Source organism: Nocardia sp. GP40 (assembly GCF_050434125.1).
Classification (GTDB): domain Bacteria; phylum Actinomycetota; class Actinomycetes; order Mycobacteriales; family Mycobacteriaceae; genus Nocardia; species Nocardia albiluteola.
In genome coordinates this window covers 914,593-972,263 of record NZ_JBNPVW010000002.1, presented here as the reverse complement: position 1 = coordinate 972,263, position 57,671 = coordinate 914,593, and the positions used below count along the sequence as shown (strand labels likewise).

The window sequence follows — 57,671 nt, the reverse complement described above, 5'->3', positions numbered from 1 at the left end:
CGCTGCCGACGTCCAGCACGTGCACCCAGACGGTGTGAGTCTCGCGGTCGAGTTCGAGCACCATGGTGCCCGGGATCAGGTTGAGCAGGTCGGCGCACAGCACCATCACCAGGGGCGAGCGGATCGCCAGGCGCACCCGCAGCACGCCGGATACCGGGGCCCCGGCCGGCCGGATCGCGAACCAGGCGATCTGCAGGCTCGATTCGAGCGCGTAATACGCACTGACAGCGATCAATTCGAACAACGACAGCGGATGCAGGCGCCCGGAGATCGGTACCCGCGGCAGCGGCAGCGCGAGCATGATGATCGCGCCGATCACCAGTCCCGCAACGACATTGCCGATGGTGAACTCCCCCCACAGGGCCGTGTAGACGATGGCCAGCCACGCGAGCGAACCGATCCAGACGAGAGTTTCCCGACTCATGCGCATCCTGCACCCCCGCCCTGCGCACGCTCACCGTGCCGGTTCATCGCGTCCTCCCGCCTGCGCCGTATCCGAATGCCCCAGGACGGTTTTCAGGTAGGTGCCCCGATCCGTCAGATCGCCCGCGGTGCGCGCGGCGATATTGAGGATCGGCCCGGCGAAGACCGTCAGGGCCAGGCCCACCCCGATCAGCGCGACCGTCGGGGCCAGCATCATCCGCGGCATCCGGCCTGGATCGGGGCGCTCGTGGAACAGCATGTCGACCGATTCGTCGATCAGCGCCGAGGGCGCCGCATCGCCCAGCTCGCCCTCGGGCGCCTGGGCGCGCGCCCGCCAGAACGCCTTGCTCCACACCCGCGCCATCGCATACAGCGTCAGCAGGCTGGTCAGCACCGACCCGGCGACCAGCACCCAGGCCAGCACGCTGCCGTCGGCGACACCGGCCTGCAGCAGCGTCACCTTGCCCAGGAATCCCGAAAAGGGCGGAATGCCACCCAGATTCAGCGCCGGGATGCCGAACAGCACCGCCAGCGCGGGGCTGGCCGCGAGCAGTCCACCCAGGCGCTCAAGCGACGCCGAACCCGCCTGCCGCTCGATCAGCCCGACCACCAGGAACAGCGTGGTCTGCACCAGAATGTGGTGTGCCACATAGAAAACCGTGCCCGCCAGGCCCGCGGCGGTATTGAGCCCGATGCCGAACATCAGATAGCCGATGTGGCTGACCAGGGTAAACGACAGCAGCCGCTTGATATCGCTCTGAGCGATCGCGCCGAGAATGCCGAGCAGCATGGTGAACAGGCCGCAGATCAGCAGCACCCGGTCGAAATGCGCGGCCGGGAACAGCAGCGTGTGCAGCCGGATGATCGCGTACACACCGACCTTCGTCAGCAAACCCGCGAAAACCGCGGTGACCGGCGCCGGCGCGGTGGGATAGGAATCGGGCAGCCAGTTCGACAGCGGGAACACCGCGGCCTTGATCCCGAACGCCACCAGCAGCACCGCGTAGATCGCGCCGCGCACCCCGCCGGGCACCGCGGCCATCCGCTCGGCCATCTGCGCCAGATTCAGGGTGCCGGTCGCCGCATAGGCCAGCGCGATGCCGATCAGGAAGATCAGCGACGACACCATCGACACCATCACGTACGACACCCCCGCGCGCACCCGGTCGGCGCTGGCGCCGAGGGTCAGCAGCACGAACGACGCGGCCAGCAGCACCTCGAACCCCACGAACAGGTTGAACAGGTCCCCGGCCAGGAAGGCGATCGAAACCCCCGCGGTCAGAATGAGATACGTCGGCTGGAAGATCGAGGTCGGCTGGCGTTCGGTGCCGTCGCTGATACCCTGCCCGACGGCGTACACCATGACCGCCAGCAGCACGATCGAGGACACCAGCAGCATCGCCGCGGACAACCGGTCCACCACCAGCGTGATCCCGATCGGCGCGTGCCAGCCCCCGACCTGCAGCGCGGCCATGCCGTCGCGATCGGCGAGGTACAGCAGCAGCGCCGCGACCGCCACGACGGCGGACAGCGCGATCACCGAAATGATCTGCTGCAGCCGGGGTTTGCGCCCGGCGACGAGCGTGAGCGCCGCGGTCAGGAGCGGGATCAGCACCGGCAGCGGGGCCAGCCGAAAAATCAGGTCATGGGGCAAACTCACTGCTCGGGATCCTCCCCCTCGCGCCGCGAGGCCACCTTCACGTCCTCGGGGTCGTTCTCCACCTGCTCGGTGGCGCGCAGGGCGTAGGAGCGGTAGGCAAGCGCCAGCACGAACGCGGCCAGTCCCATGGTGATCACGATGGAGGTCAGCACCATCGCCTGCGCCAGCGGATCGGCCGTATCGTGGTGCACCCGATCGGTTTCCCCCAGGATCGGCGGGCGTCCGTCCACCCCTCCGACAGTAAGAATGAGCAGATTCACCGCGTTGCCGAAAAGGATCATCCCCAGCAGCATCTTCGACACCGCGCGCTCGAGCACCATGTACACCGCGCATGCGGTCAGGATGCCGATCAGGATCAGCAGGGTCAGGTTCGCGGTCATCGGCGCTCCCCGATGTTTTCCCCATCCCGCCGACTCCGCAAGCTCGGTCGGCTGACCGGCCCCGTTGTCTCGATCCGGGGCAGGGTGCCCGTGGTGTGCATCGGGTCCTCGGTGTCCAGGCGGGCGCCGAGGCTGCGCAGCACATCCAGCACCAGGCCGACCACGATCAGGTACACGCCCAGATCGAACAGCATCGCGGTGACCAGCTTGACGTGCCCGAACATCGGCAGGTTCACCTGGATGATCGCCGAGGACAACGGCGGCGCTCCCAGCACCAGCGACCCGGTCGCGGTGCCCGCGGCCAGGGCCAGTCCCGCGCCGAGCAGGTGTCCCGCGTCGACCGGCAGCGCCTCGGCCAGCTCGTAGCGCCCGCCCGCGAGATACCGCAGCACCAGCGCCAATCCGGCGGTCAGGCCGCCCGCGAAACCGCCGCCGGGGGCGTTGTGGCCGGAGAAGAAGAAGTACGCCGAGAGCATCATGATCGTCGGGAACAGCAGCCGGGTCGTCATCGCCAGCACCATCGATCGGTGCCGGCGGGCGACCAGGTTGGCCGCGGGCAACCAGTAGGTGCGGTTCGGGTCGTAGCCGGGCGCGTCGGCCACCCGCGGCAGCGTGCCGAAGCGGCGGCTGCGGAACATCAGCGAGGCGACGCCCGTCGCGGCGACCACCAGCACCGAGATCTCCCCGAGGGTGTCCCACGCCCGGACGTCGACCAGCAGCACGTTCACCGCGTTCTTGCCGCCGCCGAATTCGTAGGCGTAGTCGGGGATCCGGTGCCAGATCGGTTCGGTGCTGCGCGCGGCGATCGCGAACGCGGCCAGCACCGAGACCGTCGCGCCGACCAGCGCCGCGAGCACCGCGCGGCGCACCTTGAACGCGGTGGTGCGGTCGGACTCCACCTCGGCGGGGAATTTGCGCAGCACCAGCACGAAGATGACCAGCGTCAGCGTCTCCACCAGGAATTGGGTCAGGGCCAGGTCGGGCGCGCCGTGCAGCGCGAAGATGCACCCGCAGCCGTAGCCGGTGACGCCGACCAGCAGCACCGCGGCGAGGCGGTTGCGCATGATGGTGGCACCCACCGCCATCATGATCATGATCAGCCCGATCACCGGCTGAAGGGGCGAATCCCACAGGCGCAGGGACACTTTCGAGCGTGCCTCGACCATCAGCATCGCGGTCGGCAGCGCGATCAGGGTGATCAGGATCAGCGCCTGGTTCAGCGGGAGCGAACCGCGTTGTGTCGCACCGGTCATGCGCAGGGACAGCTGATCCATTCCGCGCAGCACCGCGTCGTAGACGCGGTCGGCGTTGCCCAGGCGGGGATTGGCGGATTCACCGATGCGGTCCCGGATTTCGAACAGCAGCAGACCGCAGGCGATCGCCACCATCGACAGGGTCAGCGGCGTCCCCCAGCCGTGCCACAGCGCCAGATGGGAAAGCCCGTGTCCGGGAAGGGTTTGCGCATAGGGCCGCAGCAGCCGGTCCAGGCGGGACGCACCCACCCCGGCGGCGACACTCGCCAGCGCCAGCACCGCGGGCGGCGCGACGAACAGCGCACCGGGACGATGCCATTCGCGGTGCGGCTCGGGCACATCCGTGGACCCGTATTTATCCGCTGTCTTGGAACCGAATGCGCCCCAGAGGAATCGGACGCTGTAGCCGACTGTGAACATGGAGCCGACCACGACTCCCACGACCACGGCGGCCCGCGCGGGCCCGGACAGGTTGTCCGCGTCCAGAATTGCGCCCAGCGCGCTCTCCTTGCCCACGAAACCCAGCATGGGCGGGATGCCGGCCATGCTCAGCGCGGCCAGGGTCGCGGTCCCGCACAGCACCGGCGCGCGTCGCCCCAGACCGGACAGCCGCCGCATGTCCCGGGTCCCGGCGCCGTGGTCGATGACGCCGACGACCATGAACAGGCAGGCCTTGAACAGCGCGTGCGCCACGATCATCGTCACCCCGGCCAGTGCCGCGTCCGGGGTGCCGATCGCCAGCAGCGTCGTCATGAACCCGAGCTGGCTGACCGTGCCGAAGGCCAGCACCAGCTTCAGGTCGTAGACCTGCAGCGAGCGCAGCCCGGCCAGCACCATCGACAACAGGCCCAGCGTGAGCAGGATCGGATGCCACGGCGCGCTGACCGCGAACACCGGCGCGAGGCGCGCGACCAGGTACACACCGGCCTTGACCATCGCCGCGGCGTGCAGATAGGCGCTGACCGGCGTGGGCGCGGCCATCGCGCCGGGCAGCCAGAAGTGCAGGGGCACGATCGCCGACTTGCTCAGCGCACCGATCAGGATCAGCACCACCGCCACGCCCGTGAACCAGGAGTGCGGATCGGCCCGGTGCACGACCTCCGAGAGCCGGTAGGTGCCGCACTCGTGGCCCACCATGATGATGCCGACCAGCATCGTCAGCCCGCCCGCACCGGTGACCAGCAGCGCCTGCAGTGCCGCGCGGCGGCCGGCGATCTGATCCGCGTGATGGCCCACCAGCAGGAACGACAGCACCGTCGTGGCTTCCCAGAAGGTGAACATCAGGATCATGTTGTCGCTGGTGACCAGCCCGAACATGGCCCCGGAGAACGCCACCATGTAGCCGGCGAAGATGCCCAGCCGCTGGCGGTCGTCATCGTCGAAGTAGCCCGCGCAGTAGGCCAGGATCAGCGTGCCGATGCCCAGCACCAGCGCGGCCATGATGCTGGAGAGCGAGTCGAAGCGCAGGTCCACGTTCAGGTGGATGCTGGGCGCCCAGGGGATTTCGAGGGTCCGGTCGTCGTTCCAATGCGTGACCACCCAGCCGAGGCTGCCCAGCGGCGCCAGCGCCAGCACATAGAAGCCGCGCCTGCCCAACATCCGGACGCACGGCGGCGCGATGAGAGCGGCGGCGGCATGTGCGAACAGGATGGCGAGCAAACATCACTCCGTCGGTCGGCAGCGGGGTGGAGCGGCCTCGATGATACTTGCCGACGTGTTCTCCGGTCCCGGGCGATGCGGACGCTCGTACCATACGGCGAAAATCAGCTATCTTCGGACGTTTCGGGCAAATCGGTCATCGGCTGGGGTGCCCGCACCACCGTCGGCGCTCGCCAGCGCCGCAGGAACAGCAGCCCCGCCGCGCAGCCGATCGTGATCGCCAGCGCCATCCAGTACGAGATGGCCGCATGCACCATGGGCACCGGGACGATGCTCCACTGCCCGCCCTGCAGGGTCGCGGTGCTGAAGGCCCCGTGACTGAGGTGGTCGCGCACGGCCAGCACCCCCGAGGCGCCCAGCACGATCGCGACTCCGAGCACCCGCGTCGGGTTGTACCGCGGTGCGGCGCAACCGAAGCAGTACCCGGCCGCCACCGCGAGCACCACGGCGAGGACGGCGGCACGCAGCCGGCCGTCGTTGCCGGTCAGCGCGCCGAACAACGCCAGCCCGGCCAGCATTGCCAGCGCCACCATCGGTGCGGCCCGCCGGAATCCCACCACGATTCCGGCCGCCACCGCCACGACCAGCAACGGCGCCGCCCAGTCCGCCACCTGCGCGGGAATCACCGCGCTGCCCACCGACGACAACGCGACCGCGAGCAGCACCAGGGTGCCGTCGCGGCGGGGCAGCAGCATCGCCGCGATCACCGCGGTGATCACCGTGGCCGCCACCGCCACCGTGATGTCGACGACATCGGCGGCATGCCGGGCCAGCCACTCCGAGCCGAACAACGTGACGGCGATGTACAGCAGGCCCGCCAGGATCGGGGCCATCGGCAGCTCGATCGCACGCCGCTCGATCTCGGCACGGCGCCGGTTGGCAATGGTGCCGAAAGCCACCAGGACCAGCGTGATCTCGATGAGCCACAGCGGCGGGGAGTCGACCGCCGGCCAGTGCGAGGTCAGGTCGAGACGGCCCTGGGTGTACGACACCGGCATCGCCGCGGCGATCACGACGCTGGCCAGCGCGCCGAGCGTCCACCCGAAGACCTGCAGGCGGCCGCGCAGCACCGCGGCCGCGATGCCGCCCAGCAGAATTCCGCCGGCGATCGAATCCACGAAGTTCAGGGTGGACAGCGGCGCGACCGGATTGGCATTGTGTCCGGCGAGATGGTTGATGAACATGATCGCGATGCCGAACAGGGCCGACCCCCACGCGGCCATGGCGTGATTCATGGTGGTCGCGAACACCGCGACCAGCACCGCGACCATGGCGCCGACCGCGATGGCGCGCGGCACGCTGAAGGCGAGCATATCCAGTTGTAGCGCGCTCGACTCCGTCGACCACGCGAAGTCGATCGGCAGCAGTAGCGACATTCCGGCAACCAGCGTGCACACGAAGGCCGTGACCATCTCCACAACAGCATGACTGGTGCGCACCAGGCAAAACTACCTGTGATCGGAGGCACACGAAAGGCAGGCGTGCCATTTACGTGCGCTACGTCTCCTCCGAAAGATGTGCTGGTCGTGTGCCCAGCACGCTCAGGTGCCCGCCGCGCGCCGATCGGCGTAGGACCGCAACGACTCCATCTGATCCGCATCGAGCGAGGCCCGCACCGCCGCGCGGGCGATGGCGACGTCGGCGGCGGTGACATCGGCGGCGTCGACGTCGCGGCGCATCGCGGCCAGCGCCGCCTCGCGCAGCAGGGCCGAGCAGTCCGCGGCCGAATAGCCGTCCAGGTCGGCGGCCAGCGCGGCCAGGTCCACGCCGGCGGCCAGCGGCACGGAACGGCTCGCGGTGCGCAGGATGTCGGCGCGCGCACCGGCGTCGGGCGGCGGGACGAAGATCAGGCGCTCGAGCCGGCCCGGCCGCATCAGCGCCGGGTCGATGAGCTCCGGCCGATTCGTCGCGCCCACCACGACGACCTCGCGCAGCGGCTCCACCCCGTCCAGTTCGGTCAGCAGCGCCGCGACCACCCGGTCGCCCACGCCCGAATCACCGCTCTGGCCGCGCCGCGGGGCCAGGGCGTCCACCTCGTCCAGGAAGATCAGTGACGGCGCGGAATCGCGGGCGCGCTGGAACAATTCGCGCACCGCGCGCTCGGAGGATCCGACCCACTTGTCCATCAGCTCGGCGCCCTTGACCGCGTGCACGCTGAGCTGGCCGCTCCCGGCCAGGGCCCGCACCAGGAAGGTCTTGCCGCAGCCGGGCGGGCCGTAGAGCAGTACACCGCGCGGCGGGTCGATGCCCAGGCGGGCAAAGGAATCCGGATGCCGCAGCGGCCACAGCACCGATTCGGTGAGCGCCTGTTTGGTCTCGGCCATATCGCCGACGTCATCCAGGCTCAGGCTGCCGATCGCCAATTCCTCGGCGCCCGACCGCGACAGCGGGCGAATCACCTGCAGGGCGCCGAGCAGATCGGGGTGGGTCAGCATCGGATCGGAGTGCTCGCGGCTGGCCCGCGAGGCCGCCCGCAGCGCCGCCTCGCGGCACAGCGCGGCCAGGTCGGAGACCACGAAACCCGGTGTCCGGGCGGCGATCTCGTCGAGCTCGAGGCCGTCGGTGGGGACCTTGCGCAGCAGCTGTTCGAGCAGGTCCTTGCGCACGGCCGCGGTCGGAAGTGTCAGCGCCACCTCGCGGTCGCACAGGTCCGGTGCGCGCAGGCGAGTATCGATCGCGGCGGGGTGAGAGGTGGTGGCCAGGAAGGCAACTCCCGGCGTCGCCACCGCGCCGCGCAGCTGATCGAGGATGAGGGTGGCGACCGGTTCCCGCTCCGCCGGCAACAGCGCGTCGATGTCGGTGATCAGCAGCACTCCACCGGCGCCGGAACAGATTTCCGAGACCGCCAGGCCCACCTCGCGCAGCCGGGTGCCGCTCTCGGTAGCGCCGACGGTGGGCCCGTCGAGCTCCACCATGCGGCGCGGCGCGGCGACCGCGCGGGCCAGCGTCGCCTTACCGGCCCCGGCCGGTCCGGTCACGAGGACACCGAGATGCGGTGGCGCGCCGAGGGTTTTGAGCAGTTCGGGCTCGTCCAGCGCGAGGCTGAGCCATTCGGTCAGCTTCGCCGCCTGGGCCCGCGCACCGGCCAATTCGGCCACCGGCACCGCGGATGGCCGCTCCCGCACCGTCATCCGGGTACCGGGCTGAGGCGCGCCCGCGCCGTCCAGATCGTGCGATGCCTCGGCGAGCGCCGCGCCCGCACCCCACACCACCGCGCTGTTGGGCTGAATACTCACCGCGCCGCGCATGGGATCGGCCGCGGTGACGGTGAGCAGCTCGGAGGTCCACGCGATGCCGAAGGTGCGCGACAGCGCCTGCGACGCGGCCGCGGTGCTGGTGCCCGGGCCCAGATCGCGCGGCAGCAGCGAGACCGCGTCACCGACCGTGACGACCTTGCCCAGCAGCGCCTGCCGCAGCGTCGTCTCGGCGATGCTGCGCATGGCCTGCGCCGAGCCGATCACCGAGATCCGCCGCGCCCCGAAGACCGTCGCGGGCGACACCACCACGGTCGCGTCCTCCCGCACCCCGGCATTGGACAGCGTCACATCGTCCAGCAGCACAGCACCCGCGGGCGTCCCCGCGGGAGCCACCCCCGCCACCGCCGCCGTCCGCCGCGACCCGACCAGCGCGATCCCGTCCCACTCCCGCAGCCCCAGCGCCGCCAGCGCCTCCGGATGCAACCGCACCACCCCGCGCCGGGCATCCGCGGCCGAGCGATTCAGGCGGGCAGTAAGGGACAGTTCGGGCACATGTGCCATTGTGCCGCGCCGTTTCGGCGCCTACCAGCAAGCGGTTTCGGTGCGGCGGCCGCCGGCTATCGCGCCGGTACCTCAGCGGTCTCGGCCGGGTGGGCGGGCACCGGCTGCGCGAACCAGGTGACGTAGAACGCGCGGCAGTAGGCGGCGACCAGGGCCACCACGATGATGCCCGCGGGGAGGGTGTGCTCGGCCATCCACAGGGCCAGGTAGCGGTAGGACAGCAGCAGGGCGAAGAACACGATGAAGCCGGCGGCGACGAGCTGGATGCGCGCACCGGTCCAGCCGCGTTCGGGAGCCCGCAGCGCGGACTCCACGGTCAGGCACAGCACCACGCCCGCGATCAGGTCCGCGCCGTAGTGGTAGCCGAAGCCGAGGGTGGCCACGAGGGTGGCCAGCACCCAGAACGCGCCGCCCCAGCGCAGCCAGCGCGGGGCGGGCGAGCCGTCGGTGTCGCGGCGCGAGTGCAGGAATATCGAGGTGGACCAGGCGGCGTGCATGGAGGGCATGCAGTTGCGTGGGGTGAAGGCGTCGAACCGGATGCGGGCGGGCGCGTGGTCCATCGGGGGCAGGTGCTGCGGCCAGAAGTTGCCGATCTGCAGGCCGTGGCCGTCGGCCGCGAACGCGAACATCGGACCCACCACCGGGAACAGGATATAGAACACCGGCCCGACGAGCCCGAGCACCAGGAACGTCCGCACCAGGTAGTGGCCCGGCCACACCCCGGTCCGCACCACATTTCGCAGCTGCCACACCGCGATCGCCATCGCCGCCACCGGCAGTTCGATGTAGACCCAGTGCAGCACCGCGGGCACCACCGGTCCGAGCGCGCCCAGCCCCCGGGCGACCAGCCAGGACGGCTCGCCGAAGGCACGATCCGCCAGCGCCACATACCGATCCAGCACATTCGGCCCGGCCATCACGGTGACGTGCAGCCAGACGTCGCCCACCTTGGTGGCGAGGATCAGCAGCGCGCCGAGCGCGGCCGCACGCAGCGCATCGCGCTTGTCCCGGCCCTCCCAGCCGAGCCAGGCGAGCAGCGCCAGGCCGGTCAGGGTGATCACCGCGCCGTTGCCGAAGGTCAGCGGCCCGCCCAGCGCCACCCGCAGTCCGGCGATCGCCGCGTCGAGCGCCACCGCGATGCTCACGGCGACGAACCGCCGTCGCCACGAGAGGCCGATCAGGGCCAGTCCCAGCCCAGCCCACGGCATCGACATCGATTTCGGGGTGCCGAAGTAGTCGTGCCAGACGCTCTGCAGCGGCCCCTCGAAACCGTTGCACGAGGCCACGATCTGCAACGCGATGAGCAGCAGCGGTACGGCCGCGGCCGCGGCGACCACCAGCACCCGCCTCGACGGCCGCCCGAACCGGCCGCGGCGGGCGCCGCCATCGAAGCCGGAACGCGGATTGTCGAGAAGCACGGCCATCATAGTAAACACGTGATGAACGCCACCCCCCTGAGTGGCTGAACCCACCGCAACCAAACGGCTACGAAATCCGCTCGCCGGGACCTACTTGCCGAGTTCCTTCACCAGGGCGTCGACGACCGCGATGAGGTCGCCCTGGGCGGCGGCCGCGGCGCGGCGCTGGCGCTGATAGGAGGCGCCCCGCTGGGGAATGTCCGCGGCCATGGACAGCTCGTTCTCGCAGCCGAGCTGCTTGGCGACCGGCTCGAGACGATCCAGCAGGTCGCTCAGGTCGTCGGTCATCAGCCGCTCGTTGCTGTCGGCATCGGTGATGATGATCGCGTCGAGCCCGTAACGGGCGGCGCGCCACTTGTTCTCCTGCACGTGCCAGGGCGGCAGTGTGGGCAGCGTCTCCCCCGCCTCGACCCGGCGGTCGAGATCCACGATCAGGCAGTGGATCAGCGCCACCAGCGCGGAGAGCTCTGTGCGACTGGGGATTCCATCACAGACCCGGACCTCGATGGTGCCCCACTTGGGGGCGGGGCGAATGTCCCAGTGCATGCCGCCGAGCTGTTCGAAGACACCGGTTTTGGTCTCGTCCCGCACGAAAGCCTCGAACTGGGACCAGTTTTCGAACTGGAAGGGCAGCCCGGCGGTGGGCAGCTGCTGGAACATCATGGCGCGGTTGCTGGCATAGCCGGTGTCCACTCCCGCCCACATCGGCGAGGAGGCCGACAGCGCCAGCAGATGCGGATACGACAGCAGCAGGGTATTCAGGATCGGAAAGACCTTCTCCGGGTGGGACACTCCCACGTGCACGTGCACTCCCCAGATCAGCATCTGCCGCCCCCACCACTGGGTGCGATCGATCAGTTCGTCGTAATGCACCGTGCGCGTGAGCAATTGGGCCGACCACTGCGCGAACGGGTGCGTGCCGGCGCAGAACAGATCCACGCCCAGCGGATCGGCGGCGCGGCGCACGGTGTCCATGGTGGCGTGCAGATCGTCGACGACCTCGCCGACGGTGTCGTGCACCCCGCTGACGATCTCGACCGTATTGCGCAGCAGCTCCTTGGTGACCTGCGGCGTGCCGTCGTGGGCGCGCAGATCACCGACGGCGTCGAAGACGGCCGCGGCCGTATTGGACAGATTGCGGGTCTGCTTGTCGACCAGCGCGATCTCCCACTCGACGCCGAGCGTGGGCCGGGGCGAGCCATTCCAGAGAACCCTACGAATGCCTGCCCCGCCCATGGCCTACCTGCTTACCCGATGACACCGCAGGCAACTCGGGCACCCGCGTCGCCGGTCGCCTGCGTTTCGGCGTCCGGACCGGTGGCGCCGCCCGCGGCCTGGGTGTATCGACTCGGAATGTTGCCGAAGTTGTCCGGGCCCGCGTGGATGATCAGGGCCTTGTCCTTGATGTCGTCGAGGGTGACCGCGTCGGTGGTGGTCACCAGGTGGGCGGCGCCGTCCTGGCCCGCCTCGAGGGAGGTCAGATCGCCGCTGGCCGGCATGGCGTGGGCGTCCCCGACCTGCAGGTGCCCGCCCGCGGACAGGAAGTTGCCCGGCGCGCCGCCGGCGGGGGCGACGGAATTCGCCTCGCACTTGCCGACCTGGTGGATATGCAGCCCGTGGAAGCCGGGCTTGAGGCCGTGCGCGTCGACGGTGAGCTGCAGGTGGCTCCCGGACTTGGCGATGGTCGCGGTGCCGATATCGGCGCCGGAGGGGTCCTTCAGCTGCACCGACACCGAATTGTCGGGAGTCGAGGCCGCGCCGGGACCGTTGGCCCCGGACGGACCGGCCGCACCCGTCCCTGTCCACACCGGCGGCGTGGTTCCCTTGACATCGCTCGATTGCTGACCGTTGCTACAGGCTGCGAGGCCGAAGGCCGCGACCGCCAGCACCGGGGTCACAATCCGCCAGAACGGGCGACGTGTCGTGAACGGGGCCATCGGGGAACTCCTTTACGAGTACCGAGTTTACGAGTAAAGCTGCGTGGACAGATTCGTTACCGGACAAGATGATGCCAGAGCCGTTATGCGGTCCGGGCGTGGGGCTCGGCGCCCGTGATCTTCAGTCGTTCGCGACGATGACGATGATGCCGGGCGCGGAACCGCCCAGCCCCGCGCTCCGGGGTTCGATCCGGCCGCCGAGTTGATCGGCGATCGCCTGCGCGGTGGCCTGCTCACGCGAATTCTCGTAGAAAACGGTCGTTTTCGACAGCACACCGCTGGAGTAGTTGCCCGTCTCGGTGACGTTCCAGCCGCTCGCTGTCAGCCGGCTACCCGTCTTGGCGGCCAATCCGGCGATGGTGCTGTTGTTGAGCACCCGTACCGGAATCGACTTGTCGATCCCGTTCGCAGCCGTGGTGGTCGGGGCGGCGGTCGTCGTGGTGGTGGTGAGCGCGGCCGTGCTGCTGGTCGCGGCCGGTCGCGCCGGGGTGGCCGGCGCCGGGGTGGTCGAGCTGGACGAGCCCGGACCGGCCGAGGTGTCGGAATCGGAACTCGACGACAGCGACATGGCACCGAGGCCCGCGAAGACAATGGCCACGGCGATCAACACCATCGCGAGCGCACGCAGCGGCGGTCCGCCGGAGGGCGGATTCGGGTTGCTCACCGCTGCGCCTCGCTGGCGCTCGGCTCCGCGGTGCGCAAGGCACGCTGTATCACTGGTTCGGTCGCAAGCTCCCTCACAAGCTCACCCTAACCGTCCACCCGTCGAGACGCGCGCATCACACCTGGAAACCCAGTCGCCGTGCCGCCCTGGCCTTCTGACGGCTCGCCCGCAGCCTGCGCAGACGCTTGACCAGCATCGGGTCGGCGGCCATCGCCTCGGGCTTGTCGACAACGGCGTTGAGAACCTGGTAGTAGCGGGTGGCGGACATGCCGAACAGCTCGCGAATGGCGTCCTCCTTGGCGCCCGCGTACTTCCACCACTTGCGTTCGAAGTCGAGGATCTCGAGCTCGCGCCGGGTGAGCCCATCGATGAGCCCGTCGGAGGCGGGGACCTGGGAATTGCCGCCCGCGGAAGAGCTGTCCTCGCTTGCGGAAAGATTCCGGGCCGCTGCGCTGTCCATATTGCTCCCTCGCCGAGTGACCACCAGACGATACGTCGCCGCTCATTCAACCACGGATGCCCGAGTTACTAGATGTGTCACACGGCGTGTCGGTCCCCTCCGGGGCGCCGCGTAAAGTGTGCGACCATGGCGATTCTCCCCATTCGCATCGTCGGCGATCCGGTTCTGCACGCACCGACCGAGCAGGTCACCCAGACACCGGACGAGCTGGCCGAACTGATCGCGGACATGTACGAGACCCTCGACGTCGCCAACGGCGTGGGCCTGGCCGCCAATCAGGTCGGCGTGCCGCTGCGGCTGTTCGTTTACGACTGCCCCGACGTCGAGGCCGACGGCTCGGTGAACCGCCGCCGCGGCGCGGTGATCAACCCGGTGCTGCAGACCTCGGAGATCCCCGAGACGATGCCGGATCCCGATGACGACGAGGAGGGCTGCCTGTCCGTCCCGGGTGAGCAGTTCCCCACCGGCCGCGCCGACTGGGCCCGCGTCACCGGCACCGACGAGCACGGCAATCCGGTCGAGATCGAGGGCAAGGGCTTCTTCGCCCGCATGCTGCAGCACGAGGTCGGCCACCTGGACGGTTTCCTCTACGTCGACGTGCTGATCGGCCGCAATGCCCGCGCGGCGAAGAAGGCCATCAAACGAAATGGCTGGGGCACACCGGGTTTGAGCTGGGTTCCGGGCACCGTGCCGGATCCGTTCGGCCATGACGACTGACCCCTCCGAACTGCTGCCGGGACAGCGGGTGGTGGTGCGGTATCGCCTCCCGTACGCCGATCCCGAGCCCTTCACCGATGTGATCGGCGAGCTCGTCGCGCTCGATCCGCTGACCGTGCATGCCGGGCCCGCCGGGCCGGTGACGATCCCCGCGGATGCGATCGTGGCCGTGAAGGCGGTAGGGCCCAGGCCCATTCGGACCCGCGAGATCCGGGCGCTGGAGTCCGCGGCGGCCGACGCCTGGCCCGGCATCGAGCACGCCTGGATCGATGGCTGGCTGCTGCGCGCGGGCAACGGCTATACGCGGCGGGCCAATTCGGCGGTCCCGCTGGGCACCGTCGGCGGCCCCGCCCAGCTCACCCCGCACACGATGGAGCGGATCGAGCAGTGGTACGCCGAGCGCCGCATGCCGCCGCTGCTGGTCGTCCCGGATCGGCTCGCCGCCGCCCCGCCCGGCTGGCGAGCGTGGGGCGAGACGGTCGTGATGGGGATCGACATCGGCAGTTTCCCACTCCCCCAGGGACCTTCGATGGTGCGCATCGAGCCGGAGCCCTCGCCCGCGTGGCTGGAGCTGCACCGGTTCAAGGGCGAGGACGCCGCCCCGATTCCGCCGGATATTCCGGACATGGACGTATTGACGGCGGTGCACCAGGGCGAATTGGGTTTCGGCACACTGGGTCTGCCCAACCCGCTCGCGATCGGGCGCGGCGCGGTCACCACGGCACCGGACGGCCGCCGCTGGATCGGACTGACGAGCATCGCCGTCGCGGAGCCGCATCGCCGGCGCGGCCTCGGCACGCTGGTCTGCGCCGAGCTGATCCGCTGGGGCACCAAACGCGGGGCCACCCACGCCTATCTTCAGGTCGAAGCGGAGAACACCGGCGCGCTGGCGCTGTACCGTGCGATGGGTTTCCTCGAGCACCACCGGTACAGGTACGCCGCCGCGGCCTGACCGCTGATTCCAATTCCGAAAGAGGCGAGCTGGCAGTGCGTTTGGCGACATGGAACGTGAATTCGATTCGGTCCCGGGTGGATCGGGTGATCGCGTGGCTGGATCGGGCGGACATCGATGTGCTCGCCATCCAGGAGACCAAGTGCCGCGACGACCAATTCCCGTCGGAGCGTTTCGAGGAGGCCGGCTACGAGGTCGCGCACGTCGGGTTCAACCAGTGGAACGGCGTGGCGATCGCCTCGCGGATCGGCCTGGACGAGGTCGAGATCGCGTTTCCCGGCCAGCCCGGATTCGACAAGGACGCACAGGATTCGCTGCTGAGCGCGCCGGTGGTCGAGGCCCGCGCGATCGGGGCTACCTGCGGCGGCGTGCGGGTGTGGAGCCTGTACGTCCCCAACGGCCGCGCCCTGGACGACCCGCACTACGAATACAAGCTGCAATGGCTTGCCGCCCTGCGGAACTCGGGCGCGCGGTGGCTGGCCGAGCGGCCCGATGCCAAGATCGCGCTGGTCGGCGACTGGAATATCGCGCCCACCGACCACGACGTGTGGTCCCCGGACTTCTTCACCGGCAAAACCCATGTCTCCCAGCCCGAACGCGATGCGTTCACCGCCATCACCGCGGCCGGATTCACCGACGTGATGCGCCCCTTCGCTCCCGGCCCCGGCGTCTACACCTACTGGGACTACACACAGCTGCGCTTCCCCCGCAAGGAGGGCATGCGCATCGACTTCATCCTCGCCTCCCCCGCCCTGGCCGCGACCGTCACCGACGCCGGGGTCGACCGCGAGGAGCGCAAGGGCAAGGCGCCCAGCGATCACGCACCGGTCGTGGCCGAAATCTCCGACTGACAGTCGGGGCACAGGCCGCGCAGGGTGAGTCCGCCGCTGTCGGTGAGCCGGAAGGCGCTGCTGCGGCTGGCGTCGGTGAGGACCTCGGCCAGGTTGTCGGCGGGGATTTCGCGCATGGCGCCGCAGTGGGTGCAGACCGCGTGGTGGTGCGGGCGTTCGGCGATGCCGTAGGTGATGCCGCGGTCGTCGAGGGCCAGGGTGTGCAGGATGCCCGCCTCGGCGAGGGTGGAGACCGTCCGGTAGACGGTGGTGAGGTCGACATCCCGGTCGCTGTCGAGCAGCGATCGGTGGATCTCCGCGACGTTGCGGTGCCCGTGCGGCTGCTCGCGGAACAGCACGGCCAGTACGGCCAGGCGCGGCGCGGTGCAGCGCAGACCGTGACGTCGCAGCAGCGAGCGCGGGTCGTCGTGCTCGCCGTCGATCCGATCGGCCCTTCCCGCGTGTGTCATGCCACCAGTCTCCGTCGCGACCCGCTCGCGTGCCACGGCAGGCCAACGGATGCCTTCTTGCCAAAGAATTGCAAAAAGGACGATTCGAGCCTACCGTGAATTTTGCGACCGCTACGGGTGGAGGCTGGCCTTGACGCTCGAGACGGCCGACACCGCACAGCCCGGGTCGGCGAGGACGACGATGGCCCCGAACCGGCGGGAGTGGATCTCGCTCGGCGCGATGGCGGCGGTGATCCTGGCCCTGCACGTGATCGGCTGGCTGACTCTCACCGCGTTCGTCGCCCCACGGCATTTCACGCTGGGCGCCAAGACATTCGGGGTCGGCGTCGGCGTGACGGCCTACACGCTCGGGATGCGGCACGCGTTCGACGCCGACCACATCTCGGCCATCGACAACACCACCCGCAAGCTGATGAACGACCGGCGGCGCCCGCTGTCGGTCGGCTTCTATTTCTCCCTCGGCCACTCCACGATCGTGTTCGGCCTGGCACTGCTGCTCTCGCTGGGCGTGCGGTCGATCGCCGGACCGGTACAGGACGATTCGTCGGCGCTGCACCGCTACACCGGCCTCATCGGCGCGGGCGTGTCCGGCGCCTTCCTCTATCTGATCGCCGCCCTCAACATCGTTGCGCTGGCCGGCATCCTGCGCGTGTTCCGCGACATGCGCGGCGGCCGCTACGACGAGCGGGAACTCGAGGATCAGCTCGCCAAGCGCGGCTTGCTCAACCGGCTGCTGGGCGGGCTGATGCGGTCGATCACCAAGCCCTGGCAGATGTACCCGGTCGGAGTGCTCTTCGGCCTCGGTTTCGACACCGCCACCGAGGTCGCCCTGCTCGTGCTGGCCGGCACCAGCGCCGCCGCCGGCCTGCCCTGGTACGCGATCCTCTGCCTGCCGGTCCTATTCGCCGCCGGCATGTGCCTGTTCGACACCGTCGACGGCTCCTTCATGAACTTCGCCTACGGCTGGGCCTTCGCCAACCCCACCCGCAAGGTCTACTACAACCTCACCATCACCGGCCTGTCCGTCGCCGTGGCGCTGATCATCGGTTCGGTCGAACTACTCGGACTGCTTGCCCAGCAATTGCATTGGAACGGTGGGTTCTGGGAGTGGTTGAACGGGTTGAATCTCAATATCCTCGGGTTCGGGATCGTGGGGTTGTTCGTTGTGACGTGGGGGGTATCGGTGGTTGTCTGGCGCGTCGCCCGGGTCGAGGAAAAATGGTCGACCCCAATCGAATCCGCCCTAGAACCATGAGCCCTTACGGTTCCTCCAGCGCCGGTTGAGGCCGCATGCTCGAAGTCGAAGCTTCGGCCAGCGGGGACGCCGCCTCAGGCAGGCCGCGTCTTGATCGCGTCCTGCGAGATGTACACGTCGTAGCTCCCCGGCATCGCTATGACGGCGTTGCCGTAGGCAGAGCGGACGAAGGGGTTGGTGTACCAGGAGTGGGTTTGCATGTCGCGGAAGAAATCCTGGTCGCTGCCGTTGAGGAAGATCTGGTTCTGTTTCACCGCGATGCCGTCCAGGCGTTCGCCGAACAGGCGGGTGAGTTTGTAGCCGGAGTGGAAGCCCAGGGCGTTCACCCAGGGGTCCAGTTCGACGATGTTCGCCTGCAGCACCCACATATCGCCCTCGACCTGATAGGTGGCCTCTTTGTCGCCGTGGTCCTTGTCGCCGTACAGGGTCAGGTCGACCTCGAGCGTATGAGGGCTGTTGGCAACGGATTTCGCGACGATATGCGCGGCCTTCACCTCGCCGGTCAGGCCCAGGTAGGTCTGCAGCAGCGTGGTCACCCACAGGATCACCACCGCCACTAAGGCAATCGCCAGCGCGCCTGCGCCGCGTCCCGCGAGTACCCGCCAGCCCGCCTTGCGTGCCTTGAGCAGCGCCGTGACGACCAGCACGAGCGCGACCGCGAACAGCAGGCCCAGCAGCACCTGGATCCAGCCGAAAGCCACGGGGAACACCATGCGGTAGTTGTACCCGCTGCGCCGCGCGAGCACCGGTCGGAATGCGAAGAAAGTCCCGATCCTCCGGCGCGCCAAGGGACGACACACATCGAAGGCCACAATCGGACGCCCCAGCGCCTACCGACTGTGGTCCCGAGCGGGCATCGCACGCTTCGCTTCAGGAGTGGCCGGCGCCCCGAGGACTCGGGTACGTCAGCCCCGAGGGCGTCCCGCGTGGAACGGGACGCCCTCGGGCAGAACGCGATCAGCTCAGAACGCGGCCTCGTCGAGGTGCATGATGTCGTTGTCGAGGTTCTCGATCACGCTGCGCACCGCGCTCAGCAGCGGCAGCTTGTTCTTCGCGAACCACGAAGCGACGCCGACCTTTCCGGTATAGAAGAGGCGGTCTTTCTCCGAGGGGCTACCGCTCAGGGCGGCCTGGGCGACCTTGGCCGCCTCCAGCAGTCGCCAGGCGATGACCAGATCACCGGTGGCATGCAGGAATCGCACCGAACCCAGGCCGACCTTGTAGATCTCGTCCGGATCCTGTTGCGAGGCCATCAGATAGCCGGTCAGCGTCGCGGCCATCGCCTGCACGTCGGCCAGCGCCGCGCCGAGCAGGGCCTGCTCGGACCTCAGTTCCGCGGCATCGGAATCGACGAACTTCTGGATGAGCCCGGCCACATGCCCCAGCGCCACACCCTTGTCGCGAACGATCTTGCGGAAGAAGAAGTCCTGCGCCTGAATCGCGGTGGTGCCCTCGTACAGCGAGTCGATCTTCACATCGCGGATGTACTGCTCGATCGGATAGTCCTGCAGATATCCGGAACCACCGAAGGTCTGCAGCGATTCGGTGAGCGTCTCGTATGCCCGCTCCGACCCGACGCCCTTGACGATCGGCAGCAGCAGATCGTTCACCCGCGCGGCGACATCGGCGTCCACGCCGAAGGCGGCCGCGGCGACGTCGGCGTTCTGGTAGGCCGAGCAGTACAGGTACAGCGCGCGCAGTCCCTCCGAATACGCCTTCTGCACCGCCAGGCTGCGGCGGATATCCGGGTGATGGGCGATGGTGACGCGCGGCGCCGCCTTGTTGCTGTTCTGCGTCAGATCCGCGCCCTGCACGCGAGTCTTGGCGTACTCCAGGGCATTCAGATAGCCGGTCGAGAGCGTGCCCGCGGACAGCACGCCCACCATCATGCGGGCGTTCTCGATCACCTTGAACATCTGCGCGATGCCGTTGTGCACGTCGCCGACCAGGTAGCCGACGGCCGGATGGTCCGCGCCGAGGGTCAATTCGCAGGTGGGCGAGGACTTGATGCCCATCTTGTGCTCGAGGTTGGTGACGTACACGCCGTTGCGCTCGCCCAGAGTCATTGTCTGCGAATCGAACAGGAACTTGGGCACCATGAACAGCGACAGCCCCTTAGTGCCGGGGCCCGCGCCCTCGGGCCGGGCCAGGGTGAGGTGGAAGATGTTGTCGGCGGTGTCGCCCACCTCGCCGCCGGAGATGAACCGCTTGACGCCCTCGATATGCCAGGTGCCGTCGGCCTGCTGGATCGCCTTGGTGCGGCCCATGCCGACATCCGAGCCCGCGTCGGGCTCGGTGAGCACCATCGTTCCGCCCCAGCGGCTTTCCCATGCGTGCGTGGCCCAGCGCTGCTGTTCCTCGGTGCCCTCGCGGAACAGCACCTCGTGCATGAGCGGGCCCATATTGAAGAAGCTCGCCGAATTGTGTGCGGCCACAAGCATTTCCTGGGTCGCCCAGATCAGCGCCGAGGGCGCGGAGACGCCGCCCATCTCCTCGGGCATGCCCAGCCCGGACCAGCCCGCCTCGTTGACCGCCGCCACGGTCTTGCGCAGCGAGTCGGGGACGGTGATGGAGTGGGTGGCGGGGTCGAAGGTGACCGGATTGCGGTCGGCGTCGACGAAGGAATCCGCGACCGGCCCTTCGGCCAGCCGCAGCACCTCGGTGAGCATCCCGCGCGCGGTCTCGCTATCCAGGTCGCCGTAGGCGCCGCCGTCCAGCAGCGCCCCGATTCCCAGCATCTCGAACAAGTTGAACTCGATATCACGCAGGTTCGCCTTGTAGTGCGACACGGACCGGCCTCCTCGGCTGGATTGCAGCGCACGACCCGAGCGGCATCGCCGACCCCGCCTCGCACGCTGGTTGACGGTTGTATCTGGAGGTTGCCGTACGACCATCAGGCTACGCAACCGTAGGGTCATAATGTTTTCGCCCGTTAACCCGCCCCACCACCGAACAGGCGATTGCCATAGCTTCCTCGGTGTATCGAAATTCACATCACAGTATTTGCTGAATATTGTCTGCGGTCGCGCTCGATGTCGGCCCGAGAACACCGTTCCGACCCGCTGATATCTTTGTCCGCATGACTCCGGACCCGGAGATACGGCCTCCGCTCCGCTCCGGCGAGCCGGGGCCCCCCGAGCACCGGCCCTTCCCTCCCTCCGCTCCCCCGCTTGGCTCCTCCGCTCCACTCAGTCCAGGCCCGGCGCGGGCCCCGGCGGTGCAGCCGCGCCGGCGCGCCGCGCACCTGGGGCCCGAACGCCGCCGCCCGCAGGTACTCGATACCGCGCTGCGGATCGCGGTCGAGCATGGTATCGCCGCGGTCACCATCGCCGCCGTGTCCGAGCGGATGAGCGTCACCCGCCCGGTCGTCTACGCCTGCTACGCCGACCGGGTCGAGCTCATCGACGCGCTGATCCGGCGCGAGGAGGAGTACCTCATGGCGGGCATCCTCGACGTGCTGCCACGCCGCCGCGTCGAGGCCGACGAGGAGGTTTTCGTCGAGGGCTTCCGGGCGCTGCTGGAGACGATCGCCGCGCGGCCCGATACGTGGAAACTGTTGTCCGGCAACCCGGATCCCGCCGTCGCGGGCTCGTTCGGCCGGGGCCGTCGCCTGGCGCTGGAACGCTGCACGCGCCGCCTGCTGCCCACCCTGCACGCCTGGGGCACCGACGAGCCCGAGCGAAAGCTGCCCGTCCTGGTCGAGCTGTGGGTGTCCGCGGGTGAGGGCGCGGTCCGGACGCTGCTGTCCGGACAGGGGGAATGGACTCCGCACGAACTCGGCGCCTTCGTCGGCGCGGCGGTGTATCGCGCCCTGCGCAGCGCCTGACCGGGTTTGCCGGTGCCGCGGCCCGATGCACCGAGGCTATCGAATACCCAGGTCAGCCTATAGCCGCTGGTGAGTGCAGCGGATTTCGGCCAACTCGGCGGTGGGGTGACGCGCGCCCCGGAAAGCCATGTACTCTCGCTCGAAGTACCACAACCGAACATGCGGGGGCTCGCACCAGCGGGCTGAGAGGACGGCTAGCCCATTCGGGCGGATCAGGGCCGTCGACCGTTCGAACCTGACCGGGTAATGCCGGCGTAGGGAGGATTCACATGTCATCGAAACATGTCCAGACCACGGTCGACACCGTGACGACCGGCCCCATTCAGGGCAGCGTCAAGCACTACCAGCAGGTCGAGGACCTGCGCATTCCCGTGCGGCGCATCAACCTGACCAATGGTGAGCACTTCGACGTCTACGACACCTCGGGGCCGTACACCGATTCCAGCGCCACCATCGACGTGGAGGCCGGCCTGCCCAAGCTGCGCGACGGCTGGGCCAAGCTCGACCTCGACGGCCCGCGCACCCAGCTGGCCTGGGCCCGCCAGGGCATCATCACCAGCGAGATGCGGTATATCGCTGCGCGCGAAGGGGTTTCGACCGAGCTGGTGCGCGACGAGGTGGCCGCGGGCCGCGCGGTGATCCCGGCCAACCACAATCATCCCGAATCCGAGCCGATGATCATCGGCAAGAAGTTCGCGGTGAAAATCAATGCGAACATCGGCAATTCGGCCGTCACCTCCTCCATCGCCGAGGAGGTCGAGAAGATGGTGTGGGCCACCCGCTGGGGCGCGGACACCATCATGGACCTGTCCACCGGCAAGAACATTCACGAGACCCGCGAATGGATCCTGCGCAACTCCCCGGTCCCGGTCGGCACCGTGCCGATCTACCAGGCCCTCGAGAAGGTGAACGGCGATCCCACCCAGCTCACCTGGGAGATCTACCGCGACACCGTGATCGAGCAGGCCGAGCAGGGCGTGGACTACATGACCGTGCACGCCGGCGTGCTGCTGCGCTACGTGCCACTGACCGCCAAGCGCGTCACCGGCATCGTCTCGCGCGGCGGGTCGATCATGGCCGCGTGGTGCCTGGCGCATCATCAGGAATCGTTCCTGTACACCAACTTTGCCGAGCTGTGCGAGATCCTGGCGAAGTACGACATCACGTTCTCCCTCGGCGACGGCCTGCGTCCCGGCTCGATCGCCGACGCCAACGACGAGGCGCAGTTCGCCGAGCTGCGCACCCTCGGCGAGCTGACCAAGATCGCGAAATCCCATGGCGTGCAGGTGATGATCGAGGGCCCCGGCCACGTGCCGATGCACAAGATCGTGGAGAACGTGCGGCTCGAGGAGGAGCTGTGTGAGGAGGCGCCGTTCTACACCCTGGGCCCCCTGGCCACCGATATCGCCCCGGCGTACGACCACATCACCTCCGCGATCGGCGCGGCGATCATCGCCCAGGCGGGCACGGCCATGCTGTGCTACGTCACCCCCAAGGAGCACCTGGGCCTGCCCAACCGCGACGACGTGAAGACCGGCGTCATCACCTACAAGATCGCCGCGCACGCCGCCGACCTGGCCAAGGGGCACCCCGGTGCCCAGGCGCGCGATGACGCACTGTCCACCGCGCGCTTCGAATTCCGCTGGCACGACCAGTTCGCCCTGTCGCTCGACCCGGACACCGCCCGCGAATTCCACGACGAGACCCTGCCCGCCGAACCCGCCAAGACGGCGCACTTCTGCTCGATGTGCGGCCCGAAGTTCTGCTCCATGCGCATCTCCGCCGACGTGCGGGAGTACGCGGAGAAACAGGGCCTGACCGATGTCGAGGCGATCGAGGCCGGAATGGACGCCAAGTCGGCCGAATTCGTCGAATCCGGCGGCAAGGTGTACCTGCCCGTCGTCTCGTAATCCCTGCTCCCGCAAGGCGATCCCGGTTCCGGCCTCCCCGCGGAGGCCGGGGTCCCGCCTGACCCCGGCCTCCTCCGGGACGACGGAACCGGGTTCGCGTCAGCGGGTGCTTACGACGGCAGCAGTGCCGAAGACGTCGCGGTGCCCCCGTGCGGTATCCATGTACTCGCGGACGCGGTGGATGCGGCCGTCCTGCAGCTCGAAGACGAAGCAGTAGTCGTTGCGGTAGGTGTTTCCGTTCGCCAGTGTCGCGCTCATCGTTTCCTCCACGATCACCCGGTCTCCGTCGGAGTAGAGGCCGCGGAAGTCCACCGCGACGTCGCTGGCGAACAACCGCGAGAACTCGTGTGCGAGGAAGTGTGTGATTGCCTGCCTACCGATCATGTGGCTGGGAGCGTCGAGCGCGACCGCGGTGGCGTTGCCCGCCGGAGCAAGCCACTCCGCGTCCTCGGTGAAGAACGCTTCGATCTGCTCGGCGTCATGACCGGCAAACGCCCGCCATGCCGCCTGCACGATGCCTCGGTTATCGGTAGTCATGGATCGAAGGTACAAGCGGCACCGGACGTTATGCTGGCGGAAAACAGACAAGCTCATCCACAGCCGCGACCGCCCTTGTCTGTAACGAACCTCAGTCGCGGCGCTGCCAGCGAAAAGCGAACTCGTCCAGGCCCGGTGGCGGGCCCGGCAAATCACCGTCGACGGTGAGGCCGTCGATCATCAGGGCCAGCGGTGTAGGCGGGCTGAAGGGGTGACCGGGTCCGCGGCGGCGGTTCCCATGGTGGCCAGGCACGCTCACTTTCACGGATGTACTTGTGCGCCTGGGCAACTTCTCTGCACAGCGCGCCGCAGGTCAGTACCCTCGGCAGGACGAGTACCGGATGACGTTCGGCTGGGGGTTGTATGTCAACGATGACGGCTTTGATATCCGAGGGCACCGCGACGGCGCCACTCGACGGTGCGGCGCTCGTCCCCGGCCCGGACGGTGACGCGGCGCGGCAGCCGGTTGTGCTGGCCGACGAGCAGATTGGCGTGAACGATGCCATCGCGGCGGCGCTGACGCGGTGGGTCGGGTCCATGCCCGCGCTGTATGTCGTGCTGGTCATCTTCGGGGCGTGGATGACCGCCGCGACGTGGTGGGCGCCGCTGCACCGGCTGGACCCCTTCCCTTTTCCGTTCCTGCTGTTCCTGGACAACGTCGCGCAACTCGTGCTGTGCCTGGTGATCATGGTCGGGCAGCGCGTACTCGGCAAGGCCGCCGACCGGCGGGCGGTGCAGACCTACGAGAACGCGGAGGAGATCTTCCGGCAGGTCGCGGACCTGCAGGCCCACCTGGACAGGCACGACCAGGCGCTGAGCCGCGGGGTGAGTCTGCTGGAATCGCGCCCGCATCCGTGGATCGAGCGGCATCGGGTGCAGAATCCGCCGCAGGCCCGCGACGAGGTGGTCAACGCCAATCAGCGCATCGCGGCCTGGCTGACCACACGCCTGGGCAATGTCTGGGCCTTCTATCTCGCCGCGGGCACGCAGGTGGTCTGGGTGCTCTCGGCCGTGCTGGGTCTGCAGCACTTCGATCGATATCCGTTCGCGTTCATGAGCTTTCTGTCCACCCTGGCCCAGCTGCTGTTCATGATCATCATCATGGTCGGCCAGGACGTGCTCGGCCGCGCGGGCGATCGCCGATCCGAGCAGACGTACCTGGACGCGGAGGCCATCCTCTACGAGTGCCGTCGCATGAAGGCGCGCCTGTCCGCCCAGGACCGCATCATCGACAGCCTCGCCGGCTACACCTCCACACACGCCGTCGAACAGCTCGCCCAGGCCGTCCACGCCGACCCCGCGCTGCGCCGTCACGAGGCGCACGCCCGCATCGTCAGCGGCAGCGCGGGATCGAACAACCCTGCCCGGCACCAGAATTGGGACGATCTGGCCGAGGAGTCCAAACACTCGTATCGGGAGCGCGCGCGGCGCCTCGGCGAGGATCTGACCGAGATCGGCTGCCTCATCGTGCCCACCTACGATCCCGCGCTCAACGTCGTGCTCAGCGACGAGGAGGTGCAGGCCCTGGCCCGGCTCGACTACGAGCGCTGGACCGCCGGATGGGCGACCGTCGCCGCCCCGGCCGGGTACGGCATCGACACGAGCAAGGAGCCGGTCTCTTGGGACAGCCTGCCCGAGCAGGCGCGGGCCATCGGCGTCGCCGCCGCGCGGCGCGTCCCGATGGCGCTGGCCCGCGCGGGATTTCAGGTGTTGCGCGACGTGCGCACGACCGACGGCGGAGCGGGCGAGGCCGACTTCACGCAGCAGGAGTGGGCCGTCCTGCAGCAGGCGCTGATGGCGGCCGGTGTGCTGGTCGCGATCGCGGAGGGCAGCGTGGACTCCGAGGAGATGTTCGCGCTGGTCAAGAAGCTGCGCGACGTCGCCATTACCCATCCGAGGCGGTTCATCCGCGAGGTGGCCGCGTCGTCCAGCTACGACACCGGGCTGCGGCCGGACAGCACATATGCCGGATACAAGCCGATTGCCGTCGACGTAATCGGTTCCGCCGCAGGCATTGTCGGCCGGGTCGCCCCAGACGAGCTGCACGCCTTCCAGGTGTTGCTGGGCGAGATCGCCGAGGAGGTCGGCGATGCCAACCTGGAGGGCGGCTTCTTCGGCCTCGGCGCGCAGCGCCGATTCGGCAACGAGATCACCGCGATTGCGGCGGTGCACGAGGCGGCGGGCTTGACCGTCCCCCAGTCGACCCCCACCCCGAAACCCGGTAGGGCATCGAAGGCCGGAACCACCACGCAGCCCGAGATCACCACGCAGCCCGATGACGCCACCGAGCACAGTACCGCCGCCGACATCGAGACAACCGCGAGCCCAGCAAGCCCCGATGGCGCCCCGGCGCCCCGCACGGCCTCGGCGCCGGCCGATGCCATACCGCCCAAGCATCGATCGTCGGCCGAATGAATCCCCCGTCGCCGATCCCGGAGCAGTCGCGGTGACCGCCGAACAATTAGTGATGGCGGTCGTCGCCTTCATCGGCACCGCCGTCGACGACCTGGTCGTGCTGGCCGCACTCTTCCTGACGCGCAGCGTATCCGGACGTCCCCGCGCCTGGGCGATCGTCGGTGGTCAGTACGTCGGATATGCCGCGATCCTGGTCCTGGCGCTGGCGGCGGCGTCGGGCCTGCGTATCGTGCCCAACCGCTGGATCTGGCTACTCGGGCTGGTTCCGATCGCCTTCGGTATCCGGAGCCTGTGGCAGCTACGCGGCACCGCCGCGATCGACCGAAAGCCGCTGGCGTGCAGTATGTCCGGCATTGCCGCGCTCGCATTTTCCAACGGCGCGGACAATATCGCCATCTTCACGCCCCTGTTCCGCAGCCTCCGCATCTCCGGTTCCGTGCTGACCGCGGTCCTGTTCCTGGCGTTGATCGGACTCTGGTGCGCGATCGGAGCGGCGCTGGGCACCAACCGTGCCGCCGCGGCCACCGCGGGCCGCGTCGCGCACTGGCTGGTGCCGCTGGTCTTCATCGGCATCGGGCTGCTCGTCGTCATCGATGGCGGAGCCACGCTGGCGGCCCGGCACGCGGGGTGAGGCTCAGGCGTGTTTGCGCACCGGCGAGACGGTTGCCGGGCGGTCCGGGCTCATCCCGCCGGCTGCCAGCGGTAGGCGAATTCGCCGGGCTCCGGTGGTGGGCCGGGCAGCTCCGAGTCGACCGTCAGGCCGTCGATGATCACGGACAGCATGCGGCGGCGGAACTGTGCGGCACGGACCGGGTCGGGATGGGTTATGGCGGAGCAGGATTCGAGGATCAGGCCGATGTCGGTACTGGCGATCCCGGCGCGCAGACGACCGGATCGGCTGGCCCGGCGGAGGATGTCCTCGCTCAACTCACCCGAGCGGACGACCTCCGGCACGATCTCGTCGTCGGGGGTGAAGGTGCCGGCGAGACGCACGGCCAGCGAATGGACGTCGGCGTCGACCACTCGATGCAGGAACTCCACCAGCACCTGCCAGTCGTCCGGATTCTGTAGCGCTGCTTCAGCTTCGGCGTTGAAGCGACGCAGACCGTTGTAGCAGAGGGTGCGCAGCAGCGCCTCCTTGGACGGGTAGCGGCGATACAGCGCACTGATCCCGACACCGGCCCGCTCGGCCACCGCGGCGATGGGGGCGCCCGCATCGGCGAGGAACACCTCGCGTGCGGCATCCAGGATGATTCCGTCATTACGGGCGGCCTGAGCCCTGCGGCCCGGCAGACCCTTGGGAGCTGGGGTTTCGGCGGTATTCGGCATGGGTTCAGGCTAACACTTGAAACGGAATGATCCGTTCTGATACGGTTCAATCAGAACAAAGGATTCCGTTCCAATAAGGGAGACATCATGACCGCCACCATCCGCCCCTTCCGCATCGACGTCCCCCAGGTCCAGCTGGACGATCTGGCCGACCGACTGCGCCGGGCCCTGTGGCCGAGCGAGCTGCCGGGCGTCGGCGACGCCTACGGCGTACCCGGCGATCGGGTGCGCGCGCTGGCTCAGTACTGGCTCGACGAATTCGACTGGCGCGCATTGGAAACCAGGCTGAACACCTACCCGCAGTTCGTCACCGAGATCGATGGCGAGGACATTCATTTCCTGCACGTCCGCTCGACCCGCGACGACGCGACCCCGGTGATCCTCACCCACGGCTGGCCGGGTTCGATCCTGGAATTCCTCGACCTCATCGCACCGCTGACCGAGCCCGAATCGGCCGACGCGCCCGCCTTCCACGTGGTGATTCCCTCCCTGCCGGGCTACGGATTCTCCGGACCGACCCACACCACCGGATGGGGTTGTCACCGCACCGCGCGCGCCTGGCTGGAGTTGATGGACCGGCTCGGCTACGCGCGCTTCGCCGCGATCGGCAACGACGGCGGTTCGATGGTCTCGCCCGAGATGGCCCGCATCGCGCCCGACCGCCTGATCGGAGTCCATGTGACACAACTGTTTTCGTTCCCCTCCGGCGACCCCGCCGAGATGGAGGGACTGTCACAGGAGGATGCGGCCGCGCTGGCGCACCTGCAGTGGTTCATGGACAACAAGATGGCGTTCAACATCCTGCACAGCCAGCAGCCGCAGACCCTGGCCTATGCGCTCGCCGATTCCCCGCTGGGGCTGCTCGGCTGGAACGCCCAGCTGTTCGGCGAGTCCCTGGACGCGGACTTCGTGATCGGCAACGTGGCGATCTATTGGCTCACCGGCACCGCGGCCTCCGCGATCCGCTTCTACTACGAGGACGCGCACGCCCCCCGGTCCGCCCCGGAGCCCACCACCGTGCCCATCGCGCTGGCCATGTTCAAGGGCGATTTCCAGTCGATCCGGCGATTCGCCGAGCGCGACCACAAGAAGATCGTCAGTTGGAACAGTTACGACGTCAGCTCGGGGAGCACCAGCGCCAACGACGCCGCCGGGCACTACGCCGCGCACGAGGCGCCCGAGGTGCTGCTCGCCGATATCCGGCAGTTCTTCGCCGGGCTGTGATCAGTGCTCGTGCGCCACGCCCCAGGACGGGAACGGGTCCGGAAATGCCGCCCAGGCGCCCGGCCCGGCGGCGAGCTCGGCGTCGGTGAGCAGCGCCGAGGTGAGCAGGTCCCGCACGTGCGGGCGGTCCAGTCGCACGCCGATGAAGACGATCTCCTGCCCCGGCGGCATCTCCAGCGCACTCCAGTAGCCGCCCGCCTCGAAAGTCAGGTTCGGCCCGGCCTGCGACCAGATGGCGGCCAGGTCCGGGCGCGAGGCCAGCCAGAAGAAGCCCTTGCTGCGCAGCAGCCGATTCAGCTGGGCGAGAGCGGATTCCAGGCGTTCGGGGTGGAAGGGACGGTCGGCGGTGAAGGTCAGGCTGCTGATGCCGTACTCCTCGGTCTCGGGGGTGTGCCCGCCCGCCAATTCCTCGTCCCAGCCGTCGAATTGGGCCGCGGTCTCGGGGCTGTAGCGGCCGGTGCCCAGCACCTCGTCCAGCGCGACCACGCCGTGGGTGGAGCGCAGGATGCGCGCCGCGGGGTTCATGCGGCGGATCGTGGCCTCCACGGTGCCCACGGCATTCGCGCTCACCATGTCGGTCTTGTTGAGTATCAGTACATTCGCGAACTCGACCTGATCGACGAGCAGGTCGGCGATGGTGCGCTCGTCGCCCTCGCCGGCCTGCATGTTCCGCTCGGCCAGGGCCTGGCCCTTCACCACCTCGGCGAGGAAGGTGGAGGCGTCGACCACGGTCACCATGGTGTCCAGCCGGGCGAGATCGCCGAGGCGGAAGCCGTCCTCGAATTCCCATTCGAAGGTGGCCGCGACCGGCATCGGTTCGGAGATGCCGGTGGATTCGATGACCAGCTGATCGAATCGGCCCTCGCGCGCCAGCTTGCCGACCGATTCGATCAGATCCTCGCGCAGCGTGCAGCAGATGCAGCCGTTGGTGAGCTCGACCAGTTTCTCCTGCGTGCGGTCCAGGTGTCCTTGGCCCGCGACGAGCGCGGCGTCGATGTTCACCTCGCTCATGTCGTTCACGATCACCGCCACGCGGCGGCCGTCGCGGTTGGCGAGGATGTGGTTGAGCAGGGTCGTCTTGCCCGCGCCGAGGAATCCGGACAGGACGGTCACGGGCAGGGGGGTCGATGCAGTCACGAGGTAATGATAATCGTTTTCATTAAGATCGGTCGTGGCGGGTCCCGGATAGGCGCGTCGTAATGTTTGGCTCGTGGAACTGTTACCTCTGACACCCGACGGCCGCACCCCGGTCCGCGCGCTGACCATCGCCGGAACCGATTCCGGCGGCGGCGCGGGCATCCAGGCCGATTCGCGCACCATGGCCATGCTGGGCGTGCACGCCTGCGTCGCGGTGGCGGCGGTGACGGTGCAGAACTCGTTGGGGGTCAGCGGATTTCACGAGATTCCGCCGCAGGTCGTCGCGGATCAGGTGCGCGTGGTGGTGAGCGATATCGGTATCGGCGCCGCCAAGACCGGCATGCTCGCCTCGACCGCGATCATCGAGGCCGTCGCGCAGGTGTGCCGGGAGGTGGGCATCGGGCGCGACGGCACGATCCCGCTGGTGGTCGATCCGGTGGCGGCCTCGATGCACGGCGACCCGCTGCTGCACGCGGAGGCCCTGGATGCGGTGCGGCACACGCTGATTCCGCTCGCCACCGTCGTCACCCCGAATCTGGACGAGGTGCGCCTGCTCACCGGCGTCGACGTCGTCGACGATCGCACCGCCCGCAAGGCCGCCGAGGCGCTGCTCGCACTGGGCCCGCGGTGGGCGATCGTGAAGGGCGGGCACCTGCGCTCCTCGGAACTCAGCACCGACCTGCTGTACGACGGCGACACCTTCCGCGAGCTGACCGCCCCGCGCATCGCCACCGGCAACGACCACGGCGGCGGTGACACCCTGGCCGCGGCCACCGCCTGCGCGCTCGCACACGGATACCCGGTCCCCGAGGCGGTGGCCTTCGCGAAGGAGTGGACGCGGCGCTGCCTGGAGGCCTCGTACGATCTCGGGGCGGGGCACGGGCCGGTCTCGCCGCTGTGGCGTCTACATCAAACGAAGTAGCATGCCAGATTGTCGCGGCGGAACGGCATTTCGCAAGCTCAGGAGCGTCCCTCACAGATATCTCACAGCTTGACCGCAGCCTCGCCCAAGACTGGTACTCGAGGGTGGTGACCATGACCGACACCGCTACGGCCGCCTTCGAGTGCGAACCGGCCGATGCCGTACTGACGCCGGTGCTGGATGTGGTGATCCCGGTCTACAACGAGGAGCGCGATCTCGACGGCTGTGTGCGCCGGCTCCATACATTCCTGGAGAACGGTTTCCCGTTCACCGCACGCATCACCATCGCCGACAACGCCTCGACCGACACCACCCTCGACGTCGCGCGGGATCTGGCGGACGAGTTCGAGAACGTGCGGGTGGTGCACCTGGACCGCAAGGGCCGCGGCCGCGCGCTGCGGGCGGTCTGGGAGGCCTCGGACGCCGAGGTCGTCGCGTACATGGACGTGGATCTGTCCACCGATCTCAATGCGCTGCTGCCGCTGGTCGCCCCCCTGGTGTCCGGCCACTCGGACCTGGCGATCGGCACCCGGCTGGCGAAGTCTTCACGGGTGGTACGCGGACCCAAGCGCGAATTCATCTCCCGCTGCTACAACCTGATCCTCAAGGCCTCCCTGCAGGCACGCTTCTCCGACGCCCAGTGCGGCTTCAAGGCCATGCGCACCGACGTCGGCCAGCTCGTGCTGCCGCTGGTGCAGGATGGCGAGTGGTTCTTCGACACCGAGCTGCTGGTGATCGCCGAGCGCGCCGGACTGCGCATCCACGAGGTGCCGGTGGACTGGATCGACGACCCGGACTCCCGCGTGGACATCATCGACACCGCGCGCAAGGACCTGCAGGGGGTGTGGCGGCTGGGCCGGGCGCTGGCCACCGGCGCGCTGCCCATCAACGAGCTGCGCGCGGCGATCGGCCGCGAACCGCTCGTGGAGGGGGTGCCGCTCGGTATGGTCGGGCAGGCCGTGCGCTTCGGCATCGTCGGCGTGGTCTCCACGCTGGCCTACATGGTCCTGTTCCTGTTGCTGCAGCCGCTCACCGGCGGCCAGGTGGCGAACTTCCTGGCTCTGCTGATCACCGCGATCGGCAACACCGCGGCCAACCGGGCGTTCACGTTCGGGGTGCGCGGTTCGACCAAGGCGTTCTCGCATCAGGTCCAGGGCCTGCTCATCTTCGCCTTCACGTGGGGCCTGACCAGTGGTTCGCTGTTCGCGCTGCATCACTGGGCGCCGAAGGCGGTGGTGCACCTGGAACTGCTGGTGCTGGTGGTCGCCAACCTGATCGCGACGCTGATCCGATTCCTGGGACTGCGGTGGGTGTTCCGCAATGCGGTCGGTGGGCAGCGAGCGGTCGAGACTATCTGACGCCGCGGTGCCGATCTTGCTTGGGCCGCAATAGATCTGGAACGGGACGACGAATCCGTCGGGCCGGCAGGGATTTTCGGCTGGTGAAAGAATTGTGGCTCATGCTCTGTACGAGCATGAGCCACATTGTGTAGTCCCGACGGGATTTGAACCCGCGCTACCGCCTTGAGAGGGCGGCGTCCTAGGCCGCTAGACGACGGGACCAGAACAAGCGTTGTTCAGAGTAGCCGCCCGAGGGCCCGGGACCAAATCGGGTTACCCCGGTCACACCGTTGCGCTAGGGCGCCCTCAACCTCGCGGCCGGGCCTCGAGGGCGGAGTGCAGGGTGGCGGACCACTGCATCACGATCTGTGTGCGACGCGTCGAATCATCGGTGAGCACGTCGGCCAGTCCGAGGCCGCGGGCCAGGTCGAGGGTCGCCTGGACCAGGTGATGGGCGACCGGATCGGAATCGTCGACCCCCAGGGCCGCCACGGCCATGCGGTGCGAGACCCGGCCGAAATGCGCCTCCAGCGGGACGATGCGCTCGCGCAGCGCGGGATCGGCGGCCGCGTGTGTCCACACCTGCAGAGCCGCCTTGAACAGCGGGGTCGTGTACGACTCGACCAGCCCGGCCACCACCGCCTCGGTGCGCGTGACACCCTCGGCGATCCCGCGCAACGTCGTCGCCTCGGCCGTCGCCTGCGTCATGCGGGTGTCGAACATGTACTCGAGCGCGGCGGTGATCAGGTCCTCCCGGGTGGGAAAGTGATGCTGGGCCGCACCGCGCGACACCCCGGCCCGCTCGGCGACCACGGCGACGGTGGCCGCTGCCCAGCCCATCTCGGCCAGGGCCTCGATGGTCGCCTCGAGCAACCGCTGCCGGGTTGCCCGGCTGCGGTCCTGCTTGGGTTCGTGCGGGGTAGCCATGGGCAGCTATTCTGCCCAGCTCGGTGGCCGGCGCTGAAAGAAGGCCGTCATGCCCTCGATCACCTCGGGGGTGCCGAAGAATCCGGCCGAGCGCTTCGCCAGTTCCTCCGCCGAGCGATCGAACTCGGCGAGCAGGGCCGCGTTCACCAGGCGCTTGCTCTCAGCCAGCCCCTGCGGCGAGCCCTTGCGCAGCTCGCCGCGCAGCCTCGACACCTCCGCGGCCGCGTCCTGCGCCGCCACCGTGATCAGCCCGATCCGCTCGGCCTCGGCGGCGTCGAAGGTCTCGCCGGTCTGGTAGTAACGCGCGGCCGCGCGGGCGGTCATGCGCGGCAGCAGCGTCAGCGAGATCATGAACGGCGCCAGGCCGATTCGCGCCTCGGTGAGCGCGAAGCTGCTGTCCGGCCCGGCGATCGCGAGATCGCAGGCGGCCAGGATTCCCATACCGCCCGCACGCACATTCCCGTTCACCTGGGCCACAACGGGTTTCGGCAGGGTCAGGATGTCGCGCAGCACGTCGATCATCCAGCGGGTGCGCTGATCGGCCGCCGCGGCCGGATCGGCGTCCAGGGCCTCCTTCAGATCCGCTCCGGCACAGAAGGTATTGCCGGTGTGGGTCAGGATCACCCCGCGGGCGGTGTCGTCCGCGGCGGCGCGCTCCAGACCCGCCAGCAGTTCCCGCACCAGCCGCGAGGACAGCGCATTGCGGTTGTGCGGGGAATCCAGCGTCAGCACGGCGAATCCGTCGCCGACCTCGTAGCGCACGAAGGGCGCTTGCGCGGACTCGGTCATGTGGGACTCCTCGGGGGCGATCAGTACGACTTGGGCAGGCCCAGCGAATGCTGGGATACGAAGTTCAGCACCATCTCCCGGCTCACGGGCGCGACACGGCCGATGCGCGCGGCGGCCAGCATGCCCGCCAGGCCGACGTCGCGGGTCAGCCCGGAACCGCCGTGGGTCTGAATGGCCTGATCCAGCGCCTTGATACTGGCCTCGGCCGCAGCGTATTTCGCCATGTTCGCCGCCTCCGCGGCGCCGAAATCGTCGCCGGAGTCGTAGAGCACCGCCGCCTTCTGCATCATCAGCTTGGCCAGCTCGACCTCGATCTTCACCTGCGCGAGCGGATGCGAAATGCCCTGGTGCGCACCGATCGGCACGCCCTTCCACACCGCGCGCTCCTTGGCGTACTCCACCGCGCGGTCGATGGCGTAGCGGCCCATGCCCACGGCCATGGCCGCGCCCATGATGCGCTCGGGGTTCAGGCCCGCGAACAGCTGCGCGATGGCCGCGTCCTCCTGGCCCACCAGCGCGGTCGCGGGCAGGCGCACATCGTCCAGGAACAGCGTGAACTGATTGTCCGGCTCGATGATGTCCATCTCCTGCTTCGTCTTCACGAAGCCGGGCGCGTCGGTGGGCACGATGAACAGCGCCGGCTGCAGGTTGCCGGTCTTGGCGTTCTCGGTGCGGGCCACGATGAGCACCGCCTCGGCCTGGTCCACTCCGGAGATGAAGATCTTGCGGCCGTTGAGGATCCAGTCCTCGCCGTCGCGGCGGGCGGTGGTGGTGATCTTGTGCGAGTTGGAGCCCGCGTCGGGCTCGGTGATGCCGAACACCATCTTCGACGAGCCGTCGGCCAGGCGGGTAAGCCAGTAGTTCTTCTGCTCGTCGGTGCCGTACTTGGTGAGGATGGTGCCGCAGATGGCCGGTGAGACCACCATCAGCAGCAGCCCGCAGCCCTGCGCGGACAGCTCCTCCTGCACCAGCGCCAGCTCGTAGATGCCCGCGCCGCCACCGCCGTACTCCTCAGGCAGGTTCACGCCCAGGAAGCCGAGTTTGCCTGCCTCGCCCCATAATTCGTCCAGCGGCTCGTTGCGGCGGGATTTCGGGCCGGCGTAGTCGCGGAAGCCGTATTTGGCGGCGAGCTTCGCCACCGCCGCACGCAGCTGCTTCTGTTCGTCGGATTCGATGAAACTCATGCTTCCACCTCGCTGGCGTTCGATTCGTCTTCGGTACTCACCACGGCCAGCACGGCGCCGACCTCGACCTGTTGTCCCGCGGTCACATTCAGTTCGGTCAGCAGACCGGCGGCGGGCGCGGCGATGGTGTGCTCCATCTTCATCGCCTCCAGCCACAGGATCGGCTGCCCCTTCTCGACCCGGTCGCCTGCCCGCGCGCCGAGCCGGATCACCGCGCCCGGCATCGGGGCCAGCAGCGAGCCCTCGGCGACGTGGTCGGCCGGATCCTCGAAGCGCGGCAGGCGTTTCACCGAGACCGGGCCGAGCGGGGAATCCACCGCCACCCGATCGCCGTAGCGGGCCACCGTGAAGTGGCGGCGCACTTTGCGGCGCTCCGGCGCCGTCGCGTCCGGCGATGCGGTGCGTACGGCCGCATCGGCATCCACCGGGACCAGCAGGGTCACTGAATCCGGTGTGGCCTCGACCAATTCGAGACCATCGAAGCCCTCGATCGCGAGACCGGCGCGACCGATCCGGTAGCGCACCTCGCAGACACCGATGTTGCGGCTCTCGTAGGACTTGGACTGCGGCTGCGACGGTAGATTGCGCCAGCCGCCGGGCAGACCCGCACCGACGCGGGCCTTCGCGCGATTGGCGGCCGCATCGGACAGCGCCGCCGCCACGATCGACAGGCGCTCGTCGCTCTCGGAAACCAGGGGCGCGGAAAGCGTGTCGAGCCCGTGCGTGGCGAAGAACGCGGTATCGGTGTCACCGGCCAGGAATGCCGGGTGCCGCAAAACCCGTACCAGCAGATCGCGGTTGGTGACCAGGCCATGAATCCTGGCCCGCCGCAGGGCGGATGCCAGCAGATGCGCCGCTTCCTCGCGGGTCTCGGCGTAGGAGATGACCTTCGAGAGCATGGGGTCGTAGTGCACGCCGACGACCGAGCCGTCCACCACACCGGTGTCCAGGCGCACGCCCGGCTCGGACAGCACGGTGAATTCGCCTGTGACACCGGGAATGTCGATCCGGTGCACCGTCCCGCTCTGCGGCTGCCAGTCCTGCGCGGGATCCTCGGCGTACAGGCGGACCTCGATGGAGTGGCCACGCATCGCGGGCGGTTGCGCGGGCAGCGGGCGGCCGGCGGCTACCTGCAGTTGCAGGCGCACCAGGTCCAGACCGGTGACCTGTTCGGTGACCGGATGTTCCACCTGCAGGCGGGTATTCATCTCCAGGAAGAAGAACTCACCCTTTTCGTCGGCCAGGAATTCGACGGTGCCCGCGCCCTCGTAGCCGATCGCGTCGGCGGCCAGCCGCGCGGCCTCGAACAACCGCGCCCGCATGCCCCGCCCCTCGGGCTCACCCGCAGCGGCGCGCAGGGCGTCGATCTTCTCGACCAGCGGCGAGGGCGCCTCCTCCACGACCTTCTGGTGGCGGCGCTGAATCGAGCACTCGCGCTCGCCCACTGCCCACACCGCGCCGTGGGTGTCGGCCATGACCTGCACCTCGATATGACGGCCGGTCTCCAGGTAGCGCTCGCAGAAGACGGTCGGATCGCCGAAGGCCGAGGCCGCCTCGCGCTGCGCGGCCGCGATCTGATCGTTCAGCTCCGCCAGCTCGCGCACCACGCGCATGCCGCGGCCGCCGCCGCCGGCCGACGCCTTGATCAGCACCGGCAGCATGTCCGCGGTGACCTCCGCGGGATCCAGCTGCTTCAGCACCGGGACACCGGCGGCGTCCATCATCTTCTTGGACTCCACCTTGGAGCCCATCTGCTCGATGGCGGCCACGGGCGGGCCGATCCAGATCAGCCCGGCATCCTGTACGGCCCGGGCGAATTCGGCGTTCTCGGACAGGAATCCGTAGCCGGGGTGGATCGCATCGGCGCCCGCGGCGAGGGCGGCCTCGACGATCAGCTCAGCGCGCAGGTAGGTCTCGCCGGGCGTGTTGCCGGGCAGGCGAATTGCCGCGTCGGCCTCGGCCACGTGCGGGGCGTTCGCGTCGGCGTCCGAATACACCGCGGTCGTCGCGATGCCCATGCGGCGGCAGGTCGCGAAGACGCGGCGCGCGATCTCGCCGCGGTTGGCCACCAGAACGTTCGTGATTTCCATGGCTGCTCCCCTCACATCCGGAAGACGCCGAAGCCCTCGGCGCCCTTGATCGGGGCATTGTGAATGGCGGACAACGCCATTCCCAGCACCGTGCGGGTATCGCGGGGGTCGATGACGCCGTCGTCGTACAGGCGGCCCGACATGAACATCGGCAGCGATTCGGCCTCGATCTGTGCCTCGATCATCGCGCGCATGCCCGCATCGGCCTCCTCGTCGAAGGGCATCCCCCGGGATTCGGCCGCGGCCCGGCCGACAATGGAGATGACGCCCGCCAGCTGCGCGCCGCCCATGACGGCGGATTTCGCGCTGGGCCAGGCGAAGACGAAGCGCGGGTCGTAGGCCCTGCCGCACATGCCGTAGTGACCCGCGCCGTAGGAGGCGCCCATGAGCAGCGAGATATGCGGGACCTTCGAATTGGAAACCGCGTTGATCATCATCGCGCCGTGTTTGATGATGCCCTTCTGCTCGTATTCCTTGCCGACCATGTAGCCGGTGGTGTTGTGCAGGAACAGCAGTGGCGTGTTCGACTGGTTGGCCAGCTGAATGAACTGTGTGGCCTTCTGTGCCTCCTCGGAGAACAGCACGCCGCGGGCGTTGGCGAGGATGCCGACCGGATAACCATGCAGCTGCGCCCATCCCGTGACCAGGCTCGAGCCGTACAGCGGCTTGAATTCGTCGAAATCGGATCCGTCCACCACGCGGGCGATGACCTCGCGCGGATCGAACGGGATCTTGAGGTCCGTCGGCACGATGCCGAGCAGATCCTCCTGGTCGTACCGCGGCTCGAGCACCTCGGAACCGGGTACGAGGGCGGGCGGGCCCTGCTTGGTCCAGTTGAGGCGCTTGATGATCGAGCGTCCCAGGCGAATCGCGTCCGGCTCGTCGACGGCCAGATAGTCGGCCAGACCCGAGATGCGGGCATGCATTTCGGCGCCGCCGAGGGATTCGTCGTCGGACTCCTCGCCGGTGGCCATCTTCACCAGCGGCGGACCGCCCAGGAAGACCTTGGAGCGCTCCTTGATCATGACCGTGTAGTCGGACATACCGGGGACGTACGCGCCACCTGCGGTGGAGTTGCCGAATACCAGTGCGACGGTGGGGATTCCGGCCGCCGAGAGCCGGGTCAGGTCCCGGAACATGCGGCCGCCGGGGACGAAGACCTCCTTCTGCGTAGGCAGATCCGCGCCGCCGGACTCCACCAGCCCGATCACCGGCAGCCGGTTCTCCAACGCGATGTCGTTCATGCGCAGGTTCTTGCGCAGCGTCCAGGGATTCGAGGTGCCACCGCGCACGGTCGGATCCGGCGCCACGATCATGCACTCGACGCCCTCGACGATGCCGATCCCCGCGATCACGCTGGCGCCGACATGAAACTCGCTGCCCCAGGCCGCCAGCGGCGCCAGCTCGAGGAACGGCGAATCCTCGTCGATGAGCAGTTCGATGCGCTCGCGCGCGGTCAGCTTGCCGCGCTTGCGGTGTCGCGCCAGCTTGTCCGGGCCGCCGCCCCCGATGTTCTTGGCGTACTCGGCATCCACCTCGGCCAGCTTGGTGGTCATGGCCTCGGCGGCGGCCTGGTAATCCGCCGATTTCGGGTCTACGGAACTTCGCAGGATGGTCAAGACTGGAACCCCAATCGCTTGGCCGCAAGGCTCGTCAGGATCTCGCTGGTGCCGCCGCCGATACCGAGGATGCGCACGTCCCGGTAGTGTCGCTCGACCTCGGACTCACGCATGTAGCCCAGGCCGCCGAACAGCTGAACCGCCTGGTGCGCAACCCATTCGGCGGTCTCCACCGCGGTGTTCTTGGCGAAGCACACCTCGGCGATCAGATCGGTCTCCCCCGCGGCCGCACGCTCCACCACGTGATGGGTGTACACCCGGGCGACATCGATGCGCCGGGCCATCTCCGAGAGCGTGTTCTGCACGGCCTGCCTGCTGATCAGCGGGCGGCCGAAGGTCTCGCGATCCCGGCACCATTGCAGGGTCAGGTCCAGGCAGCGCTGCGCATGTCCGTACGCCTGAGCCGCCAGGCCCACCCGCTCGCTCACGAATGCCTGTGCGATCTGCGCGAATCCGGAGTTCTCCGGACCCACCAGATTCGACACCGGAACGCGCACATCCACATACGAGAGTTCGGCAGTGTCCGAGGCCAGCCAGCCCATCTTCTCCAGCTTGCGGCTCACGGTGAAGCCCGGCGTGCCCTTCTCGACGACGAGCAGCGACACACCGGCCGCCCCCGGACCGCCAGTGCGCACCGCGGTCACGACGAAGTCGGCGCGGACGCCGGAGGTGATGAAGGTCTTGGCCCCGTTCACGACGAACTCGTCGCCCTCGCGCGCCGCCGTCGTGCGCAGATGCCCGACGTCCGAACCACCGCCCGGCTCGGTGATGGCCAGCGAGCCGATCTTCTCGCCCGCGAGCGTCGGTTTCACCCAGCGCTCGATGTGCTCGGTGTTCCCCGAGGCGATGATGTGCGGGACCGCGATGCCGCAGGTGAACAGGGAGGCGAACAGGCCGCCCGAGCATCCGGCGTAGTGCATCTCCTCGCAGACGATCGCGGCGTCGATGCCGTCGCCGCCTGAACCGCCCACGGCCTCCGGGAATTGGATGCCCAGCAGCCCCAGGGCCCCGGCCTTCTTGTGCAACTCGCGCGGGATCTCGCCCGCGCGCTCCCACTGGTCCAGGTACGCAAGCACCTCACGCTCGACGAAACCCCGCACCGTGGCACGCAATTCACGGCGCTCGGAAGTCGCCCAGGGATTCGAATACGTCATGCTCTCTCCATTCCGCGCGATCGGCCGCGAACTTCCACCGCCGTCGTGTCGGCGCTCGGCGCGGGCTCCACTTGGTACTCGCTGATGCCGCCGTGCGCCCTGTGTCGATGACTCGCTCCGCTCACGGCAGCAGCTCCACGGGAATTTCGATATGCCGGGCGCGCAACCACTCACCGAGCCCCTTGGCCTGGGGATCGAATCGGGCCTGATACGCGACCCCCTCGCCGAGCAGGCCCTCGATGATGAAGTTGACGGCGCGCAGATTCGGCAGCACGTGGCGGGTAATGGGCAGCGCCGCGGTTTCCGGTAGCAGCACGCGCAACTGGTCGGCGGTGAGCGCGTGCACCAGCCAGGCGAATTGGTCGTCCGTGCGGACCCAGACGCCGATGTTGGCATTGCCCCCCTTGTCGCCCGAGCGCGCCAGGGCGATGGTTCCCAACGGGGCTCGCGTCGTCGCCGACGGCGGGAGCGACTGCGGCAGTGCGGGTTCCGGCACTTCCTCCAGGTCCAGCGTCTCGGCGGAGGGCTCGATGGACACCTCGCTGCCGTCCGGCAGCACGGCGACGTGGGGAACTTCCTTCGCGTCCACGTAGCCGGGGGTGAACACCCCATAAGGCCCGCCGTTGCCGGGAGGCGCGGTCAGCGAGAATCCCGGATAGCTGGCCAGCGCCAATTCGACCGCGACACTGGAGAATGCGCGTCCGACCTTGTTCGGGTCCGGATCCCGCACGACGCAGCGCAGCAGCGCGCTGGCCTGTTCCTCGGTCTCGGCGTCGGCCCGGTCCAGCCGCGCGAGGGTCCAGTCCAGCTCCGCCGGGCGTACCGGCAGCCACGACTCCAGCTGATTGCGCGCCAGTTCGGCCTTGGCCTCGATGTCCAGACCGGTGAGAATGAAGGCCATCTCGTTGCGGAAGCCGCCGATAGTGTTGAGCGACACCTTGATTCGCGGCGGTGGCGCCTCGCCGACCGCCCCGTCGATCAACACCCGATCGGGTCCCTGCTGGGAGAGCCTGATGCTGTCCAGCCGGGACGTCACGTCCGGTCCGGCGTACCGCGCGCCCTGGATCTCGTACATGAGCTGCGCGCGCACCGTGTCCACGGTGACCGCGCCGCCGGTGCCCGCGTGTTTGGTGATCACGCTGCTGCCGTCGCGGCGTACCTCGGCGATCGGGAACCCCGGCCGCCCGAGGTCGGCGATCTCGGTGAAGAAGGCGAAGTTGCCGCCGGTGGCCTGGGTGCCGCATTCGATCACGTGCCCGGCTACCACCGCGCCCGCCAGTGCATCGTAATCGCTTCTGCCCCAGCTGAAATGGGCAGCGGCCGGACCGACCACCACCGATGCGTCGGTCACCCGCCCGGTGACCACGATGTCCGCACCGGCGTCCAGGGCCTCCACGATGCCCCACGCGCCCAGGTAGGCATTCGCCGTGAGCGGCGCACCGAGACCGAGCTCGCCCGCACGGGCCAGCAGGTCGTCGCCGCTCACATGGGCGATTTTCGGTGCGACACCGAGCTTTTCGGCCAGCTCGGCGATGCTCCGGGCCAGCCCTGCCGGATTGAGTCCGCCCGCATTGGCGACGATCCGCACGCCCCGGTCGAGCGCGAGGCCCATGCACTCCTCGAGCTGCCGCACAAAGGTCTTGGCGTAGCCGAGTTCCGGATCCTTCATCCGGTCCCGGCCCAGGATCAGCATGGTGAGCTCGGCGAGATAGTCGCCGGTGAGCACATCGAGCTCACCGCCCTCGAGCATCTCGCGCATGGCGCCGAAGCGGTCACCGTAGAACCCGGAACAGTTGCCGATCCGTATCACTTCCGGATCGGCGGCCAGATTGCTCATCCGTGCGTTGCCTCCCAACGTGAGCCTCCGGGGATGGTGAGCCGGCGGAGCTTGCGGAGCCGGCGGGGTCGGTGGTTACAGCGGCGCGGCGTCCTCGCCGCGCGTCGGTTACAGGGTCACATCGGTGACAGAAAAAATCAAGCCTGCGTGCTTGTTAATTGCCCGCATGGGGCGCATAGCGGCACGTCGACCGCCGTCAGGGCGCGGGAAACCCACCGGAGCGGGACGCGGACCAGGCATGGAGCATGATGGGGCCGTGTCCCATTCCTTGATCGTGGTTCTGCTCTTGGCCCTCGCCGGGTTCCTGATCGGCGGGGCCTTCACCACCTGGAAGAGCAACAGCCGCCCGATGGCCGTTTTCCTGGCCGTCTGCGCCGTGCTCTCGCTGGTGGGCGCCGCGCTCTGGTGGAAGTAGTAGTAGCGCCTACTCCCCGTCCAGGCGGAAGATCCGCAGGTCCTCCGGCACGCCGCTGAGCGGCGCCGCGAACATGCTCCGGCGATACGGCTTGGCGGCGCAGCCCAGCTCGGCGAGCGTGTCGGGCTCGAGCGCGTCGAGTGTGGCCTGGGAGAGCATGGTGTTGCCGTTGCCTCCGGCCTCCATCACCCGCGCGGCGATCGTGACGTCCACGCCCAGCCAGTCGCCCCCGATCTCGCGCGGCGACCCGGTGTGCAGGCCGACCCGCATCTGCGGCCGATAGCCCTGCACGGCCAGCTCGGCCAGTTGCTTCTTCGCGGCGATCGCGGCGCGCACCGCGCTGTCCGGGCTCAGGAAGATAGCCATGACCCCGTCGCCCATGCGCTTGATCACCCGCCCGCCCCGATCCACGATCGGGGGCTCGATCGCGCTCGCGACACCACGCAGCAATTCCAGGGTCGCCTCATCACCGGCGGTCAGCGACCACCGAGAGAAGGCCACCAGGTCGGTGAACATGACAGTTACTTCTTCACTACCTTTTCCGCGGCCGGCGCGCTCCAGCATCGCCTGCCACACCTGCAGCGCACCCAGCCCGATCTCCTTGGCCGCGCTGGGAGAATAGCCAGCCAACTTATCGGCCGCGCGGGCCACCGCACGCGGCCCGCCCGGGCCCGACAGTGACAGCGGATCGCCGAAAGCCGGGTCGCCGGGCAGATTTTCGCGCGCCTTGCGAATTGCGCCGATCAGATCCCGGCGCTGACTCGCGGCGGCCATCAGCGCCGAGAGCTGCCCCGCGCGCAGGCGGCCACCGGGGCGGCGCCGATCGGATTCGGCATCGACCGGCGTGAGGGGAATCACGATGTCGGGTTCGGGTTCGGGCTCGGATCGGCCGCCGCGGGACGTCAAGCCACCGTCACCGGCTCCGGCAGGGCGGGAACGATCCGGTTCCCGGCGCCGCGCCGAGTTCCCGGCGGCAGCGGTGCGACGCGCGTTTCCGCGGTCACCAGAGGAGTTTTCACTCACTTCTCGAGCGTATCCCAGCCACACATCGGTGGGCGTATTACCAATGGTTGCCACCAGGCCACCTCTCTATCGGACGGAGCGAACACCTCACTGGGTCCGCCGATGGATAGCGTGTTGGTTGCTGCCCCGATGCTACGGATGCTCAATTTCGAACGAAAGGTGTTTATCAAACAATTAGCGCAGAGTTTTCCTGCCGCGTGACCCGGCGCACACCGGCCCGGTGCAGTAGCTGCACCGGGCCGGTGGGTGTCACGTCGAGCGGGCAGTGCCCGGCGTGACAACGGGTGCGGCGAGGGCCGCTGCACCCGTTCCCGGGCCGCAGGGGACGGCCCCGGAAACTCAAGCGTCGCGCTTGTTGACCACGAACAGTGCCGCACCGAAGACGATCGCCACGACGACCGTGAAGTACAGCAGCCCGCCCCACGTGCCCCAATGCCAGGGTAGATCGCCGCCGCCCGCGGTTCCGAGGAACCTACCGGCATTCTGGAACGGAAGGAATACCTCGATGTTCCGCCCGACCTTGCCGAACGCACCGATGATCGGCTCGATCAGCACCGGCCACACGATCAGCAGCGACAGCGCGCCCGCCGACTGGCGGATCAGCGCCCCGACTCCGACCGCCAGGAACACCACCAGGGCCACGAAGATCGGCACCGCATAGAAGATGTGCGCGTCGCCGTGGGACAGGCTCATGTACCGGCCGGCGTCGCTGGACAGCATGGCCTTGAAGATGAAGAAGCTGATGAAGGTGAGCACCGCGGAGAGCACCGCGGCCGCGGCGGCGATCAGCCCCGCCTTGGCCACCAGCACGCCGGTGCGGTTGGGCACCGCCACGAAGGTGGCGCGGATGGTGCCGAAGCGGTACTCGCTGGTGACCGCCAGCGCCGCCAGGATCATGATCATGATGTAGCCGAAGCCGGGCATCCCCTGCGAGGCGCCGGTAATCCCCAGCGCCGCAACCCCGTTCGTGGGATACGGAGATGACGCGATCGTCGGCTGCCCGCTGTCGAGCTGCTTGTGGTACTCGCTGATGCTGACATTGAGCAGCAGGCTGAACAGGGCCGCCATCCCGAGCGCGAACACCACCGTCAGCGCCGCGCACCACATCGGCGACCTCGTCGAGGTGAGCTTGATCCGCTCTGCCGTCACCATGCCCATCAGAGCGCACCTCCCATGACCTGGTCCATGCCTTCGCCGTGATACTGCACCGCACCCCCGGTCATCCGCATGAACGCCTCCTCGAGCGAGGCCCTTTGCGGCGCAAGCTCATACAGCATGATGCCGTTCTCACCGGCCAGCTTGCCGACCGTGTCGCTGGTCTCGCCGACCACCGTCAGCGCCGGAACGGCGTCCGCATCCACCGGGCGGCCGTCCTGGACCTGCGCGAGGCCGTCCTCGCGCACCGTCATACCGCTGGAGGTAAGCAGGCTGCGCAGCTGGTCCAGCTGCGGACTGCGCACGCGCACAGTGGATTCGGAGGCGCGCTCGATGAACTCCTTGGTGCTGGAATCGGATATCAGCTTGCCGCGGCCGATCACGATCAGATGATCGGCGGTCTGCGCCATCTCCGACAGCAGGTGGCTGGACACCAGCACCGTGCGGCCCTCGGCGGCGAGGCGCTGCATGAACCGGCGGATCCACAGGATGCCCTCCGGGTCCAGGCCGTTGACCGGTTCGTCGAAGAGCAGGATCTGCGGATCGCCCAGCAGCGCCGCGGCCAGGCCCAGGCGCTGCGACATGCCCAGGGAGAACCCCCCGGCCCGCTTGTCGGCCACCTCGGTCAGGCCGACCAGCCGCAGCACCTCCTCCACCCGCGCCGCGGGCAGCTCGTTGGAGGCCGCCAGCCAGCGCAGGTGCGCGCGCGCCGACCGATTCGGGTGCACCCACTTCGCGTCGAGCAGCGCGCCGACGATGTGCAGGGGGTGATCCAGTTCCCGGTACGGCTTGCCGTCCACCAGGGCGACGCCGGACGTGGGACGGTCCAGCCCCAGAATCATCCGCATCGTGGTCGACTTGCCCGCGCCGTTCGGCCCGAGAAACCCTGTGACCTGGCCGGGTTCGACGGTGAACGTCAGGTCGTCGACCGCTGTGGTCGCGCCGAAGCGCTTCGTCAGCCCCTTGACTTCGATCATGCGACCAGTCTCGCGGAGGATTGCCGTGCCCACTATCGCTCACAGGTCTCGATTACGTCATCCTCGAGGATGAGATGCACCCTGAGCTTCATCCACAGGCTCGGTTGCTCACAACACGGGAGAGGACGCCTGTGCCCAGAAGCGCTTGGGGATGCGACCGGCCTGGCGCGCCAGGTATCCGGCCCGGACGGCGTCGGCCATCGCCGCGGCCATGACGGCGGGCTGCCGCGCCCGGGTCACCGCGGTCGCCAGCAACACGGCCGAACAGCCGAGCTCCATGGCCAGCGCGGCGTCGCTGGCGGTGCCGATCCCGGCGTCCAGGATCACCGGAACGCCCGCGTCGGCCACGATCATCTCGATGTTGTGCGGATTGCCGATGCCCAGTCCGGTGCCGATCGGGGAGCCGAGCGGCATCACCGCCGCGCAGCCCGCATCCTCGAGTCGCCGCGCCAGCACCGGATCATCGGTGGTGTAGGGCAGCACGGTGAATCCGTCGTCGACCAATTGCTCTGCGGCGCTGACCAATTCGATGGCGTCGGGGAGCAGGGTTCGCTCGTCGGCGACGACCTCGAGTTTCACCCAGTCGGTGCCCAGCGCCTCGCGGGCCAGCCGCGCGGTCAGCACCGCCTCGGCGGCGGTGCGGCAGCCGGCCGTGTTGGGTAGCGGGGCGATGTTCAGGCGCCGCAGCAGGTCCAGCACGCCGGTGCCGCCCGCGGCGTCGACCCGGCGCATCGCGACCGTGGTCAGCTCGGTGCCCGAGGCCACCAGCGCGTCGGACAGCACGGCCAGGTTCTCAGCGCCGCCGGTGCCCATGATCAGGCGCGAGGCGAACTTCCGGTCGGCGATCTGCAGCGGTTCCATCATCGAGTCCGCACCGGTACTAGCCACCCTGCACCGCCGTGAGTACCTCGATCTCCCAGCCGCGGCCCACCGGCGAATCCCAGCGGGACTTGGGGAACACCGCGCCGTCCACCGCGACCGCAACTCCCTGATCGGGCAGTCCCAGCCGCGTGAGCAGCTCGCGCACGGTGAGCTCGTCAGCGAATTCGTGGTCCTGACCGTTGACTGTCACTCCGATTGGGATCGAGCTCATCGGATACCTCCTGTGGATGATGCGGCGACAGCGGTGGCGCCGAGATTCTGTGGAAAACGGGCGGGATCGGCGAACTTCGCAGCGGCGGGCACGTCACCGTCGCCCAGCAGGGCCAGCACCGCATCGACGGTGAGCGGCACGCCCAGGATTCCGTTGCGGCCATGGCCCGCGGCGACGACGACGCGCTCGTTCAGCCGGCCGATCAGCGGCAGGTTGTCGGGGGTGGCGGGACGGGATCCGGCCGCGGCCTCGGCGAGCTCGTACTCGCCGAGCGCTGGCAGCACGGCCTCGGCGTCGGCGATCAGATCCCGGACTCCGGCGACGGTCACCGCCGTATCGAATCCGGCCTCGTACTGCGTCGCGCCCACCACGATCCCGTCCGCGCGGGGCACGAGATACATGGGCCGTCCGTGCACCCGCGCGCGGATCACCCGCCGCGGCGGTGGGGGTGCGCCGGGGCGGTGGCGCAACCGCAGGATCTCCCCCTTCACCGGGCGCACCGCCAGGCCCGGCCACAGCCGCGCGGCGGACGCACCGGCGGCGAGCACGACTCGGTCGTAATTCAGATCCGACAGGTCTGTCACGGCCTCCGCACGGTTGTGAACACCAACCTGTTCACAGCATTGCCGCAGCGCCCCGACCAGCAGCCGGTTGTCCACAGCCGGTTCGGTGGAGGCGAGCAAGCCGGCGCGAACAGTGCGGGCCAGCCCCGGCTCCGCCGCCCTGACCTGGGTTCGGTCCAACAGCCGCAGTGCATGAGTGCGCGGGCCGAGTCCTTCCGGTCTGCCGGGTGCGGCGGCGTGCGGCGCCTGCGAGGTCCCCGGGTCGCCACCCGCACCGGCCTGCCCGCCGGACGCGCCGCCCTCGACGGCGGCCACGCGGTGTTCGCCGACGAATTCGGCAATGGTGCGCAGATCGGCGGCATCGGCGGCATCGAGCGCAACGGTGAGTGTCTCCTCGGCGACGAAGACCGAGGTACCGGTGACAGCCTGGATACGGGCGCCGAATCCGGGCCAGCGGTCCAACGAGGCGGCACCGAATTCCAGGGCCTCGCCCTCCCCCGGCCACGCCTCCGACAGCGGGGCCAGCATGCCACCGGCCACCCAGGAGGCGCCGGAACCCGGCGCGGGATCGAATATCGTTACGGCCCAACCTGATTCGGCGGCGCGCCACGCCACCGACGAACCGATCACACCCCCACCCACGACGGCCAGAGTTCGCATACCCTCCACCTTGCTCGGATCCGCCGTAGCGGAATCTCGGCATCCCCGTGCGGCCGCCTTCGCTGCGGGGATGCGGTATATGTTTCGCCTACCCACGGTAGCGCGGCTACGGTCGAGGGTGTGCAACCCTCCCACCAGTACCGACCCGTAGCCCCTCGCGAGCGCCTCGCCTCCGCGCGGCTGTACCTGTGCACCGACGCCCGGCGGGACAAGGGCGATCTGGCGGCATTCGCCGAGGCGGCGCTGGCCGGTGGGGTCGACATCATTCAGCTGCGCGACAAGGGTTCGGCGGGTGAGGCGCGGTTCGGCCCGCTCGAGGCGCAGGCCGAACTGGGCGCGCTGGCCGAGCTGAAGGCCGCGGCCCGCCGTCACGGGGCGCTGTGCGCGGTGAACGACCGCGCCGATATCGCGCTGGCCGCCGGCGCCGATGTCCTGCACCTGGGCCAGGGCGACCTGCCACCCTGGTACGCGCGGCAGATTCTCGGGCCCGAGGTCGTGATCGGCCGCTCCACCCACGACCGCGATCAGGCCGGACAGGCCGCGATCGAGGAGCACATCGATTACTTCTGCACTGGTCCGGTGTGGACCACCCCGACCAAGCCCGGCCGCAGCGCCGCGGGTCTGGACCTGGTCCGCTCGACCGCCGAGGCGGGGCCGGCCCGCCCGTGGTTCGCGATCGGCGGCATCGATGCGCCGCGCCTGCCCGAGATCCTGGCCGCGGGCGCCACTCGCATTGTCGTGGTGCGCGCCATCACCGAGGCCGACGACCCCGAGGCCGCGGCCCGGGCCCTCAAGACCCGGCTGCTCGAGAACGTCGCGGTCTGATCATCGCGCCTCAGCCCAGCACCTGGCTCAGGGTGACATACAACACGTCATCGGCAAGATCGGCGGGGAGGCCATCCGGATCGGAGATGCGGACCGGGCGGCCCGCCGCGCCATCGGCATCCAGCCACAGGAAGCCCCCATCCGCGAGATCCACGGTGCGAGGCAGAGCGGCGGCGATCTCCGGCGCCTCGGCGATGCCGTCGAGGCTGACGCACGCCGATCGGGTTCGCAGCAGGGGCCACGCCGTGGCGAACGCGGGATGCAGGGGCCGGGCATCGACCTCGTCCTCCGACACCCAGGCCAGCGCGGCGCTCTCGATGTTCGCCGTCGTCGGCACCGGTTCGGAAATATCGGCGACCACCGTGGTGTAGGTCCAGCCGCTGGGTGCGGTCGCGGTGACCCGGCTGCCACGCACCCGCACCAGCTCCGTCGCGATTCCGGCCTCCTCGTGCGCCTCGCGCACAGCGGCGTCCTCGCTGGTCTCGTGGCTGTCCCGGGCGCCGCCCGGCAGCGCCCAGGTGCCGCCCTGATGACTCCACGGCGCCCGATGCTGCATCAATACCAGCGCACCGCCACCGGGCCGGGGCGCCCGCAGCAGAAGTCCGGCGGCCCCGAACAATCCCCACTGCCGCGTCCCATCGGGGCTGTGTACAAAGCCGTCTCCGTCACCACGCATGCTCGCCTCGTCCGATCCTCGCCCGCGCCGCCCGCGCGGTCCCCGGGCAACACGTGCGAAAAATACCGGAGCAAACAGGGCGATACACCCGCGCGGCATCGCTACGACAACAATAAGCTCTTGTGGATAGCAGGCCGACGGAGCTTGCGGAGTCGTCGAGTTGGGCAAACTCTGCGGCACGCACCGTCGTCGGCGATGGAACGGAGGTGATGATGGCCCGGACCGCCGAACCGCGGCTCGAGGAGCTCTCGTCGTGGGCCGCAGCCGCCGCCGTACGCGAGCAGATCGACGTCACCGATCTGCGCTCCTTCGCCCGCTCCTCTCCCGCCAAACTGATCGCCGTCGGGCTGGTGCTGCTCGGACTCTGCCTGGTGGCCGGGGTCGTGACCGCCTCCCAGGTGAGCAGTCGCCAGCACGCCCTGGACAACCTCCTCCGCTCCGCCGAGCCCGACGCGAATTCCGCACAGCGCCTGTACACCTCGCTGTCGGTGGCCGACGCGGAGGCCGGCACCGCCTTCATCTTCGGCGGCCTGGAGCCGCAGACCGTGCTCGACGCTTACAACCAGGCCATCGGTGACGCGTCGGCCGAACTGGTGGCACAGTCCAGCGACAGCTCGAGCTCCAGCAGCGATCCCGACATCGCCCTGCGCACCGGCATCGCCACGAACCTGCCCGTGTACGCCGAGCTGATCCAGACCGCCCGCACCAACAACCGCCTCGGCCATCCCGTCGGCTCCGCGTATCTGAGCGAGGCGTCGAGTCTGATGCAGACCAAGATGCTTCCGATGGCGCAGGAGCTGCAGGAGCATCGCACGTCCGCGATCGCGGCCATCCAGCACCGCCACGTCCGGCCGCCGTGGCTGGCGATCATCCTGCCGATCGTCGCGCTGGCCGCACTGGTGATCGCGCAGGTGTATCTCGCCCGGCGCTGGCGTCGGGTCGTCAATCCCGGCCTGCTGGTGGCCTCGTGCACGCTGGTGATCCTGCTCGCCTGGACGGTCACGGCCGGCTCGGTCTCCGCGCTGTCCACCACCGATGGCCGGGACAACGGGGCCGTGCCGAATTCCGAGCTGATGGAGAGCCGCATCCTTACCCAGCAGGCCCGGGCGGCGGAAACGCTCAAGCTGGTGCGACGCGACGACAGCGGCGACTACGACCGCACGTATGACACCGCCACCACGAAGCTGACCGATCTGCTCACCCGCTATTCGCATTCCGCACCCGCCACGGACGACGTGGCCACCGCGCACACGGCCCTGGACCGCTGGCGCGCGGCCCATCAGCGGATGAACGACGCGCTGGGCCGCGGCGACTTCCCGGGCGGGGCCGCCATCGCGATCGGCCCCGGCCCCACCCAGGCGACCGCAAGCGTGAACACCCTCGACAGCTCGCTGGTCCATGGCATTGCGACGACACGTAATACGTTGCGGGACAACATTTCCGGTGCCGCCCGCTCGTTGGATGTGCTGTCCCCCGGCGCGCTGACGCTCGCGGTGCTTGCGGCCCTGTTCGTGGTGGGCGGGCTGTGGCCACGACTGCGGGAGTACCGATGAGCGCGCGGCGATTTCGTCACGGCGCCGCGCTGGCCCTCACGGCGACCGTACTGCTGAGCGCCGGGTGCGCCGCGACCACCAGCGCCCCGCGGGAAGACAGCACAGCCAGCTACATCGAGCCACCGCTGCCGGCGAGCGCCGCTCCCCTACCGACAAATTCGCCCTTACCACCGGCGGCGGCCGAGCAGAGCTGCGGCGATGTCACCGCCAGCCTCAGCCCGAACGGCACGACGCAGGGCACGAGCATCGACGCCATCCGGGCCCGCGGACGACTGCTGGTCGGCCTGGACCCCGGCAGCAACCTGTTCAGCTTCCGCGACCCGGTCAGCGGCACGCTGGAGGGCTTCGATGTCGACATCGCGGGGGAGATCGCCCGCGACCTGTTCGGCGATCCACAGCGAGTCGAATACCGGATCCTCTCGCAAACCGATCGCGAGCGCGCACTGCAGGAACACACCGTCGATGTGGTGCTCGAGACCATGACCATCAACTGCCAGCGCAAACAGCATGTCGCGTTCTCGGTTCCGTATTTCATGGCGCACCAGCGGATACTGGTGACCAAGAACTCCGGAATCAACGGCCTGGCGGATCTGGCCGGTAAGCGGATGTGCATGGTCAAAGGCACCACCTCACTGGACTTCATCCGGCGCGCGCAACCCAAGGCCAACATCCTGACCGCACCCACCTGGGCCGACTGCCTGGTCATCCTGCAGCAACGCCAGGCCGACGCCGCCAGCACCGACAACGCACTCCTAGCCGGCCTGGCCGCCCAAGACCCCTACTACGTGGAACTGGTCGGTCCCGACCTCACCGATGAGCCGTACGGCGTCGGAATCCCGCCGAGCCATGACGATATGGTGCGGCTCGTCAACGGCACCCTCGCCCGGATCCGATCGGACGGCACCTGGAATCGGCTGTACCAACGCTGGCTACAGCCCGCCCTCGGCCCGTCCTCCGGCCCCCCGCAGCCGGAATACCAGGGTTGAGGCACATGCCCGACCCCCGCGAATCCGATTCCCACGCAGACGAACCCGTCCCCAGCGCGCCGGGACCGGACACGCCGGCAGGCGGTACCGCGGGCGCGGCCGAGCCCGCCGAGCCGCCGGATGAACCAGGCACACAACCCGCCGCAGCCGACTCCACTGATACGCGGGGCGCCACTCACGACGTAGGCGACACTCACGCAGCCGCGCCGGTTGAGCCAGGCACCCAACCCGAGACGATCGATCTCGCCGAAACACAGGCCGCTACAACCGAATCCACAGGCACGCAGGGCGCAACAGACGACGTAGCCGACACCCACGCAGCTGCGCCGGATAAGCCGGGCACCCAACCCGCCGCAATCGATCTCGCCGAAACGCAGGGCACCACAACCGATCTGGCCGAGACACAAGCCGCCACACGCGATCTGCGCGGAATGCAGGCGGTCACCCACGACCTACCCGGAACACAGGCCGTCACCCACGACCTGCCCGGAACACAGGCGGTCACCCACGACCTGCCCGGAACACAGGCCGTCACCCACGAGCTCGCCGGTACTCGAGCCGCTGTGCCGGATGGTCCTGGCACTCGGGCAGTTACGCCTGATGTTGCCGGGACACAGGCCGCGGAGGGACGCGAGGGGGTGCGCGGTTCGGGGGTGGCGATGCCTACCGGTGCGATGAATGCGCGGGCCGGGGCGCCGGATTCGGAGCCCGGCCCGCAGCCCACGGCTCGTAGCGTGCGGTCGGGGCGGACCCGGCCCACCCTTCGGCGCCTGGGCGCGGGGCTGGTCGAGGTACCCCCGGTGCCGCCGGTCGATCCGCAGTCGGCCGTGCTCGCCGATCCGGTAGTCGAGCAGGGGCGCCGATTCTGCTGGCGCTGCGGCAAACCCGTCGGGCGCGCGTCGGCCGGGCACGCCGCCACGGCGGAGGGAGTCTGCGAAACCTGCGGGGCGACCTACGATTTCCGGCCCTATCTGCAGCCGGGGGATATCGTCGGCGGGCAGTACGAGATTCAGGGGTGCATCGCGCACGGCGGGCTGGGCTGGATCTATCTGGCCGTCGATCGCAATGTCAGCGACAGGTGGGTGGTGCTCAAGGGACTGCTGCACAGCGGTGACGCCGTCGCGCAGGCCGTCGCCGTCGCCGAGCGCCAATACCTCGCCGAGCTGGCGCATCCCAGCATCGTGAAGATCCACAACTTCGTCGAGTATCCCGGGCCGCACGGCACGCCGATCGGCTATATCGTGATGGAGTACGTCGGCGGCCGTTCGCTGCGCGATCTACTCGATTCCCATCCGCGGCCCGAGCGGATGCCCGTGGCCGAGGCCGTGGCCTATCTGCTGGAGATCATGCCGGCTCTGGAGTATCTGCATTCGCTGGACCTGGCGTACAACGACCTCAAGCCCGACAACATCATGATCACCCAGGACCGGCTCGAGCTGATCGACCTGGGCGCCACCGCCCCCTTCGACTCGCACGGAAATCTCTACGGCACCAGGGGATTCCAGGCGCCGGAGATCGCCCGAACCGGGCCGAGCGCCGCCTCGGACATCTACACGGTGGGCCGCACGCTGGCCGTGCTGACGCTGGACATGCCGATGGAGCACGGCCGGTATCTCGACGGAATTCCGGAACCGGCCACCGAACCGGTGCTGGCGCGGCACGAGTTCTTCCATCGGCTGCTGCTGCGGGCGACCGATCCGGATCCCGACCGCCGCTTCGCCTCCGCGCGCTTGGTGACCACGCAGCTGGCGGGCGTGCTGCGCGAGCTCCTCGCCGCCGAGACCGGCGACGAACACCCGCAGCTGTCAACGCTTTTCAGCCCGCCCCGGACCAGCTTCGGGACCGAGGAACTGCTCGCCCAGACCGACGCCTACGTGGACGGAATCGAGCGCAGCAAGAATCTGCGGCCCCGGGACGTGGCCGATGCCCTTCCGGTTCCGCTGATCGACCCCTCGGACCCGTCGGCGGCGCTGCTGGCCGGAACGGTCCATCCCGAGCCGCAACTCGCCCTCGACGCGGTCCGCATCGCACGCGAACGCGCGGCCACCCAACCCGACGAGGTGCTCGAAACCTTCGAGGTCGAATCCATCCTGGCCGAGGCCCGCATCCAGCTGGACCTGGATCAGCCCGACGCCGCCCGCGAACTGCTGAGCCGGGTGGACGCAGGCGACTGGCGCGTGGAGTGGTATCTCGGCCTGGCCGGTCTGCGGAGCCTGGACTACGAGCAGGCCTTCGCCCACTTCGACTCGGTACTGCGGGCCCTGCCCGGTGAGATCGCACCGAAACTGGCGCTGGCGGCGACAGCGGAACTCGTGGTGCAGCAATGGGAGTCGCCGGATCCGGAGCAGTGGCGCGCCTACGCGGAGAAGTTCTACAAGACCGTCTGGCGCACCGACCGCGGCGTGGTGAGCGCAGCCTTCGGCCTGGCTCGGCAGCTCGCGGCCGATCACCGCGTCGACGAGGCAGTGCAGGCCCTGGACCAGGTGCCCACCGCCTCGCGCCATTACGCGCAGGCCCGCCTGACGGCGGTGCTGCTCCTGCTCAGCGCCGCCCCGATCGCCGAGCTGGACGAGTCCACACTGTACGTGGCGGCCAGCCGCGTCCAGCAGCTGCCGCCCGGCGAACATCGCGCGCCGCAGATGGGCTTGCTGGTGCTGGGCGCCGCCCTGGCCTGGCTGCAGGCGGGCAATACCCCGAAGCGACCGGACGCCGGGCTGTTCGGCGCCCCCTTCACCGAACGCGACCTGCGTCACGGCGCCGAGGTCAGCCTGCGCGGCCTGGCCCGTGTCGCGCCCGGGCGCAGGCATCGGTATGCGCTGGTGGATCTGGCCAATTCCATGCGGGCCAAGAGCTGGTTCTGACCTCTCGTGTCAGCCCACGATCGCCGCGGCGGCCCTGGCGATGGCGAGCTCCTCGTTGGTCGGCACCACCAGCACCGGAATTCGCGCGTCTGAAGGTGAAATAAACCGGGCCGCACGGTCTTTCGCGGTATTGCGGTCCGGATTCACGACGATGCCGAGTCCGGACAGGTCCGCGAGCGCATCGGCGCGCACCTGCGGGCTGTTCTCGCCGACCCCGGCGGTGAAGGTGATCGCGTCGACCCGGCCCAATTCCACCAGATAGGCGCCGATGTAGCGGCGCAGCCGGTGAATGTATACGTCGTACGCGAGCCGCGCCGACGCGTCACCGGTGTCGATCAGGCGCTGCAATTCCCGGAAGTCGTTCACCCCGGACAGGCCGAGCAGGCCCGAATTCCGGTTCAGCAGTTCGTCGACGGCGTCGATACTCAGCCCCGCCGTGCGCATCAGATGCGGAATGATGCCGGGATCGATGTCGCCGGAGCGGGTACCCATCACCAGCCCCTCCAGCGGAGTCAGCCCCATCGAGGTGTCCACTGCCTTGCCGCCCCGAATCGCCGAGGCCGAGGCGCCGTTGCCCAGGTGCAGCACAATCTGATTCAGCTGCGCCGGATCGGCGCCGAGCACCTCCGCGACCCGGCCCGAGACGTATTCGTGCGAGGTGCCGTGGAAGCCGTAGCGCCGAATACCGTGCGCGACGGCTATTTTGGCATCGATGGCGTAGGTCTTCGCGGCATCGGGCAGGCCGTGGAAGAAGGCCGTGTCGAACACCGCGACCTGTGGCACGTCGGGCAGCAGCCGCCGCGCCGACTCGATTCCCACGACGTTGGCCGGATTATGCAGCGGCGCAAGGGAAGACAGCTCGTCGATCGACTTCACCACCGCGTCGGTGATCAGGGTCGGCCGATAGAAGATCTCACCGCCGTGCACGACCCGATGCCCCACCGCGTACAGCCCCTCGCGGGTCAGATCGTGTCCGCTGCGCGCGAACAGATCGAACACCACCCGCAGTCCGGCCGCGTGATCGGGTATCGCACCGTCGTACTCCACCGTGCCGCCGTCGCTGTGATGCTCCACCGTCGGCGCGCCGGGATCGACCGGCTCGCCGATCCGCGAGACCAGCCCGGACGCGGCGACCGTGCCCGAGATCGGATCCAGCAGCTGGTATTTGATCGACGACGATCCGGAGTTGATCACCAATACCTGCATCGTGTCCCCCTATCGGGCCTGTGCCTGGATGGCGGTGATCGCCACCGTATTGACGATGTCGGCGACGAGCGCCCCGCGCGAGAGATCGTTGACCGGCTTGCGCAACCCCTGCAGTACCGGCCCGATCGCGACCGCGCCCGCGCTGCGCTGCACCGCCTTGTAGGTGTTGTTGCCGGTGTTCAGGTCCGGGAAGATGAAAACCGTTGCGCGCCCGGCGACCCGGGAGTTCGGCAGCTTGGTGCTCGCCACCGACGGCTCGATCGCCGCGTCGTACTGGATCGGGCCCTCCACCATCAGGTCCGGCTCGCGCTTGAGCACGAGTTTGGTTGCGGTGCGCACCTTGTCGACATCGACGCCGCTGCCCGACTCGCCCGTCGAATAGGACAGCATCGCCACCCGCGGCGCGATGCCGAACTGCTCGGCGGTGCGCGCGGAGGAGATCGCGATGTCGGCGAGCTGCTCGGCCGTCGGATCGGGCACCACCGCGCAGTCACCGTACGCGAGCACCCGATCGGCCAGGCACATCAGAAAGACGCTGGACACGGTCGATACCCCGGGCTCGGTCTTGATGATCTCGAACGAGGGGCGGATGGTGTGCGCGGTGGTGTGCGCCGCGCCGGACACCATGCCGGCGGCGATGTCCTTGTACACCATCATCGTTCCGAAATACGAGATGTCGGCCATGTATTCGCGCGCGCGGTCCACCGTCATACCTTTGTGTTCGCGCAGCTTCGCGTACTCCTGCGCGAATTCGTCACGCAGACTGGAGGTTTGCGGATCCAGCACCTGTGCGTTGTCGATGTCGACGCCGAGCTCGGCCGCGCGGGCCCGCACCGCGCTCTCCTCGCCCAGGATGGTCAGGTCGGCGATCTTGCGCTGCAGCACCCGGCCCGCGGCGCGCAGAATGCGGTCGTCGGTGCCCTCGGGCAGCACGATCCGGCGCCGGCTCGCGCGGGCCCGCTCGATCAGCTGATACTCGAACATCTGCGGCGTCACCACCGACGGGATCGGAACCTCGATGCGCGCCAGCAGTTCCCGCGCGTCCACGCGCTGCTCCATCAGGGCCAGCGCGGTGTCGACCTTGCGGATGCTCGACAGCGACACCCGGCCCCGGGTCCGCGCCGCGACCGCGGTGTCGAACGTGCCCAACTCGGTGGTGAGAATCGGAAGCTTGGGCCGCAGGCCCTCGATGAGCCGGGCGACCGCGGGGTACGGCCGCATGCCACCGTTCATGATGATGCCCGCCAGCGACGGAAAGCCCTCCGCCTCATGGGCGTTCACCAGGCTGAGCAGCGCGTCGGAGCGATCCCCCGGGACGATCACCGCGACGCCGTCGGTCAGGCGTTCCAGAATGTGCTCCGCGGTCATGCCGCCGACCATGATGCTCATCGCCTCGCGTTGCATCAATTCCGGGTCACCGGAATAGATCTCGCCGCCGATGGCCTCGCACAGCTCGGTCAGCGTGGGGGCGTTCAGCAGCGGCACCTCCGGCAGCGTCCAGGTCGGCACGTGCTCGACCTGCAGCGCCGCGGCGACGGCGTCGAGCGCATCGGGATCGCAGCGATTGGCGATGATCGCGACCAATTGCGCGTGCTCGGCGTG

At 68.9% G+C, this 57,671-nt stretch carries 50 protein-coding genes, 1 tRNA gene and 1 riboswitch (2 of these 52 only partly in view); of the genes, 16 read left to right on the top strand and 35 right to left on the bottom strand.

Annotated elements, in window-relative coordinates:
- From ABH933_RS09090 to ABH933_RS09040, 11 genes are all read right to left on the bottom strand, one after another.
- On the bottom strand, positions 1-424 hold the 5' portion of the coding sequence (locus ABH933_RS09090; RefSeq protein ID WP_429419124.1) for a Na+/H+ antiporter subunit E. 128 nt of this gene lie to the left of the window's left edge; 424 of the gene's 552 nt are visible here — the first part of the coding sequence; its start codon is at positions 422-424; its stop codon lies off the left edge, out of view.
- A 30-nt stretch (positions 425-454) separates the two neighbouring features.
- Positions 455-2,083, bottom strand: coding sequence for a Na+/H+ antiporter subunit D (locus ABH933_RS09085; protein ID WP_429419121.1), 1,629 nt, complete (start codon positions 2,081-2,083; stop codon positions 455-457).
- On the bottom strand, positions 2,080-2,463 hold the full coding sequence (locus ABH933_RS09080) for a Na(+)/H(+) antiporter subunit C (protein WP_215922125.1): 384 nt from the start codon (positions 2,461-2,463) through the stop codon (positions 2,080-2,082). The genes ABH933_RS09085 and ABH933_RS09080 overlap by 4 nt, the downstream gene beginning before the upstream one ends.
- Positions 2,460-5,375: a Na+/H+ antiporter subunit A gene (locus ABH933_RS09075; RefSeq protein ID WP_429419119.1), complete on the bottom strand. Its 2,916-nt coding sequence runs from the start codon at positions 5,373-5,375 to the stop codon at positions 2,460-2,462. The genes ABH933_RS09080 and ABH933_RS09075 overlap by 4 nt, the downstream gene beginning before the upstream one ends.
- A gap of 104 nt (positions 5,376-5,479) precedes the next feature.
- The gene (locus ABH933_RS09070; protein WP_429419116.1) at positions 5,480-6,814 is read right to left on the bottom strand and encodes a hypothetical protein; all 1,335 of its coding nucleotides are present in this window, start codon (positions 6,812-6,814) and stop codon (positions 5,480-5,482) included.
- A gap of 102 nt (positions 6,815-6,916) precedes the next feature.
- Complete coding sequence (locus ABH933_RS09065) at positions 6,917-9,124, bottom strand: AAA family ATPase (protein ID WP_429419114.1); 2,208 nt, start codon at positions 9,122-9,124, stop codon at positions 6,917-6,919.
- Positions 9,125-9,189: 65 nt separating this feature from the next.
- Positions 9,190-10,557 (bottom strand): DUF5933 domain-containing protein, encoded by a 1,368-nt coding sequence (locus ABH933_RS09060; RefSeq protein ID WP_429419262.1) that lies wholly within the window; start codon positions 10,555-10,557, stop codon positions 9,190-9,192.
- Positions 10,558-10,641: 84 nt separating this feature from the next.
- On the bottom strand, positions 10,642-11,787 hold the full coding sequence (locus tag ABH933_RS09055; protein WP_429419112.1) for a glutamate--cysteine ligase: 1,146 nt from the start codon (positions 11,785-11,787) through the stop codon (positions 10,642-10,644).
- Between the two features lie 11 nt (positions 11,788-11,798).
- Positions 11,799-12,488 carry a superoxide dismutase[Cu-Zn] gene (gene sodC, locus ABH933_RS09050; RefSeq protein ID WP_429419109.1) on the bottom strand — a complete coding sequence of 230 codons (690 nt, stop codon included), beginning with the start codon at positions 12,486-12,488 and terminating at the stop codon, positions 11,799-11,801.
- Between the two features lie 121 nt (positions 12,489-12,609).
- Positions 12,610-13,152 carry a LytR C-terminal domain-containing protein gene (locus tag ABH933_RS09045; RefSeq protein WP_429419106.1) on the bottom strand — a complete coding sequence of 181 codons (543 nt, stop codon included), beginning with the start codon at positions 13,150-13,152 and terminating at the stop codon, positions 12,610-12,612.
- Between the two features lie 115 nt (positions 13,153-13,267).
- Positions 13,268-13,612, bottom strand: coding sequence for a DUF3263 domain-containing protein (locus ABH933_RS09040; protein ID WP_429419103.1), 345 nt, complete (start codon positions 13,610-13,612; stop codon positions 13,268-13,270).
- A gap of 126 nt (positions 13,613-13,738) precedes the next feature.
- On the opposite strand from ABH933_RS09040, the gene ABH933_RS09035 reads away from it, so the two are divergent.
- The 3 genes from ABH933_RS09035 to ABH933_RS09025 are packed head-to-tail and all read left to right on the top strand — an operon-like array spanning position 13,739 to position 16,132.
- Positions 13,739-14,329 (top strand): peptide deformylase, encoded by a 591-nt coding sequence (locus ABH933_RS09035; RefSeq protein WP_215922134.1) that lies wholly within the window; start codon positions 13,739-13,741, stop codon positions 14,327-14,329.
- Positions 14,319-15,281, top strand: a complete 963-nt coding sequence (locus ABH933_RS09030) for an N-acetylglutamate synthase, CG3035 family (RefSeq protein ID WP_429419101.1) — start codon at positions 14,319-14,321, stop codon at positions 15,279-15,281. Before ABH933_RS09035 ends, ABH933_RS09030 begins: the two co-directional genes overlap by 11 nt.
- A 35-nt stretch (positions 15,282-15,316) precedes the next feature.
- Entirely contained in the window at positions 15,317-16,132 is an 816-nt protein-coding gene (locus ABH933_RS09025; protein WP_215922136.1) for an exodeoxyribonuclease III, read from the top strand.
- Here the strand turns inward: ABH933_RS09025 and ABH933_RS09020 are convergent.
- A complete protein-coding gene (locus ABH933_RS09020) occupies positions 16,099-16,581 on the bottom strand; it encodes a Fur family transcriptional regulator (protein WP_429419099.1) in 483 nt (160 codons plus the stop codon). The two genes, ABH933_RS09025 and ABH933_RS09020, sit on opposite strands and share 34 nt — an antisense overlap.
- Positions 16,582-16,711: 130 nt before the next feature.
- On the opposite strand from ABH933_RS09020, the gene ABH933_RS09015 reads away from it, so the two are divergent.
- A complete protein-coding gene (locus ABH933_RS09015; RefSeq protein WP_429419097.1) occupies positions 16,712-17,836 on the top strand; it encodes a HoxN/HupN/NixA family nickel/cobalt transporter in 1,125 nt (374 codons plus the stop codon).
- A 74-nt stretch (positions 17,837-17,910) separates the two neighbouring features.
- Here ABH933_RS09015 and ABH933_RS09010 read toward each other — a convergent pair whose 3' ends face one another.
- Together ABH933_RS09010 and ABH933_RS09005 are read right to left on the bottom strand one after the other, a co-directional pair.
- Positions 17,911-18,549, bottom strand: coding sequence for a hypothetical protein (locus ABH933_RS09010; RefSeq protein ID WP_429419260.1), 639 nt, complete (start codon positions 18,547-18,549; stop codon positions 17,911-17,913).
- A gap of 249 nt (positions 18,550-18,798) precedes the next feature.
- Positions 18,799-20,625: an acyl-CoA dehydrogenase gene (locus ABH933_RS09005; protein ID WP_429419095.1), complete on the bottom strand. Its 1,827-nt coding sequence runs from the start codon at positions 20,623-20,625 to the stop codon at positions 18,799-18,801.
- 428 nt (positions 20,626-21,053) lie between these two features.
- Here ABH933_RS09005 and ABH933_RS09000 point away from each other — a divergent pair, with 428 nt between their 5' ends.
- Together ABH933_RS09000 and thiC are read left to right on the top strand one after the other, a co-directional pair.
- Positions 21,054-21,662 carry a TetR/AcrR family transcriptional regulator gene (locus tag ABH933_RS09000; protein WP_429419093.1) on the top strand — a complete coding sequence of 203 codons (609 nt, stop codon included), beginning with the start codon at positions 21,054-21,056 and terminating at the stop codon, positions 21,660-21,662.
- Between the two features lie 151 nt (positions 21,663-21,813).
- A riboswitch (TPP riboswitch) is annotated at positions 21,814-21,940 on the top strand.
- A complete protein-coding gene (gene thiC, locus ABH933_RS08995; protein WP_429419091.1) occupies positions 21,932-23,572 on the top strand; it encodes a phosphomethylpyrimidine synthase ThiC in 1,641 nt (546 codons plus the stop codon). Its footprint overlaps the riboswitch before it by 9 nt.
- A 99-nt stretch (positions 23,573-23,671) precedes the next feature.
- On the opposite strand, the gene ABH933_RS08990 is transcribed toward thiC, so the two are convergent.
- Both ABH933_RS08990 and ABH933_RS08985 read right to left on the bottom strand, forming a co-directional pair.
- Complete coding sequence (locus ABH933_RS08990) at positions 23,672-24,109, bottom strand: nuclear transport factor 2 family protein (protein ID WP_429419090.1); 438 nt, start codon at positions 24,107-24,109, stop codon at positions 23,672-23,674.
- Between the two features lie 91 nt (positions 24,110-24,200).
- A complete protein-coding gene (locus ABH933_RS08985; RefSeq protein ID WP_429419088.1) occupies positions 24,201-24,368 on the bottom strand; it encodes a hypothetical protein in 168 nt (55 codons plus the stop codon).
- Between the two features lie 113 nt (positions 24,369-24,481).
- On the opposite strand from ABH933_RS08985, the gene ABH933_RS08980 reads away from it, so the two are divergent.
- Together ABH933_RS08980 and ABH933_RS08975 are read left to right on the top strand one after the other, a co-directional pair.
- A complete protein-coding gene (locus tag ABH933_RS08980; RefSeq protein WP_429419086.1) occupies positions 24,482-26,524 on the top strand; it encodes a DUF1003 domain-containing protein in 2,043 nt (680 codons plus the stop codon).
- A 31-nt stretch (positions 26,525-26,555) separates the two neighbouring features.
- Positions 26,556-27,155: a cadmium resistance transporter gene (locus tag ABH933_RS08975; RefSeq protein WP_429419084.1), complete on the top strand. Its 600-nt coding sequence runs from the start codon at positions 26,556-26,558 to the stop codon at positions 27,153-27,155.
- A gap of 50 nt (positions 27,156-27,205) precedes the next feature.
- Here the strand turns inward: ABH933_RS08975 and ABH933_RS08970 are convergent, their stop codons facing one another.
- Positions 27,206-27,853: a TetR/AcrR family transcriptional regulator gene (locus ABH933_RS08970; protein WP_429419082.1), complete on the bottom strand. Its 648-nt coding sequence runs from the start codon at positions 27,851-27,853 to the stop codon at positions 27,206-27,208.
- An 87-nt stretch (positions 27,854-27,940) separates the two neighbouring features.
- Between ABH933_RS08970 and ABH933_RS08965 the strand changes: the two genes are divergently transcribed.
- Positions 27,941-29,077, top strand: coding sequence for an epoxide hydrolase family protein (locus ABH933_RS08965; RefSeq protein ID WP_429419080.1), 1,137 nt, complete (start codon positions 27,941-27,943; stop codon positions 29,075-29,077).
- Here the strand turns inward: ABH933_RS08965 and ABH933_RS08960 are convergent, their stop codons facing one another.
- Positions 29,078-30,214, bottom strand: coding sequence for a GTP-binding protein (locus ABH933_RS08960; RefSeq protein WP_429419078.1), 1,137 nt, complete (start codon positions 30,212-30,214; stop codon positions 29,078-29,080). It lies immediately after the preceding gene.
- A 73-nt stretch (positions 30,215-30,287) separates the two neighbouring features.
- Here ABH933_RS08960 and thiD point away from each other — a divergent pair, with 73 nt between their 5' ends.
- Entirely contained in the window at positions 30,288-31,136 is an 849-nt protein-coding gene (gene thiD, locus ABH933_RS08955; protein WP_429419075.1) for a bifunctional hydroxymethylpyrimidine kinase/phosphomethylpyrimidine kinase, read from the top strand.
- Between the two features lie 113 nt (positions 31,137-31,249).
- The gene (locus ABH933_RS08950) at positions 31,250-32,494 is read left to right on the top strand and encodes a glycosyltransferase (RefSeq protein WP_429419073.1); all 1,245 of its coding nucleotides are present in this window, start codon (positions 31,250-31,252) and stop codon (positions 32,492-32,494) included.
- A 131-nt stretch (positions 32,495-32,625) separates the two neighbouring features.
- Here the strand turns inward: ABH933_RS08950 and ABH933_RS08945 are convergent.
- From ABH933_RS08945 to ABH933_RS08910, 8 genes are all read right to left on the bottom strand, one after another.
- Positions 32,626-32,698: transfer RNA gene (locus tag ABH933_RS08945), tRNA-Glu, on the bottom strand.
- Positions 32,699-32,782: 84 nt separating this feature from the next.
- The gene (locus ABH933_RS08940) at positions 32,783-33,403 is read right to left on the bottom strand and encodes a TetR/AcrR family transcriptional regulator (protein ID WP_429419071.1); all 621 of its coding nucleotides are present in this window, start codon (positions 33,401-33,403) and stop codon (positions 32,783-32,785) included.
- Between the two features lie 6 nt (positions 33,404-33,409).
- Positions 33,410-34,192: an enoyl-CoA hydratase family protein gene (locus ABH933_RS08935; protein ID WP_429419069.1), complete on the bottom strand. Its 783-nt coding sequence runs from the start codon at positions 34,190-34,192 to the stop codon at positions 33,410-33,412.
- 20 nt (positions 34,193-34,212) lie between these two features.
- Positions 34,213-35,376: an acyl-CoA dehydrogenase family protein gene (locus ABH933_RS08930; RefSeq protein WP_215922153.1), complete on the bottom strand. Its 1,164-nt coding sequence runs from the start codon at positions 35,374-35,376 to the stop codon at positions 34,213-34,215.
- Positions 35,373-37,466: an acetyl/propionyl/methylcrotonyl-CoA carboxylase subunit alpha gene (locus ABH933_RS08925; protein ID WP_429419067.1), complete on the bottom strand. Its 2,094-nt coding sequence runs from the start codon at positions 37,464-37,466 to the stop codon at positions 35,373-35,375. Before ABH933_RS08925 ends, ABH933_RS08930 begins: the two co-directional genes overlap by 4 nt.
- An 11-nt stretch (positions 37,467-37,477) precedes the next feature.
- Positions 37,478-39,085: an acyl-CoA carboxylase subunit beta gene (locus ABH933_RS08920; RefSeq protein ID WP_429419065.1), complete on the bottom strand. Its 1,608-nt coding sequence runs from the start codon at positions 39,083-39,085 to the stop codon at positions 37,478-37,480.
- Positions 39,082-40,239 carry an acyl-CoA dehydrogenase family protein gene (locus ABH933_RS08915; protein ID WP_429419063.1) on the bottom strand — a complete coding sequence of 386 codons (1,158 nt, stop codon included), beginning with the start codon at positions 40,237-40,239 and terminating at the stop codon, positions 39,082-39,084. The genes ABH933_RS08920 and ABH933_RS08915 overlap by 4 nt, the downstream gene beginning before the upstream one ends.
- A 121-nt stretch (positions 40,240-40,360) precedes the next feature.
- Complete coding sequence (locus ABH933_RS08910) at positions 40,361-42,076, bottom strand: acyclic terpene utilization AtuA family protein (protein WP_429419061.1); 1,716 nt, start codon at positions 42,074-42,076, stop codon at positions 40,361-40,363.
- Between the two features lie 256 nt (positions 42,077-42,332).
- Between ABH933_RS08910 and ABH933_RS08905 the strand changes: the two genes are divergently transcribed.
- Positions 42,333-42,491, top strand: coding sequence for a hypothetical protein (locus ABH933_RS08905; protein WP_429419058.1), 159 nt, complete (start codon positions 42,333-42,335; stop codon positions 42,489-42,491).
- Positions 42,492-42,500: 9 nt separating this feature from the next.
- On the opposite strand, the gene ABH933_RS08900 is transcribed toward ABH933_RS08905, so the two are convergent.
- The 6 genes from ABH933_RS08900 to ABH933_RS08875 form a co-directional block, all read right to left on the bottom strand.
- Complete coding sequence (locus ABH933_RS08900; protein ID WP_429419258.1) at positions 42,501-43,349, bottom strand: adenylate/guanylate cyclase domain-containing protein; 849 nt, start codon at positions 43,347-43,349, stop codon at positions 42,501-42,503.
- A gap of 504 nt (positions 43,350-43,853) precedes the next feature.
- Entirely contained in the window at positions 43,854-44,672 is an 819-nt protein-coding gene (locus ABH933_RS08895; protein WP_429419056.1) for an ABC transporter permease, read from the bottom strand.
- Positions 44,672-45,646: an ABC transporter ATP-binding protein gene (locus tag ABH933_RS08890; protein WP_429419054.1), complete on the bottom strand. Its 975-nt coding sequence runs from the start codon at positions 45,644-45,646 to the stop codon at positions 44,672-44,674. The genes ABH933_RS08895 and ABH933_RS08890 overlap by 1 nt, the downstream gene beginning before the upstream one ends.
- Before the next feature lie 108 nt (positions 45,647-45,754).
- Entirely contained in the window at positions 45,755-46,507 is a 753-nt protein-coding gene (locus ABH933_RS08885; protein WP_372452157.1) for a thiazole synthase, read from the bottom strand.
- Between the two features lie 19 nt (positions 46,508-46,526).
- Positions 46,527-46,739: a sulfur carrier protein ThiS gene (thiS, locus tag ABH933_RS08880; protein WP_215922160.1), complete on the bottom strand. Its 213-nt coding sequence runs from the start codon at positions 46,737-46,739 to the stop codon at positions 46,527-46,529.
- On the bottom strand, positions 46,736-47,962 hold the full coding sequence (locus tag ABH933_RS08875) for an FAD-dependent oxidoreductase (RefSeq protein WP_429419052.1): 1,227 nt from the start codon (positions 47,960-47,962) through the stop codon (positions 46,736-46,738). Before ABH933_RS08875 ends, thiS begins: the two co-directional genes overlap by 4 nt.
- Before the next feature lie 120 nt (positions 47,963-48,082).
- Here ABH933_RS08875 and thiE point away from each other — a divergent pair, with 120 nt between their 5' ends.
- A complete protein-coding gene (gene thiE / locus ABH933_RS08870; protein ID WP_429419050.1) occupies positions 48,083-48,787 on the top strand; it encodes a thiamine phosphate synthase in 705 nt (234 codons plus the stop codon).
- A 10-nt stretch (positions 48,788-48,797) separates the two neighbouring features.
- Here thiE and ABH933_RS08865 read toward each other — a convergent pair whose 3' ends face one another.
- Positions 48,798-49,463: an NUDIX hydrolase gene (locus ABH933_RS08865; protein ID WP_429419048.1), complete on the bottom strand. Its 666-nt coding sequence runs from the start codon at positions 49,461-49,463 to the stop codon at positions 48,798-48,800.
- Between the two features lie 209 nt (positions 49,464-49,672).
- Between ABH933_RS08865 and ABH933_RS08860 the strand changes: the two genes are divergently transcribed.
- From ABH933_RS08860 to ABH933_RS08850, 3 genes are read left to right on the top strand one after another with little or no spacing between them, the layout of a single operon-like run.
- On the top strand, positions 49,673-51,016 hold the full coding sequence (locus ABH933_RS08860; RefSeq protein ID WP_429419046.1) for a hypothetical protein: 1,344 nt from the start codon (positions 49,673-49,675) through the stop codon (positions 51,014-51,016).
- Positions 51,013-52,002: a glutamate ABC transporter substrate-binding protein gene (locus tag ABH933_RS08855; RefSeq protein WP_429419044.1), complete on the top strand. Its 990-nt coding sequence runs from the start codon at positions 51,013-51,015 to the stop codon at positions 52,000-52,002. Before ABH933_RS08860 ends, ABH933_RS08855 begins: the two co-directional genes overlap by 4 nt.
- Positions 52,003-52,007: 5 nt before the next feature.
- Positions 52,008-54,863: a tetratricopeptide repeat protein gene (locus tag ABH933_RS08850; RefSeq protein ID WP_429419042.1), complete on the top strand. Its 2,856-nt coding sequence runs from the start codon at positions 52,008-52,010 to the stop codon at positions 54,861-54,863.
- A 9-nt stretch (positions 54,864-54,872) separates the two neighbouring features.
- Here ABH933_RS08850 and ABH933_RS08845 read toward each other — a convergent pair whose 3' ends face one another.
- Entirely contained in the window at positions 54,873-56,069 is a 1,197-nt protein-coding gene (locus ABH933_RS08845) for an acetate kinase (protein ID WP_429419040.1), read from the bottom strand.
- A 9-nt stretch (positions 56,070-56,078) separates the two neighbouring features.
- Positions 56,079-57,671, bottom strand: the 3' portion of a protein-coding gene (gene pta / locus ABH933_RS08840; RefSeq protein WP_429419038.1) for a phosphate acetyltransferase. It continues 477 nt past the right edge of the window; the window shows 1,593 of its 2,070 coding nt (coding positions 478-2,070); its start codon lies off the right edge, out of view; the stop codon is at positions 56,079-56,081.

Coding starts and splice junctions, on each gene's coding strand:
- ABH933_RS09080 (WP_215922125.1), bottom strand. CDS start 2,463: ATGACCGCGAACCTGACCCTGCTGATCCTGATCGGCATCCTGACCGCA.
- ABH933_RS09060 (WP_429419262.1), bottom strand. CDS start 10,557: ATGGCCGTGCTTCTCGACAATCCGCGTTCCGGCTTCGATGGCGGCGCC.
- ABH933_RS09055 (WP_429419112.1), bottom strand. CDS start 11,787: ATGGGCGGGGCAGGCATTCGTAGGGTTCTCTGGAATGGCTCGCCCCGG.
- sodC (WP_429419109.1), bottom strand. CDS start 12,488: ATGGCCCCGTTCACGACACGTCGCCCGTTCTGGCGGATTGTGACCCCG.
- ABH933_RS09040 (WP_429419103.1), bottom strand. CDS start 13,612: ATGGACAGCGCAGCGGCCCGGAATCTTTCCGCAAGCGAGGACAGCTCT.
- ABH933_RS09035 (WP_215922134.1), top strand. CDS start 13,739: ATGGCGATTCTCCCCATTCGCATCGTCGGCGATCCGGTTCTGCACGCA.
- ABH933_RS09030 (WP_429419101.1), top strand. CDS start 14,319: ATGACGACTGACCCCTCCGAACTGCTGCCGGGACAGCGGGTGGTGGTG.
- ABH933_RS09020 (WP_429419099.1), bottom strand. CDS start 16,581: ATGACACACGCGGGAAGGGCCGATCGGATCGACGGCGAGCACGACGAC.
- ABH933_RS09010 (WP_429419260.1), bottom strand. CDS start 18,549: ATGGTGTTCCCCGTGGCTTTCGGCTGGATCCAGGTGCTGCTGGGCCTG.
- thiC (WP_429419091.1), top strand. CDS start 21,932: ATGTCATCGAAACATGTCCAGACCACGGTCGACACCGTGACGACCGGC.
- ABH933_RS08990 (WP_429419090.1), bottom strand. CDS start 24,109: ATGACTACCGATAACCGAGGCATCGTGCAGGCGGCATGGCGGGCGTTT.
- ABH933_RS08980 (WP_429419086.1), top strand. CDS start 24,482: ATGACGGCTTTGATATCCGAGGGCACCGCGACGGCGCCACTCGACGGT.
- ABH933_RS08970 (WP_429419082.1), bottom strand. CDS start 27,853: ATGCCGAATACCGCCGAAACCCCAGCTCCCAAGGGTCTGCCGGGCCGC.
- ABH933_RS08965 (WP_429419080.1), top strand. CDS start 27,941: ATGACCGCCACCATCCGCCCCTTCCGCATCGACGTCCCCCAGGTCCAG.
- ABH933_RS08950 (WP_429419073.1), top strand. CDS start 31,250: ATGACCGACACCGCTACGGCCGCCTTCGAGTGCGAACCGGCCGATGCC.
- ABH933_RS08940 (WP_429419071.1), bottom strand. CDS start 33,403: ATGGCTACCCCGCACGAACCCAAGCAGGACCGCAGCCGGGCAACCCGG.
- ABH933_RS08935 (WP_429419069.1), bottom strand. CDS start 34,192: ATGACCGAGTCCGCGCAAGCGCCCTTCGTGCGCTACGAGGTCGGCGAC.
- ABH933_RS08930 (WP_215922153.1), bottom strand. CDS start 35,376: ATGAGTTTCATCGAATCCGACGAACAGAAGCAGCTGCGTGCGGCGGTG.
- ABH933_RS08925 (WP_429419067.1), bottom strand. CDS start 37,466: ATGGAAATCACGAACGTTCTGGTGGCCAACCGCGGCGAGATCGCGCGC.
- ABH933_RS08915 (WP_429419063.1), bottom strand. CDS start 40,239: ATGACGTATTCGAATCCCTGGGCGACTTCCGAGCGCCGTGAATTGCGT.
- ABH933_RS08910 (WP_429419061.1), bottom strand. CDS start 42,076: ATGAGCAATCTGGCCGCCGATCCGGAAGTGATACGGATCGGCAACTGT.
- ABH933_RS08895 (WP_429419056.1), bottom strand. CDS start 44,672: ATGGGCATGGTGACGGCAGAGCGGATCAAGCTCACCTCGACGAGGTCG.
- ABH933_RS08890 (WP_429419054.1), bottom strand. CDS start 45,646: ATGATCGAAGTCAAGGGGCTGACGAAGCGCTTCGGCGCGACCACAGCG.
- ABH933_RS08885 (WP_372452157.1), bottom strand. CDS start 46,507: ATGGAACCGCTGCAGATCGCCGACCGGAAGTTCGCCTCGCGCCTGATC.
- thiS (WP_215922160.1), bottom strand. CDS start 46,739: ATGAGCTCGATCCCAATCGGAGTGACAGTCAACGGTCAGGACCACGAA.
- ABH933_RS08875 (WP_429419052.1), bottom strand. CDS start 47,962: ATGCGAACTCTGGCCGTCGTGGGTGGGGGTGTGATCGGTTCGTCGGTG.
- ABH933_RS08865 (WP_429419048.1), bottom strand. CDS start 49,463: ATGCGTGGTGACGGAGACGGCTTTGTACACAGCCCCGATGGGACGCGG.
- ABH933_RS08860 (WP_429419046.1), top strand. CDS start 49,673: ATGATGGCCCGGACCGCCGAACCGCGGCTCGAGGAGCTCTCGTCGTGG.
- ABH933_RS08855 (WP_429419044.1), top strand. CDS start 51,013: ATGAGCGCGCGGCGATTTCGTCACGGCGCCGCGCTGGCCCTCACGGCG.
- ABH933_RS08850 (WP_429419042.1), top strand. CDS start 52,008: ATGCCCGACCCCCGCGAATCCGATTCCCACGCAGACGAACCCGTCCCC.
- ABH933_RS08845 (WP_429419040.1), bottom strand. CDS start 56,069: ATGCAGGTATTGGTGATCAACTCCGGATCGTCGTCGATCAAATACCAG.